General features: G+C 60.6%; 49 protein-coding genes, 1 pseudogene and 1 riboswitch. Of the genes and pseudogenes, 29 read left to right on the plus strand and 21 right to left on the minus strand.

Annotated elements, in window-relative coordinates:
* Positions 1-308 precede the first annotated feature (308 nt).
* From NDO48_RS27740 to NDO48_RS27780, 9 genes are all read right to left on the minus strand, one after another.
* The gene (locus NDO48_RS27740) at positions 309-602 is read right to left on the minus strand and encodes a hypothetical protein (protein ID WP_018428761.1); all 294 of its coding nucleotides are present in this window, start codon (positions 600-602) and stop codon (positions 309-311) included.
* 155 nt (positions 603-757) lie between these two features.
* Complete coding sequence (locus NDO48_RS27745) at positions 758-1,204, minus strand: hypothetical protein (protein ID WP_018428760.1); 447 nt, start codon at positions 1,202-1,204, stop codon at positions 758-760.
* Positions 1,205-1,352: 148 nt separating this feature from the next.
* Positions 1,353-1,997, minus strand: coding sequence for a hypothetical protein (locus NDO48_RS27750; RefSeq protein ID WP_157632755.1), 645 nt, complete (start codon positions 1,995-1,997; stop codon positions 1,353-1,355).
* 472 nt (positions 1,998-2,469) lie between these two features.
* Positions 2,470-2,718, minus strand: a complete 249-nt coding sequence (locus NDO48_RS27755) for a hypothetical protein (protein ID WP_026227353.1) — start codon at positions 2,716-2,718, stop codon at positions 2,470-2,472.
* A gap of 1,020 nt (positions 2,719-3,738) precedes the next feature.
* Complete coding sequence (locus tag NDO48_RS27760; protein WP_267322799.1) at positions 3,739-4,128, minus strand: hypothetical protein; 390 nt, start codon at positions 4,126-4,128, stop codon at positions 3,739-3,741.
* A 476-nt stretch (positions 4,129-4,604) separates the two neighbouring features.
* The gene (locus NDO48_RS27765; protein ID WP_267322800.1) at positions 4,605-4,856 is read right to left on the minus strand and encodes a hypothetical protein; all 252 of its coding nucleotides are present in this window, start codon (positions 4,854-4,856) and stop codon (positions 4,605-4,607) included.
* A 148-nt stretch (positions 4,857-5,004) separates the two neighbouring features.
* Entirely contained in the window at positions 5,005-5,256 is a 252-nt protein-coding gene (locus NDO48_RS27770; protein WP_267322801.1) for a hypothetical protein, read from the minus strand.
* A 45-nt stretch (positions 5,257-5,301) separates the two neighbouring features.
* Positions 5,302-5,526, minus strand: coding sequence for a hypothetical protein (locus NDO48_RS27775; RefSeq protein ID WP_267322802.1), 225 nt, complete (start codon positions 5,524-5,526; stop codon positions 5,302-5,304).
* Between the two features lie 71 nt (positions 5,527-5,597).
* Positions 5,598-5,927 carry a hypothetical protein gene (locus NDO48_RS27780; RefSeq protein WP_267322803.1) on the minus strand — a complete coding sequence of 110 codons (330 nt, stop codon included), beginning with the start codon at positions 5,925-5,927 and terminating at the stop codon, positions 5,598-5,600.
* A 241-nt stretch (positions 5,928-6,168) separates the two neighbouring features.
* Positions 6,169-6,232: riboswitch (Fluoride riboswitch) on the plus strand.
* A 51-nt stretch (positions 6,233-6,283) separates the two neighbouring features.
* On the opposite strand from NDO48_RS27780, the gene crcB reads away from it, so the two are divergent.
* A complete protein-coding gene (gene crcB, locus NDO48_RS27785; RefSeq protein WP_267322804.1) occupies positions 6,284-6,715 on the plus strand; it encodes a fluoride efflux transporter CrcB in 432 nt (143 codons plus the stop codon).
* A 326-nt stretch (positions 6,716-7,041) separates the two neighbouring features.
* On the opposite strand, the gene NDO48_RS27790 is transcribed toward crcB, so the two are convergent.
* A complete protein-coding gene (locus NDO48_RS27790; RefSeq protein ID WP_267322805.1) occupies positions 7,042-7,911 on the minus strand; it encodes a DUF6236 family protein in 870 nt (289 codons plus the stop codon).
* Positions 7,912-7,975: 64 nt separating this feature from the next.
* On the opposite strand from NDO48_RS27790, the pseudogene NDO48_RS27795 reads away from it, so the two are divergent.
* The 3 genes and pseudogenes from NDO48_RS27795 to NDO48_RS27805 all read left to right on the plus strand — a co-directional run.
* Positions 7,976-8,574, plus strand: a pseudogene (locus NDO48_RS27795) (anti-CBASS protein Acb1 family protein); the annotation flags it as partial.
* A 124-nt stretch (positions 8,575-8,698) separates the two neighbouring features.
* A complete protein-coding gene (locus NDO48_RS27800; protein ID WP_267322806.1) occupies positions 8,699-9,226 on the plus strand; it encodes a hypothetical protein in 528 nt (175 codons plus the stop codon).
* Between the two features lie 31 nt (positions 9,227-9,257).
* Positions 9,258-9,584 carry an HK97 gp10 family phage protein gene (locus tag NDO48_RS27805; protein ID WP_267322807.1) on the plus strand — a complete coding sequence of 109 codons (327 nt, stop codon included), beginning with the start codon at positions 9,258-9,260 and terminating at the stop codon, positions 9,582-9,584.
* A 946-nt stretch (positions 9,585-10,530) separates the two neighbouring features.
* On the opposite strand, the gene NDO48_RS27810 is transcribed toward NDO48_RS27805, so the two are convergent.
* The 3 genes from NDO48_RS27810 to NDO48_RS27820 form a co-directional block, all read right to left on the minus strand.
* Positions 10,531-10,878, minus strand: a complete 348-nt coding sequence (locus NDO48_RS27810; protein ID WP_267322808.1) for a hypothetical protein — start codon at positions 10,876-10,878, stop codon at positions 10,531-10,533.
* 299 nt (positions 10,879-11,177) lie between these two features.
* Complete coding sequence (locus tag NDO48_RS27815; RefSeq protein WP_267322809.1) at positions 11,178-11,450, minus strand: hypothetical protein; 273 nt, start codon at positions 11,448-11,450, stop codon at positions 11,178-11,180.
* A 113-nt stretch (positions 11,451-11,563) separates the two neighbouring features.
* Positions 11,564-11,761: a hypothetical protein gene (locus NDO48_RS27820; RefSeq protein WP_018428755.1), complete on the minus strand. Its 198-nt coding sequence runs from the start codon at positions 11,759-11,761 to the stop codon at positions 11,564-11,566.
* 159 nt (positions 11,762-11,920) lie between these two features.
* Here NDO48_RS27820 and NDO48_RS27825 point away from each other — a divergent pair, with 159 nt between their 5' ends.
* The 15 genes from NDO48_RS27825 to NDO48_RS27895 all read left to right on the plus strand — a co-directional run bounded on the left by NDO48_RS27825 (position 11,921) and on the right by NDO48_RS27895 (position 28,799).
* Positions 11,921-12,433 (plus strand): DNA-packaging protein, encoded by a 513-nt coding sequence (locus NDO48_RS27825; protein ID WP_267322810.1) that lies wholly within the window; start codon positions 11,921-11,923, stop codon positions 12,431-12,433.
* A complete protein-coding gene (locus NDO48_RS27830; protein WP_267322811.1) occupies positions 12,420-13,994 on the plus strand; it encodes a terminase large subunit domain-containing protein in 1,575 nt (524 codons plus the stop codon). The genes NDO48_RS27825 and NDO48_RS27830 overlap by 14 nt, the downstream gene beginning before the upstream one ends.
* Entirely contained in the window at positions 13,991-14,206 is a 216-nt protein-coding gene (locus NDO48_RS27835; RefSeq protein ID WP_267322812.1) for a hypothetical protein, read from the plus strand. The genes NDO48_RS27830 and NDO48_RS27835 overlap by 4 nt, the downstream gene beginning before the upstream one ends.
* Positions 14,206-15,876 (plus strand): portal protein, encoded by a 1,671-nt coding sequence (locus NDO48_RS27840; protein ID WP_267322813.1) that lies wholly within the window; start codon positions 14,206-14,208, stop codon positions 15,874-15,876. The genes NDO48_RS27835 and NDO48_RS27840 overlap by 1 nt, the downstream gene beginning before the upstream one ends.
* On the plus strand, positions 15,873-16,262 hold the full coding sequence (locus tag NDO48_RS27845; protein ID WP_267322814.1) for a hypothetical protein: 390 nt from the start codon (positions 15,873-15,875) through the stop codon (positions 16,260-16,262). The genes NDO48_RS27840 and NDO48_RS27845 overlap by 4 nt, the downstream gene beginning before the upstream one ends.
* The gene (locus tag NDO48_RS27850; protein WP_267322815.1) at positions 16,189-17,103 is read left to right on the plus strand and encodes a hypothetical protein; all 915 of its coding nucleotides are present in this window, start codon (positions 16,189-16,191) and stop codon (positions 17,101-17,103) included. Before NDO48_RS27845 ends, NDO48_RS27850 begins: the two co-directional genes overlap by 74 nt.
* A 195-nt stretch (positions 17,104-17,298) precedes the next feature.
* A complete protein-coding gene (locus tag NDO48_RS27855; RefSeq protein WP_018428748.1) occupies positions 17,299-18,132 on the plus strand; it encodes a phage capsid protein in 834 nt (277 codons plus the stop codon).
* 12 nt (positions 18,133-18,144) lie between these two features.
* Entirely contained in the window at positions 18,145-18,453 is a 309-nt protein-coding gene (locus tag NDO48_RS27860; protein WP_018428747.1) for a hypothetical protein, read from the plus strand.
* Between the two features lie 70 nt (positions 18,454-18,523).
* On the plus strand, positions 18,524-18,958 hold the full coding sequence (locus NDO48_RS27865) for a hypothetical protein (protein ID WP_267322816.1): 435 nt from the start codon (positions 18,524-18,526) through the stop codon (positions 18,956-18,958).
* Between the two features lie 8 nt (positions 18,959-18,966).
* Complete coding sequence (locus NDO48_RS27870) at positions 18,967-19,635, plus strand: hypothetical protein (RefSeq protein WP_267322817.1); 669 nt, start codon at positions 18,967-18,969, stop codon at positions 19,633-19,635.
* Positions 19,635-22,307 (plus strand): hypothetical protein, encoded by a 2,673-nt coding sequence (locus NDO48_RS27875; RefSeq protein WP_267322818.1) that lies wholly within the window; start codon positions 19,635-19,637, stop codon positions 22,305-22,307. Before NDO48_RS27870 ends, NDO48_RS27875 begins: the two co-directional genes overlap by 1 nt.
* Positions 22,300-22,665 (plus strand): hypothetical protein, encoded by a 366-nt coding sequence (locus NDO48_RS27880; protein WP_267322819.1) that lies wholly within the window; start codon positions 22,300-22,302, stop codon positions 22,663-22,665. The genes NDO48_RS27875 and NDO48_RS27880 overlap by 8 nt, the downstream gene beginning before the upstream one ends.
* Complete coding sequence (locus NDO48_RS27885) at positions 22,653-23,180, plus strand: hypothetical protein (RefSeq protein ID WP_267322820.1); 528 nt, start codon at positions 22,653-22,655, stop codon at positions 23,178-23,180. The genes NDO48_RS27880 and NDO48_RS27885 overlap by 13 nt, the downstream gene beginning before the upstream one ends.
* 208 nt (positions 23,181-23,388) lie before the next feature.
* Positions 23,389-25,770: a lysozyme gene (locus NDO48_RS27890; protein ID WP_157632753.1), complete on the plus strand. Its 2,382-nt coding sequence runs from the start codon at positions 23,389-23,391 to the stop codon at positions 25,768-25,770.
* Positions 25,770-28,799, plus strand: a complete 3,030-nt coding sequence (locus NDO48_RS27895) for a hypothetical protein (RefSeq protein ID WP_267322821.1) — start codon at positions 25,770-25,772, stop codon at positions 28,797-28,799. Before NDO48_RS27890 ends, NDO48_RS27895 begins: the two co-directional genes overlap by 1 nt.
* A 3-nt stretch (positions 28,800-28,802) precedes the next feature.
* Here the strand turns inward: NDO48_RS27895 and NDO48_RS27900 are convergent, their stop codons facing one another.
* Positions 28,803-29,306: a hypothetical protein gene (locus NDO48_RS27900; protein WP_018428741.1), complete on the minus strand. Its 504-nt coding sequence runs from the start codon at positions 29,304-29,306 to the stop codon at positions 28,803-28,805.
* Positions 29,307-29,400: 94 nt separating this feature from the next.
* On the opposite strand from NDO48_RS27900, the gene NDO48_RS27905 reads away from it, so the two are divergent.
* Positions 29,401-29,574, plus strand: a complete 174-nt coding sequence (locus tag NDO48_RS27905; RefSeq protein WP_018428740.1) for a hypothetical protein — start codon at positions 29,401-29,403, stop codon at positions 29,572-29,574.
* A gap of 33 nt (positions 29,575-29,607) precedes the next feature.
* On the plus strand, positions 29,608-29,796 hold the full coding sequence (locus NDO48_RS27910) for a hypothetical protein (protein WP_018428739.1): 189 nt from the start codon (positions 29,608-29,610) through the stop codon (positions 29,794-29,796).
* 43 nt (positions 29,797-29,839) lie between these two features.
* Here the strand turns inward: NDO48_RS27910 and NDO48_RS27915 are convergent, their stop codons facing one another.
* The 3 genes from NDO48_RS27915 to NDO48_RS27925 all read right to left on the minus strand — a co-directional run bounded on the left by NDO48_RS27915 (position 29,840) and on the right by NDO48_RS27925 (position 31,291).
* Positions 29,840-30,241, minus strand: a complete 402-nt coding sequence (locus NDO48_RS27915; protein WP_018428738.1) for a hypothetical protein — start codon at positions 30,239-30,241, stop codon at positions 29,840-29,842.
* A gap of 255 nt (positions 30,242-30,496) precedes the next feature.
* Complete coding sequence (locus NDO48_RS27920; protein WP_026227350.1) at positions 30,497-30,898, minus strand: hypothetical protein; 402 nt, start codon at positions 30,896-30,898, stop codon at positions 30,497-30,499.
* A 144-nt stretch (positions 30,899-31,042) separates the two neighbouring features.
* Complete coding sequence (locus tag NDO48_RS27925; RefSeq protein WP_026227349.1) at positions 31,043-31,291, minus strand: hypothetical protein; 249 nt, start codon at positions 31,289-31,291, stop codon at positions 31,043-31,045.
* 385 nt (positions 31,292-31,676) lie between these two features.
* Between NDO48_RS27925 and NDO48_RS27930 the strand changes: the two genes are divergently transcribed.
* From NDO48_RS27930 to NDO48_RS27940, 3 genes are all read left to right on the plus strand, one after another.
* Positions 31,677-33,269: a hypothetical protein gene (locus tag NDO48_RS27930; RefSeq protein ID WP_018428733.1), complete on the plus strand. Its 1,593-nt coding sequence runs from the start codon at positions 31,677-31,679 to the stop codon at positions 33,267-33,269.
* Positions 33,266-33,715: a hypothetical protein gene (locus NDO48_RS27935; RefSeq protein ID WP_018428732.1), complete on the plus strand. Its 450-nt coding sequence runs from the start codon at positions 33,266-33,268 to the stop codon at positions 33,713-33,715. Before NDO48_RS27930 ends, NDO48_RS27935 begins: the two co-directional genes overlap by 4 nt.
* A gap of 241 nt (positions 33,716-33,956) precedes the next feature.
* Positions 33,957-34,736, plus strand: coding sequence for a LamG-like jellyroll fold domain-containing protein (locus NDO48_RS27940; RefSeq protein WP_018428731.1), 780 nt, complete (start codon positions 33,957-33,959; stop codon positions 34,734-34,736).
* A 180-nt stretch (positions 34,737-34,916) separates the two neighbouring features.
* Here the strand turns inward: NDO48_RS27940 and NDO48_RS27945 are convergent, their stop codons facing one another.
* The 4 genes from NDO48_RS27945 to NDO48_RS27960 form a co-directional block, all read right to left on the minus strand.
* Positions 34,917-35,672 (minus strand): glycosyltransferase, encoded by a 756-nt coding sequence (locus NDO48_RS27945; protein WP_018428730.1) that lies wholly within the window; start codon positions 35,670-35,672, stop codon positions 34,917-34,919.
* A 147-nt stretch (positions 35,673-35,819) separates the two neighbouring features.
* Positions 35,820-36,551 (minus strand): methyltransferase domain-containing protein, encoded by a 732-nt coding sequence (locus NDO48_RS27950; protein WP_157632752.1) that lies wholly within the window; start codon positions 36,549-36,551, stop codon positions 35,820-35,822.
* Between the two features lie 242 nt (positions 36,552-36,793).
* The gene (locus tag NDO48_RS27955; protein ID WP_323848130.1) at positions 36,794-37,555 is read right to left on the minus strand and encodes a glycosyltransferase family 25 protein; all 762 of its coding nucleotides are present in this window, start codon (positions 37,553-37,555) and stop codon (positions 36,794-36,796) included.
* Positions 37,556-37,947: 392 nt separating this feature from the next.
* On the minus strand, positions 37,948-38,439 hold the full coding sequence (locus NDO48_RS27960) for a CatB-related O-acetyltransferase (RefSeq protein WP_018428726.1): 492 nt from the start codon (positions 38,437-38,439) through the stop codon (positions 37,948-37,950).
* A gap of 487 nt (positions 38,440-38,926) precedes the next feature.
* Between NDO48_RS27960 and NDO48_RS27965 the strand changes: the two genes are divergently transcribed.
* The 5 genes from NDO48_RS27965 to NDO48_RS27985 are packed head-to-tail and all read left to right on the plus strand — an operon-like array spanning position 38,927 to position 40,776.
* Positions 38,927-39,787, plus strand: coding sequence for a hypothetical protein (locus tag NDO48_RS27965; protein ID WP_018428723.1), 861 nt, complete (start codon positions 38,927-38,929; stop codon positions 39,785-39,787).
* Between the two features lie 2 nt (positions 39,788-39,789).
* The gene (locus NDO48_RS27970; RefSeq protein WP_267322822.1) at positions 39,790-40,002 is read left to right on the plus strand and encodes a hypothetical protein; all 213 of its coding nucleotides are present in this window, start codon (positions 39,790-39,792) and stop codon (positions 40,000-40,002) included.
* A complete protein-coding gene (locus NDO48_RS27975) occupies positions 39,999-40,226 on the plus strand; it encodes a hypothetical protein (protein ID WP_018428721.1) in 228 nt (75 codons plus the stop codon). The genes NDO48_RS27970 and NDO48_RS27975 overlap by 4 nt, the downstream gene beginning before the upstream one ends.
* Positions 40,220-40,438 carry a hypothetical protein gene (locus NDO48_RS27980; protein ID WP_157632750.1) on the plus strand — a complete coding sequence of 73 codons (219 nt, stop codon included), beginning with the start codon at positions 40,220-40,222 and terminating at the stop codon, positions 40,436-40,438. The genes NDO48_RS27975 and NDO48_RS27980 overlap by 7 nt, the downstream gene beginning before the upstream one ends.
* Positions 40,435-40,776 (plus strand): hypothetical protein, encoded by a 342-nt coding sequence (locus tag NDO48_RS27985; RefSeq protein ID WP_157632749.1) that lies wholly within the window; start codon positions 40,435-40,437, stop codon positions 40,774-40,776. The genes NDO48_RS27980 and NDO48_RS27985 overlap by 4 nt, the downstream gene beginning before the upstream one ends.
* Positions 40,777-41,111 lie beyond the last annotated feature (335 nt).

Consider the following 41,111-nt stretch of genomic DNA (forward strand, 5'->3'; position numbering starts at 1 on the left):
CAGTGCTGCTTAGGCGGCGACTTCTCTAGCTGTCGCTCAATGGCGAGGAGCAGCGCTGTCCCTATGCGGAGGGCCAGATTGTTGTCGTGCAGTGCCTCGGCCTTGTGTTGGGCCTGCGCGAGGAGCGCAGTTATCTCATCCATTTCGCGCATCATGCACTCTCCCGACGCCGTGCGCAGTTCTAGAGACCGACCTCAAAATATCAATAACGAGCGGCCGGATACAGCGCGCCGCCGATGCCAAGCCCCGGCACCTCCCTGAACTTCTGGATCAAAGGGCACCCGAGTAAATCGGGCGGGGAGACGGTCTCAGTATCTGGATTTGCGCCAGCCAGCGGCACGAGCTTCGATTTCGGAGCAGAACCACTGTTCGCCGAACTCGGGCCTGATGATCGTCTCATCATAGCGCCTCTGGCCGGGCACGTGAAAGATGCGCTCGCCAGTGTCTATGCTGATGTTGCCCTTGATGTCGCAACTTCCCGACGCCTTGCTGACGACGGCCTTAGGGGAAAGCGAGACAATATCGTCAAGGTAGTATCCTGCAGCCGCAGACCCTGCCAACGCAGCCACGATAGGTGCACTGATGGTTCGGGTGCGTCTCATGGTTGCAGAATAGCTCGCCAGGATTGTCAAACTGGCAAAACCAGGCGCGCAATTTTAACAAACCATTCGGAGATCAGGATGAAGGATGGACAACGCTAAGGCTTAGGTCGTGAACATCATAAATGTGGGATGACCGAAGTGGGTGGAAAGCGACGCTAACTAGCGTCCTTGAATCTTGAGGCGGTAGCCACTGCACGTTCATATTCCGAACGCTCAAATGTGAACGGCCCAAAGCCGCTGTAGTCTCGTTGCGGACGATAAGGCTGGGAAAAATCGTGCCAGACCACAAGCTGGTTATCAGCCCGAACATGGGTAACCAGCGGCCAGCAGCCTGCCTCCCCGCACTGGCAAAACAGAGCGTATATCTCGCCTGGCTGACCACCTTCGATGGCCCCCATCTCTCCTAGAAAATAGGCGGCGAGCGGACCAAGCTCGTAATGCGAAGGCACAATGCCGCCATATCCTCCGGCGGGATCATTGTATCCGCTCTGGCGCTCGAAAGCGGCCACGAGGTCTGCCAGTTCTACACTGTCAATGCAGGGCATCAGCAACGCTGTGCCGCCGTTGATGTATTCGCACTTAAACGTCAGGACGTGGTTCATGGCGCTATTCAAGTGGGCGGTGAGCCCCAAGGTTTGAAAACAATCAAAGGTAACCAGACGTGGCGCTAACTGACAAGCAGCCGCAGTAACTGAGCCTTTCGGCGTCATTGACTTTTTGAATTTGCCTCGATGCCATCGCAACGATACATCATTCAGTTCTCCTGAATTCTCCTCGGCCAAGCGCCAAATAGCCGTCATCTATGGAGAGTTGTACTGGGTTGCTGCCACCGCCAGCGGCCAGCAGTTTTTCCCTCGGCCAACTCAACCACGCCAGCACACTATCGACCCGGCCCTCGGTCACTTTTTTGTCGGTTACGCCGAGAGAGATACCTTTCAGTGTCACTCCTGGGCCAAAGCTGGCGGCGAGATCGTCCGGATCGACCTTGCGAACGGTCTTCGGGTCGGTGATGTCTGTGAAAGTTACCAGCAGGGGATAAAATTTGCGTGGGACGCTGCGAACACCGCGTGCTCGGCTCATGGCTGCAAAGCCTGACGGGCTGACACTGAAGCCGCCGATCTCCTTGTCGAACGTCCGCATGGCGATGTATCTCGTATCCTCGCCCATCAGCGCGAACAGGTATCGGCCCGGCAAGACTTCCACCACCGTCGCCTCGCCGCTGAAGGTAGTCGGATAATTGCTCACCGAGTTGGCCTCCTGCCAACTGACATGCGTCACCGCTGATCCGCGGGCCAGACCTTGAGGGGTTTGCACTTCGATCGTCAGTTCTTGGTTCCACTCCCAAGTCTCGGGGAATGGGTTGCAGGCGGCCGCTAGCAGCGTGACTGCGACCAAGATCATTGCCCATTTGACTATGGTACTCGCCCCTTTGAAAAACAATCAAACCCCGATGCAGGAAATCAAACAAGTATCGCTGCGGCAATAGGCCTAGTGTGAGCAGTTCCAGGATAGGCAGCATAGCCCGCCATGAACTCCGAAGCATAAGTGACAGCCTCATGCCGCGTGGCAACGCGTGCCGCCACCTTGTTGGCGTAAGGCGTCCTTACCGCAACCAGCCAAATCGATTTGCGCCCTTCGGCGCCGATAGACCCTATGTGAGCGTAGACATCCATGCTTCTCGTCTCCGTTGTAATCGCGGAAACCTAGTCAGCAATGGTTTCGGTCCCAACTAGGCGGCATGCAGCGTTGGGATGTTGCTCACATCAACTTCGCGCTCGGCATGCCAGGCATCGTAATCAGAAGCCTAAGCCGGCTTGGTATCCGGCACCAGCGGCCAGCCGGGAGGGTAGCCCGGCATTCGTGCAATTTACTCTTGGGCGGATCTTTGCCGAATTCTGAAGATTGTCCATCCGGTGAAGACGATGCCTATCACGCCCAGCATCACGACGAACATGACAATCGGCTCATGTTGTTCGTTCGGGTCGCCGCTCGCCGTCGCTGCGGTAAACAAGAAGGCCGCCACCGACAGCGGCACCGCGATGATGGAGATGATTACGGCAATTGCTATGCCAAGGTTGGCGAACAGGTCGATGAAGAACCGTCGAGCACGCGCCATTCGCACCTCCTGATGAGGAGACATCCTCCCATCAAGCTCGGCACATGTCGAGATGAGTTCCCGGCCGGGCGGGTGATCCCGGCAATCAACCCCGAAAGGAACCCTGATGGTTCGAATGTTCCGAAGTCTCTTCTTCGGTGGCCTCGCCATGTTCGCGGCTGCCCTGCTTGTTCTCGCGTGGCCGGCCATTGTCGTGCTGGCCATCGCGGCACCTGCATTCGGCCTCCGTCGCTACAGCATGGCCGGCGTGGCGTCAGCACAGATCCAGGCAGTCGGGCTCAGCCTCCAGATTGGCAGCAGGATCTGGGGTGCTGCCCCCAAAAGCTGGTGGTCGCCTGGCCGAGGCATAGACAAACGCTCCTTGTGGCCGTCTTGCCTACAGATCCGGCTCCTCGCAGCAGACTACAGTTGCGGAGCAAGAACGGCGTTCGGCGTCAGTCTGGGCTCGCTTCGTTTGTCGCTTCGAACAACGGGCGTCTTTGGCGCGTCGGTCTCGGACCCGAGCGAACTCGGCTGGATGCTCTGGCGGCGCTCACTGCGTTGCTAGACGGCAGCCTGCTCAAATTTGATTGTAAGCGAGCCAGGCTTGAATGCCGATGGCGATCGAAGCGAACAGCGCGCCCCCACCATTGAGAAGTGAGCCGATTTGGGCCCGCCTTTTCACGCTCGGGGGAGGACCGCCCCAGTACGAGTCGGTCAGATCAGGCGTAACTACGGCCGAGCCGAACCAACAGGCAGCCGACAATGCCCCTGTAACGACAATTGCCCATTGCATGCTGCGTCTCCTTCGCACGAGGGGAATTGAAAAGGCAGCCCGTATCTGATCACTCGGCCAGCGCGTCCTCAACCGGCTTCGCTGTCACCTCCATGTTGAGCGCTTTCATCACGCCTAGGAAGGTCGACAGTCTAGGATCGCCGGTAGGACTGAGCGCCTTGTACAGAGCTTCGGGTTACGCCCGCGTCTCTGGCAACCTGGGTCATTCCTCGGGCGCGAGCGGCCAGCCGGGAGGGTAGCCCGCATCACCCCTGGTAACGCAGGTGCGGGGGAAGAAGCTGCGCCAACGGGTAATCAAAGTACCAAAGCAAGAAGAAGGCGATTGCGACATACGCCGCGATCTGGGAGAGGATCATCCCAAATTCAATTGCCTTGTACCTCTCGTGCCCCGATGTACCCTCAAGGTGAGAGTACCGGTCGAGAATAGCTGATTGCCCGATGTAGAGCAGGAACGGCAACACCGCGCCTGTCAGAAACAGCATGACGCTTATGCCGACTGCCTGCATTGATCCACCCAGGAGACCCAGAAGCAGCAGGCCGACCGAGGCGGCTGCTACGATGATCGGGATGACCAACAGGCCAACCCAAAATGCCAGCACTATCGCGACGACCGCGCACACAAGAATAGTAATCACGGAGCATCCCCCCTCTCTCCAAAGTTGAGAGAATCGCAACGTCAGAGTAGCCAATCGAGGCGCGATGTCACGTTGGAGCAAGGTGACGCTTCAATGCCGGGGGCCGGTTGCCTACTGCGGCGCCGGCCCGCTTCGCTTCTGTAGCTTGCCAAGGGCAGGCTTCACAATTGGAGATCAGGCCTGCGGACGGACGAGGCAACGGCCTGCGAGAGCTGAGCTACGCACCGTGCCAAAGCGCGTAGCCAAGGTTCCAATACCACGCTCTCGCGCGAACGGTTGATAGGCACACGGGGTCGACGTTCCAAACTCCGTCAGATTTGCACAACCCGACTACTATCGCGTAGCGCTGGTTCTCCACTTGCGCCAACCGCCAGCATGCAACCACAAGCGCGATTGCCAACGCTGCAATGACTGCATTCTTCAAGGCTCATACTCCGATCCACGCGACAACAGCGATACTCGACTAGTGGTCGAATCTAGTATTCGAACCAGTCGTCGTCGATGCCCAGAGTTGAACTAGCGATTGCACCCAGTTTTTTGGTGGCATCCGGCGAATAAGCCTCCAGGGGGATTAGCACCTCTGGGAATGCGCTGTTGGAAACGTAGTTCGCCAGGTCGTTTGGCGCATTGCGTAGAAAGCGCGCGAAAGCGGGTATTTTTGCCATCTCAAAAACGAACTGGTTGTGGTTCACTCGGTAAGTGGGAACAACCGTGAACATCATGTTCAAGATATCCTCCAGCCCCGGTTCGCGTTCTTTGGGGTGAACGGCGTTCCACGAGCAGTTCTCATCGGCAGAAATCTCCCTCCTGACACGAGCCCACAGAGCGTCCTTCCCATTCTCAACTATGAACGCATCGCCAGCGGGCCCAGTGTTCCTAGCTGCCCAGAACCAATTCTGCACAACACTCTCCTTGGTCTAAACTAGATGAAAAGTAGAGCAGGTTAGATGGTAGTCGGCAAGAAGACGGGCGGGCGATCCAAGGGCACCATGGCGGTCTAATCCCGATATAGTCGATCTGACGAAACTGAGTGGTGATGAACTCGATCAGCTCGAACGCATCTTCGGCCCGCTTGCCGGATTTGGCGACGACGATGCGCCGGATCAGGCAGGAGAGGGTGCGGCTCAAGGCTGACGAAGGCCTGGCAGGCAGGGTGTCGAACAGGGCAGGGCGCTAAAGGGAGCCGCTCCTGCTCCGCCACTCGAGCCATTCGGCGTGTGTCTGGCTTTCGCTCCCGTTGGCCTGATGCCATGCGACCCATTGCGCGTGCGTCGGCAGCTTGTCGATATCAGGCAGGTAACCCCGGGCCACGTAGTCCTCATTGGCCATGAGCATGGAGTTGTGGTCGTAGAGCACCATCACTCGATCGGCGCCGTCGCGGCAAAGGCCTCTTGGCATCGATCTCTCCGTCATGGCTTCGGGCCATGGCCAACAGCGAGCCGGGAGGGTAGCCGGCTTCCGGTTTCAAGTCAGGGCAGAGCTCGCCAGCCTCGCAAGGCGGATGCTGGAGGTTCAAGTCGCCGCCTTTTGAACGAGTACGAACAGCAACCCGACAACCAGTCCCCCGAAACTGATGGCGAACGACCATGCAATGCGCTTGCGGTCCCTGGTGCATTCTCGCGTGCGTTGTTCTCGCCCCAGCTGAGGTTCTTTTCGGCATCGGGCGTGCGCAGCATTCCGGAAAGAAAGATAATTCTCGCCACCGACACGAACGCGACGAAGAATGAGCAGATCCAGATGAGGCTCGCGAGCAGAATTGGCACCGACAGCAGCAGATTGAGTGCGAGGCTGTAGTCCATTCTCGATCCCCCTGGACGGCCGGATACTCCCATCACTCTTAGCACCTGTCGAGACGTCTTGCCCGGATGGGCGCCCGGCGATCTCCCAAAAGCAATTCAGAAGGTTCGAACGCTCCGAGGTCTCTTCTTCGGTGGCTTTGCCATGCTGGCGGCTGCCCCATCGCACCCGGATCGGGCGGCGTGGGCCGTCTCGTCCGTCGAACAATCGACGCTTGCAAGCCAGGCTCGCTGGGGCCACATTGCCCTTGATGGGAATGGAGTTCTCCCGAAACCGCCGATAGAAGGCTGATGACTCCTGCTGCGCAACAACGCGGTAGGAGTGTGTCCACGATCCTGCCGCCAAGGAAGGATCGATCATGTCATTCACCAGCTGCATCCTGGTCATGGTTGGCGGTGCGCTCGGGACGCTCGCCCGCTACGCCTTGTCTTGGTGGGCACTGCCGATTTCCGGCCAGTTTCCATGGGGAACCTTCGTCATCAACGTGGCGGGTTCCTTTGTCATCGGGCTGTTCGGCACGCTCACCCTTGCCGACGGCAGGTACCCGGCTTCTGAAGGCTGGCGGCTTTTTGTGATGATCGGGCTCTGCGGAGGTTTTACGACGTTCTCATCGTTCAGCCTGCAGACGCTGGATCTGATGCGCGACGGCGCCATTGTTCGAGCGTCAGTCAACGTGGTGGCGTCAGTCGTGGTGTGTGTGGGCGCCGTCGCTCTTGGTCACCTCATCGGGGCCCAGCTGAACGGCGGCGCAACCAAGATCGCCCAGATGGCGATTGAAGAGGATGCTTAGTCGGGCCGGCGGACGGACTTGGTGGCGATGGAGCAGGTGGGTGCTGCTGGCACTCGCCTTTGCCGGCATTTGGTGGCTGGAAACAGGTCAAATAAACGACCATATTGACCGGTGTCTGGACGAAACATCGCCTGCGGACATCAAGAACGATCTCGAGCGGGCCGCCGCATGCCCGCACCTCACGCCCTGGTCACAGCCGCGGGCGAAACCCCTGCAACCAGATCGAGGCGGTTCCTCGATGAGGTGTGCTCGTTCCCGAATGCCCAACATGACGATCAGGTCGACGCCTTTGCCGATGCTTTGAACGAACTGGCTTTGGGCTCAAGCTACACGTTGGAGAACATCTGACGCGGGTTGAACCCGTAGAGCTCCCGCTTCATCATCAGGGCATACTGGAATGGCTTGCCAACTTTCGCGCCGGCCGGGACACCGTAACCGGTACCTATCTCGATCTTCGGGATAAAGTTGGAACTAAGGCCGGCGACAGCACCTGCAAGCGCACCTGGCAAATCAGCGAGTGATGCCCCAACCACGGAGCCGAGCACTGCGGCGGTGGGGTCGAACGACCACTTCATTTTGGCTTCCAAACCGACGAATTTGAAGCGCAGACGAGATTCCTGCAGCACCTGCATTTGCTCAGATGCGGCCATACTCAGACTGGCGAACTCCTGCTTAAAGTTCAGCGGCACGTCGCCATTTGTCGAGATGCTGAGAAAAATCGTTTCGACATGATGCCGAAGCGCAAGCCGTTCAGCTCGACGTCGTTCGTTGAACTCCAAGATGTCGTGCAAGGGTACCCTCCAGTCAGGCACCGGGATCGCATCATAAAGCTTCACCAGCATATGCCTGCCGGGAGACAGGTATTCGTGAGGGAGTAGCCGACCTGGTCCGCTTGAAATTGCATAAGATCCAGGAGCGTCAGCTTCTCTAACTGCAAACTCTCTGATTAGGCGCTCTGGCGTCGACAACCCAGGATATTTTCTCTCGGCGAATTCCAGGAGACCGGCGCGATTAAGGTCGGCGGCATCGCCACCGGGGGTAAGGCCAGGACCGGCCATCAACACGAACCGATCCCAGAACAAGAGAAACGGCTTGGACAGCGGCGTGGAAAACGTACGCCCCGCCCTTTTGCTAGCGTTGCGGTGTTTAGAACCGATTATTAGTCCGCGGAAATCTTCGTCGCCACTTTCTTGCATTCCGCTCCCCTTTTGGTTCGCCACGCTAACAGTCGCCTCGGGACATCAATAGTCGGATCTGCACATGTTTCATTGGATTGCAGACAGCCTGACCAATCTCGTCTCCCGTATGGGACAGTGAGGGACAAGGCGGCGTCGAGCTACTACGGCCTGCCGACCCTGTCCGATCAGGAATTGCTCAACGCCTACCGTGGCGCATGGCTGCCGCGGAAGATCGTCGACATCCCAGCCTTTGACAGTGTCGGGGCGTGGCGTGACTGGCAGGCAGACGGGGAGGACATCGGGCCGACCGAGGCTGAGGAAAACAGGCTCAATGTCCGTGCCAAGGTTCTGGATGCCCGTATCAAAGCTCGTTTGTGGGGTGGGGCGAAGGCGCTGTCTGTCGGCGAGGTCAGCACCGCTGCCAAGCAGGACGGTCAGTGGGTCATGCTCCCGCTGATCCTCAAGGATGCCGCCGCGATCAAAGCCATGGTGAGCGGCAAACGCAATCTGTCGGCCGGCTACGTCTGCGAACTCGACTGGACGCCCGGCCTGACCGCTGATGGCGAGGCCTACGACGCGCAACAGCGCTCCATCAAGATCAATCATCTCGTGCTCGTGGATCGCGCGCGGGCTGGTTCACAAGCTCGCATCGGCGATGCGGGGAACTGGGGCGCCGCCCCGATTTCGTGGTAGGCCTGGTGGCGTGACACACGCACACAACTGTCGCTGTTGATCGTTTTGAATGGAGTTCCCAATTGCGGCCGCTAAGATGGCTTGTACCGTCGCAGTTGTAGGAACTCTTGGAATGGTTCAGGAAGACACGGCTTTGACCGCGCGGATAGTGATAACAATCGTCGAGGACAAGCGGCAGTTAGTAGTCCATCTGTACGAGCCAGGACAAGAGCCATTCAAGTATCTTAGCAAAACGTTCGATCAGATACTCGACACGGGCTTTGCCGAGTTCTCGAAAGTGCTGGGAGAATCCTTAATATTCGGCAGTCCCGCGCTGTTGAGGCTGTTTGCAGACGACATCAGGGCATCCAAAGGCAAGACAAGTCAGGGGGATGTGCCGGAACCTTCAATTGACGAGTTGGAACAGGCACTGCTCGAGATGCTCCAAATTCGTCCCCAGAAGGTCGCGATGATCGTCGCGAAGGCAACGGACCGCTTTCCCGGTTTCTGGGACGGGAGCTTTCCCGAAGCCAAAGCAGATGAAGCACTTGCTCGGTTGGCGGAGCATGATGACGTGCTCTCCTTCGGGGACATCAAAAACTGGCGGCACAGCGAAATGTGCAGGCGCTCTCTGGACGAGGCAGAGAGCAGCCAGATCTGACGGCTTCGATCGGGCCGGCAGGCAATCTCGAATGCAATTGGAGACGGACCATTGGGTAGCAACCGTCGGTTCGTGGGCAACCAAGGTGGAGGGTGCACTCGAGGCGGTATTCAAGGAGAGCGCTCAGGAACTGGTGAGCCAGTTGAATGAGCTCGCACCGGTCGACACCGGCTTCCTCCGTGCCTCGATGATGGCATCGACCACTGCGATGCCTCAGATGACGCGGGCGAACCCGGGCGCAGCCGTTCCCGGCGATCTTGGCGATATCGTTCTCGTCGTCGCTGGCGCGGATCTCGGCGACACGATCCACCTCGGCTACACCGCGAACTACGCCGCCTTCGTCCATTTCGGGGCATAGGGCAGGACACCACGGCCTTGGGTGACGCTGGTTGCTCAGCGGTGGGAAATGATCGTTGCCGAGAAGGCTGGCGAGGTAAGGCGCCGGTTGTGACTGTAGAGTTTACTGGAATGTGCTCCAATGCTGGTCCTATACTGCCTCCATGGCTAAAAGTGACGTCTACCTTTGTCGAGTATGTGGTTTTGATAACTATCCGGACGCCCCCTGGGGTGCAGATGGCCGCCAGCCCTCGAATAATATCTGCCCGTGCTGTGGTGTTGAGTTTGGATATGACGACGATGATGACCCAGATTTTCTAAGTCGGCGCCGCGAACACTGGGTTGTCTCTGAGAGGTGCCGCTGGTTCACGCCAAAGCTTAAGCCGGTGCAATGGAACGCCAAAAACCAGATGCTTTCTATTCCAGTCCGGTTTCTCCATGAGCGGGATAAACAATTGATAGCGGGTTTGCCCTGACTGGGAAGCCGGGTCGGGGCCATGTCATATGCCGACAATCAAAACATCGATCTGGCTCGCTCTCAAGGCGAGGGTGCATGGGCGCAGTGTCGCCGATTGCGACGAATGTGAGTAGCTTGTCGAAAGCTGGCGCCATCGCGTCGCTAGCAAGAGATCGGCATCGGCAACATCTTGTGGAACGCGGCCTTCTCAAACGTTCGCTTGGTTCATAGCCGGGCGGAAGCATGTTCGAAATCTGGCCCGGCAACCCATGTCACCATTTGTCTTCGTGCCGTCTTCCGTAGGCCGCATGATGGCAAAGGCGAGCAAGGGCAAGCTGAGCGCGGCAAAAGCCTTTCTGTCAGAGAGTTCGCCGCTTACAACGGCGGATAGCCAGGCGGCGCATGAAAGCACGAACAGAACCACGACAAGAATTCGGAGCCAGACCGGGTTCTTCATTTGCATCTGTCAAACCGCATTTTGCATCATGCACCGGTCGACCAAGTCCTCACATCAAGCGCGATCGGGACGGCGCAGCGCTGCACGCCCGGCTGCTTCGGCGATGTCGGCGTCTTCAATGAGGCCTGACATCGCGTGTCCAGCCCAGCCGAACTCGATGCCGTCGTCTTCCTCGGCAGCGTGCCAGTATCGTTCGATGACCCAATGGTACAGACCGTCCCTGCGCCTCACGATGAGCAAACGCCAGTCGGTTGGGCCGTCGATGAGCCGCACCACTTCGGAAAATTTGTAGTCATCCGGATTTAGCATTTTCTTTCCTGTCAGATGGCAGGGGAGGCGAGGGCGATATCCCGAGCGGCGCGATGAACCCGGCGAGGACCATGCTTCGGCAGCCGTGTCCATCTCCATCGCCGCCAGGTCAGGACCCGCTCGTCCCGGAGTTGCACCAAGCTAGTCAAATGCGAACCCGGCTGACAATAAACGTTGCCCGTGCAAAACGGGATTGCGTCAGGGTAACCCGATGCGGCATACAGGAACCACGATGGCGCATTGCGTCGAAAAGGGCTGCTTCAGCGGCCCTTTTTACGTTTCTGGCAGTGCAGATCGAAGGGCGCGCCTTGGCCACTTCATCGACAACACGCTACCGTTCGGTGACGACGCACATGCGCCGCCGGTGTGGGGCGAGGGCGCAGCGTCGACCCTCAGGGTCGTATCGCCGCGTTGAAAATGCCGATGGCGAGGATTGCAAACAGGGTCAGGGCCCCGATCCCGCCGGCGATGATGCACCACCAGGCGCGGCCCTGTCCTTCGAGCGCTGGATTTGCCCTGAGCATCCGGCGCGCCATGATGCCCTGGTAAAGGGCATAGCAGGATCCGAGACCGGCGAGCCAGATAATCGAATACACGACGCCACGCGTGAGCATTCTGTCGAGCCTGATCTGCTCGGCCGTCAAACCTGAAGTCTCGTCAGCCATAGATCGCCCCCCAAGCAGCAGCGCTTCATCGACCTGAACGCAGCCCAGCCAACGATACGCTGGGAGCACGCCAAATCAGCTTTGGACCTGCCTCACATGAATTCATTTCGGAATCAAAGGCCCTTTAGGCGATCAAGCTTCGCGATGAGCTCACGCACGGCAGCGGTGTTTTCTCGAACGGCTTCAGTGTTGGCTACACCGACCTCGATCATCTGCGATGCTTTGCGTTGGTTCAATCTGCCGATGAACCAGAATATCGCGCCAAACAAAAGCGCACTCAGACCGATGGCAACGACCTTCGACATGTCCATTTGAAAAATGTTCGTCCTCTGAACAACAAGAAAAATCCAGCGCAACAAAGCAAAGCTGGCTCGCCACGGCAATAGGCGAAGTACAACCGCATAGGGGCATCCCGGCAGTATCCACCACGGGATGGCCGTCCCCGATCCACCGCCCCGAAAGGTCCCCCCATGCCCGCACCATCAGGTAACCAGTTCTGGAAGGTGCGCAGCTCTCATGGCCGTGCCCCGATCTTCGCCAACTCCGACGAACTTTGGCAGGCATGCACCGAATATTTCGAATGGGTCGAGGCGAACCCGCTCCATGAAGCCAGGCCCTTTGCCTATCAGGGCGAGGTCAAGGTCGAGATGATCGAAAGGATGCGGGCGATGACCATTTCGGGTCTCTGCATCTTTCTCGGCATCGCCCGCAGGACATGGGACAATTACGGCGAGCGTAACGGCTTCGACGACGTCACCGCGCGCGTCGAGGCGATTATCCGGACGCAGAAATTCGAAGGTGCGGCGGCCGATCTGTTGAACCCGACCATCATCGCCCGCGAGCTCGGCCTTGCCGACAAGGCCGAGCTGACCGGCAAGGCCGGGGCGCCGCTGACGTCTGCGGTGGACGAGCTTTCCAAGAACGACATTGCCCGCCGCGTCGCCTTCCTCCTGGCGCAGGGACTGAACAGTGCAGCTCAGTGAGGTGCTGGCCGCCCTCGACGCGCTGCCCCAGCAGGCGCGCCAGGAAGTGATCGACGAGGCGGTGAAGGCGTCGGCCGGCCGCTACATGATCCCCAATCCCGGGCCGCAGACCGAGGCCTGGCTCTCCAAGGCCGATGAAACCTTCTATGGCGGTGCGGCCGGCGGCGGCAAGACGACGCTGATCTGCGGCCTGGCGCTCGAGGAATACCAGCCGGCGCTGATCCTGCGCCGGCAGGCGACCCAGCTCAAGGGCATCGAGGACGAGCTTACCCGGATGCTCGGCGGCCGCGACGGCTACAACAGCCAGTCGCATGTCTGGCGCCTGGCCAATGGCGGCAAGATCGAGCTCGGCGGCGTGCCGCATGAGGCCGACAAGGAAAAATACCAGGGCCGCGCCCACCGGCTGAAGGCCTTCGACGAGATCACCCAGTTCACCGAGAGCCAGTATCGCTACATCATCGGCTGGTTGCGCGATGCCAGGGGCCGGCGCTGCCGGGTCGTTGCAACAGGCAACCCGCCGACCTCGGCTGACGGCATGTGGGTGGTCAGGTACTGGGCGCCATGGCTCGACAAAAGCCACCCCAAGCCTGCGGCTTCAGGCGAACTCCGATGGTTCACCACCGTCGGCGGCGAGGACCGCGAGGTCGATGCGGATTATGTCGGGCCAAAGGGCGAACGGCCCAGGTCCAGGACCTTCATTCGCTCGATGCTGGAAGACAATCCGGAGCTGATGGCGACGGGCTATGCCGCACAACTCGAAAGCCTGCCCGACGAGATCCGCGAGCGGTTGCGCTACGGCTCGTTCGAGGCAGGCGGCAAGGACGATCCCTGGCAGGTGATCCCGACCGGCTGGATCAGGCAGGCGCAGGCGCGGTGGCTCGCCACCCCGCCCGACCTGCCGATGACGGCAGTGGCCGCGGACATCGCCCAGGGCGGGGCCGACAAGACACAGATCCAGAGCCGGCGCGAGTGGTGGTATTCGCCTTTCGCCAGCTACAAGGGCAGCGAAACGCCCGACGGGCCGACGGCAGCCGGGCTGATCGTCAGGCAGATGCGCGACCGTTGTCGTGTCGTCGTCGATGCCGGCGGCGGTTATGGCGGCGACACGCTGACCCAGCTTGCCCATGCCGATGTCGACTGTTTCGGCTTCAAGGGTGGCAGCGGCTCGACCGCTTCGACACGCGACGGCCTCTATGGTTTTGCCAATCTCCGGGCCCAGGCCGTCTGGCAGTTTCGCGAACTGCTCGACCCGGCTTATGGCGCGCGCATCGCCTTGCCGCCCGATGCCGAGCTGGAGGCCGACCTTGCCGCCTACCGATATGAAATCCGCGCCGGCGGCGGCGGCGAGGACATCCTCGTCCTGGCCAAGGATGTCATGCGCGAACAGCTCGGCCGCTCCCCCGACAAGGGCGACACCACGATCATGCTGTCGGCATCCGCAATCAGCGGGCTGAAGCGCCCCAAGGCAGCGCAGGAGCGGCGGGAGCAATCGAGGATGCGGCTCCAGTCGGTGACATCGAACAGTACCCTGAAGGCCAAACTGCGAGGAAAACGCCCATGAGCGGACTTTTCGGAAGCAAGAAGCAGTCCTATCCCGAGCCGGAGCCGCCGGCGACGATGCCGGACCCAGAGGATCCGTTGGCCAAGCGCCAGCGCAGCCGCACGCGCTCCCTGGCGCCGGCGGCCAGAAGCAGTGCCGCCACCGATCGCCTGGCGCCCGTGCCCGGCACCATCGGGCGTGAGTTCTCGCGCGGAACGCTCGGGGCTGTCTGATGAGCGATCAGGCAGGCCGCGACCTGATGGAGATCGATGCGCGCCTTTTCGCCGCGAAGGGCTCGCTCGATCACCTGTACCAGGAAATCGCCGAGTTCCTGTATCCCGAGCGGGCCGACTTCACGACCGATATCGTGCTGGGCCAGGAGTTCGCCGCGCATCTGACCGACGCCACGCCTGTCTTGATGCGGCGCGAGCTTGGCGACCAGATCGGCTCGATGGTACGGCCCGACGGCCGCCAGTGGTTCAAGGCGGCGGCGTCCAACAAGAGCGTCGGGCGCGATCGCGCGGCGGCGTCGTTCCTCGAATTCATGACCGACGTCAACAGCGCCATCCTGAACTCGCGCGACAGCGGCTTTCGCCGCGCCGCCCAGCAGGTCGAACATGACTTCGCCACCTTCGGCATGGGCTGGCTGCAGGTCAGCTACAACAGGACCCGCGACAACCTGCTCTATCGCTGCCATCACCCCAAGCACATGGCCGGGCAGGAGGGGCCCGACGGCCAGGTCAACCATGTCCACCGCAAATGCGACATGACGGCCGCGGCCATGGCCCACCTTTTTGGCGAGGCGAAACTTCCCCAGGCGGTGAAGAACGCGCTGCGCGACAAGGACCTCAAGACGACCTTCAAGGTCCGCCACATCTTCATTCCGCTCGATCTCTACGAGCCGCACCGCAAATTCCCCAAGGGCGCAAGATGGGCTGACGTCTATGTCAGCGAAGACGGCACCATTCTCCAGGAGCTGCCGGCCTTCACTTTCGACTACGTGGTGCCGCGCTGGTGGCTTCTGTCGGGCAAGTTTTATGCGGTTTCGACGGCAGCCTCGATCGGGCTGACCGAAAGCCGCATGTTGCAGCGCATGAAGATGACGATCATCGAGGCCGGCGAAAAGCAGGTCGACCCGCCGCTGATCGCCACGCAGGACGCCGTCCTGTCGCCCATCGACCTCGGCGCCAATGGCGTGACCTTCATCGACAGCGAATATGACGAACGCCTGGGCGCTGCACTGCGCGTGCTCGACCTCGGCAAGAATGTCGGCCTGGGCATCGATCTGATCAACGACCAGCGCAACCAGCTCGGCGATGCGTTCTTCCTGAGCAAGCTCCAGCCGATCGCGCAGGCCGACAAGACCATGACGGCCTATGAGGCGGCGCAGCGCGTCCAGGAATGGATCCGCAACGCGATTCCGCTGTTCGGCCCCATCGAGCATGAATGGACAGGTGCGGTACTCGACCTGACCACCGAAAAGGTGATGCGGGCCGGCGGCTACGGTCCGGTCGACCGCAACGGCGTTCCCTTGGACATGCCCGACATCCTGCTTGGCCAGACCATTCAGTACGAGTTCAACAATGTGCTGAAGGAAGCACGCGACCGCCAGGTGCTGAACGCCTTCCAGGAAAGTGCCGGCGTGTTGCAGGCGGGTGTGGCGCTCGATCCGTCGCTTGCCGGCGAGGTCGACGCCCGCACCATGTTCCGCGACGCCTTTGCTGCGGTGCCCGGCGGCCGCGCCGACTGGCTGATCGACGCCGAGCAGGCGGCGGCCAACCGCCAGCAGGCGCAGCAGGCCATGGCCGAGCAGCAGCAGATGCAGCAGGTCGGCGATGGTGCTGCGGTCGCCACCCAGGTCGGGGACGCAGCGCAGTCGATCCGGGCGGCATTTGGACAATGACCCACAAACATTATCGCCCCTGGCATCCTCTCACTGTTCGCCCCGACAATGAGATGCCGCGCAACGACCTGGAAATCCGCAAGGCCGATTGCGCAGCACTGCAGGCGCTCGCCGCCGGCGTCGCCAATGAGGACCAGCAAAAGCGTGCACTCGGTGCGATCCTGCACATTTGCGGCCTGCACCAGCCGGCCTGGATGCCGGCCGAGCATGGCGGCGAGCGCGACAGCTGCTTTGCCGCCGGAAAGCAGCATGTCGGCTTCCAGATCAGGAAGCTGATCACCCATTCCCTTTCCATTTTGACAGGTGAGAGCAATGACCGACCAGCCCATGACCGCCGCAGCGGCAAACCATCCGACGAGCGCAACGCCTGTCGCGCCAAACCCTGATCCGGCGGCTGCACCCGCGTCGGCCCAGGCTCCGGCCCCGGGCGCTGCTCCGGACGCGGCGCTTCAGTCGCTGCGCGAACAGCTCGCCGGCGGCGACGCCGCCATGATGAAGCAGCTCGAGCGCTACAGGTCGACCGACGAGATTTCGAAGGCGTTCCGTGAGGGCTACAAAAACGCCAAGAACGGCGGCCGGCAGATCGAACTGACCGACGCTTCGACATCAGAAGAGGTCATGGCCTATCGCGAGGCAAACGGCATCCCGCAAGACGCAACTGAGTATCCGGGCGCGTTCCGCGACGGCTTCGAGGTCACCGACGCCGACAAGGCGATCCTGTCCGACTTCAAGGCGGCGATGCATGAACGCAACGTCCCGCCGAAGATGGCAGCCGCCGCACTCGACTGGTATCAGGATTTCGCCGCCGCCCAGGCCCAGGACCTCAATGCCCAGCTCGCCAGGGTCGCCGGCGAAACGCAGAAGACCCTTCGCGCCGAATGGGGCGGCGACTATGACGGCCAGATCGGCGCGGCACAGGAGCTGATGAAGGCGCATCTCGGCCAGGACGGTTTCGGCGAGATGATGAGCCTGCGCCTCATGGACGGCTCGCGCCTGCAGGACAGCCTGCCATTCGTCAAGATGATGGCGACCATCGGCGCCGACTATTACGGCTCGACGGCCATCCTCACCGGCGACATCGAGGCGACGGGCAAGACGCTGGAAGCGCAGAAGCAGGAGCTTCTGGCGCTGCGCGTCGCAAACCCCGAAAAGTTCAAGAGCGACGACGTCCAGGGCAAGCTGACGAAGATCTACGCCCAGCTCGAAAAGGTCAGCGCCCGCACGTGATCCGGGCGCCTTCATAACAACGCGGCATCCCGGTTTCCGGCCCCGCACCCTGCCTCAATGCAAGCTGATGTGATGCCCCGCGCCAGGCGCGAGTAGCGGCCCCGTGCTTCGGCGCGGCATCCCGCGAAAGCCCTGATGCGGCACCCTGATCACGGCTGGAAGACCCCCTCCAATCATCATCGAAGGAATTCAAAAATGGCCTATGCCATCACGAAAACCCAGTACCGTGATGAGTGGGTCGTCGCCTTTCAGCGCGGCGAAACCTACCTCAAGGACTGCGTCACCAAGGAACTCATGATCAGCGGCCTGACGGCGTCGTTTGCGCTCCAGGGCGCTGCCGGCCGCATGACCAGGCGCGGCACCAACGGGCTCATCCCGTCGCGCAACCGCGCCGACACGCAGCCGACGGTGACGCTGGAAGAAAAGCACACCAAGGAGACCCGCACCGGCTTCGACGTGTTCACCGCACCGGCGAACCTGCGCGAGGCGATGCAGAACGCCAGCGCGCTCACGGCCTCGCGTGAAATCGACCACACCATCATCGACGCGCTGGCTGCCGCCACCAACTCTTATGCCGGCGGCGCGGCCCAGACCCTGACCTATGGCAAGACCGTCGATGCGCTGACCGAGCTTTTCGAGCTCGACGTCATGGTCGGCAACGAGATCACCTGCCTGTGGACCCCCAAGGCATGGGCTCGCCTCCTGACCTTCCAGGAGTTCAAGTCGGCCGACTACATCGATGCCAAGCCACTCGTCGGCCTGGCGCTCGACAAGCCGAAAATCTGGCTCGGCGCCAAGCACATCATGCACAACGGCCTGCCCGGCAAGGGCACGGCAACGGCGTCCAACTTCATCTTCGCAAAGCCTGCCGTGGGTCATGCCATCGCCGGCGATGTCAAGGTCGATGCGGGCTACAACGGCGAGGACGATTACTCCTTCGACCGCGCCACCATCTACGACGGCGCCACCATCCTGCAGCAGGCCGGCGTGATCAAGGTCGTCACCGACGACACCGCTGCATTCTCGTAAGGAGGCTTGCACATGGCTTATGATACCAACGGCTTCAAGCTCCTGAGCGATGGCCTTTCGGGCCCCAGCACCATGAAACAGTGGCTGCTGGACACCGTGGACGCCATCGCGACGGTCAACACCAACAACTTCATCAGCGACGGTTTCGCCAGGGGCGCACGCCAGGGCGACATCGTCATCGTGCGCACCCGCACGACCACGCTGTCCGGCCCGGTGACGGCGATCAACCATTGCTGGGTGATCGACGAAAAGACCGGCGCCGACGGTCTCGGCATCGACCTGACCGACGGCCTCGCCATCACGGCGACCGACACCGACTAACGCCGGCCAAGGCAACGGGGGAGGCTTTCGGGCCTCCCTTTTCCATTTCCCTTTGATCCACGGTGACATCATGAACCAGCTTGTGAAACTTGCGGGGCATCGCTTTGCGCAGGCCGACTATTCCATCGGCCGTTATGCCGCGACCGTCCCTTCGGAAACCACGCTCGCCGACGTCACGCATCCCGAATTCTTCGCCAATCACCTGGCGGTCTTTCGGCCCGGCATGACCATCGACATCCTTTCGGACGACCATGCGCTCGACTGCACGCTGCGTGTCCTGGCGATCACCAGGACGTCGGCTCAAGTGCGGGTGATCAGGCTCTTCGACGAGGCGGCCGCTCCCAGGGTTGCTGCCGTCGATATCAGCCAGCCCGAGATCAGCTTCGGCGGTCCGCGCCAGAAGTGGCGCTTCCTCCATGGCGGCGAGGTGATCCAGGCCGGCTTCGACAGCAGGGACGCCGCCGGCAAGGCGGCCGAAAAATACATCGAGCTGATGAAGGGCTGACAATCCCCATGGCGACAAAGCTTGAGGTCTGGAAGCAGGCGCTGGTGCATCTCGAAAAGGAGACCATCGTCACTCTGAACGACGATGCCGAGGCCGTCTATGCCTTCGGCAACGCCTGGGCAGGCGTGGTCGAGGAGGCCTTCAACGCGGGCGACTGGAATTTCGCCAAGGCGTCGACGGCCCTGGCGGCCAATGGCGCGCTGGTGCCGGCGCTCGGCTGGGCCCATGCCTTCGACTATCCCCCGGGCTGGCTGCGCACGATCGCTGTCTCCGACAGGCCCGGCTTTGCGACCTTCCACGACTATGCCGACGAGGGCGGTTACCTGCATTCCAGCGCGCCTGAGCTCTATCTGCGCTTCATCAGCGACGCCAACGCGGCCGACGACAGGGTTTCGACCTGGCCGACGATGTTCTGGCGTTATGTCGCGCTCAAGCTCGCCTTCGACACCTGCGGCCGGCTGACCTCGGGCGACACGCTGGAGGACAAGCTGCGTGTGCGCATGGAAAAGGCCCTGCTGAAGGCCAGGAACGTCGATGCCCGCAATGAAAACAACAAGGTGATCCAGCCGGGCAGCTGGCTGCGTGCCCGGCGCGGCGCCGGTGTCGCCGGTGGTTCTGGTGGTTCCGGCGGCACGCTGGTCGGCGGCCAGATCACCTTTGGCGAGGGCGACGTCTGATGCCCCGCGTTTCAGCACCGGTCTATGCCCTGAATGGCGGCGAAGTCGGCGAGGAGGCCCTGTCGCGCCTCGATCTCGAGCGCATGCAGTTCGCTTCGGCGCTCAGCTCCAACATCCTGCCCCGCGTCGTCGGCTCGATGACGCTGCGCCCCGGCCTAGAACACATCGCCGACATCAATCTCGGCGACGTCCGGCTGCTCGAATATTCCTTCGCCGGCTCGAACGCCTCCATGCTGGTGCCGATCCTGTCGAACAACGAGATGCGCGTCCTCAAGGACAATGCCTTCGTTTCGCGCGTGGCTGTTGCGACCACGATCGCCAATGGCGACTTCAATGCCTTCACCGGCTGGACGAATGCCAGTGCCGCCGGCGCTTCGGCCAATGTGTCGGGCGGCAACCTGGTGCTGACAGGCACCACGCAGGGCCGCGCCGCAGCGCGCCAGACGATCACGGTGGCCGTTGGCGACCAGGGCAAGGAGCATGGCCTGCGCGTCGAGGTCGTTCGCGGGCCGGTCTGGGTCCATATCGGCTCGTCATCAGGGGCAAGCGACGTTCTTGCCCTGTCGGTGCTCAATGACGGCGACCATTCGATCGCCTTCACGCCGACGACAGCGAACATCTATCTCGAAATCTACACCGACAAGGCGCGCCAGGCGCTTGTCACCCGCTGCCAGATCGATGCGCCCGGGCCGCTGGTTTTGTCGACGCCCTGGGCGACGGGCGATCTCGCCGCACCCCGCCACAAGCAGAATATCGACGTGCTGTACCTCGCCTCGCGCCAGTTCCAGCAGCGCGAGATCCAGCGCCGCGGCGACACCAGCTGGGGCATCCAGCGCTACAAGGTCGATGACGGCCCGTTCGTGGCCGCCGACGGCACCGTGGCGTTGACGCCCTCGGTCTACACCGGCAATGGGACGCTGACGGCCAGCAGGCCGTTTTTCGAGGCCAGCATGGTCGGCCGCCTGTTCAGGCTGTTCCAGTCCGGCCAGACCGTGCAGGAGAGTTTCACCGCGGCACCGGCAAATGGCGCGTCGATCCGTGTGTCCGGCGTCAACGCGGCGCGGGACTTCACCTTCCAGGTATCCGGCGCCTGGGCCGGTTCGGTGCGCCTCGAGGTTGCCACCGATGACGGCAGCGGCAATCCCGGCGCCTGGAGCACGGTGAGCACCTATGCGGCAAATGCAGGGCCGACGAATTACCGGGACCCCGACAACAACGTCGTCAAGTTCTTCCGCTTCGTCGCCGTCACCTACACCAGCGGCACCATCGACACGACCCTCATCTATACCGGCGGCAGCCAGGTGGGCGTGGCCAGGATGACCGGCTACACCAGCGGCACGGCCGTCAACATGGAGGTGCTGAGCCGTTTCTACTCGCTAAGCCCTACATTCGAATGGGATTTTTCGACCTGGTCCGATTATGACGGCTGGCCGTGGGGCATCGAGGCTTTCGGCGGCCGTCTCTACTGGGGCAAGGGCGACTTCGTGCATGGCTCGGTGCCTGACGCCTTCCACAGCTTCGACGACAATGTCGAGGGCGACAGCGCCCCGATCTACCGCTCGATCGGCGCCAGCACCGACAGGGGCATCCTCTGGCTGCTCGGCCTGCAGCGCCTCATCGCCGGCACCGACAATTCCGAGATTTCGATCAAGTCGTCGAGCTTCGACGAGCCGCTGACGGCGTCGAGCTGGTTCCCGGTCGATGGGTCAACCCAGGGCAGCTACGATCTGCGCTCGGTCAAATGCGACAAGGACGGCATCTTCGTGCAGAGCACCGGGCTTAGCGTCTTTTCGCTGATCGCCGAGCAGGGCACGCTGGACTACAGCGCCATGGACCTGACGGAAATGCATGAGGAGATCTGCGACGGCTCGCCTGTCGTCAGCGTCGCCGTGCAGCGCCAACCCGATACGGTCGTGTGGTTCATTCTCGAAAACGGCGAAGCGCGCGCCCTGACATACCGTCCCTCGCAGAAGGTAGTTGCCTGGTCGCGCGTGGTCACCGACGGCCAGTTCAGGCAGGTCATCGCCTGCCGGGGCAAGGGCCAGGACAATGTCTATTTCGCCATCGTGCGCAACGGCACGCAGCGGCTCGAACGGCTGGCCGACCTGAAGGACTGCCGCGGCGGCAAGACCAACTGCCTCGCCGACGGCTTCACGCGCTTCACCACGACAGCGGGGCAGACGACATTTGCCGTGCCGCATCTGCAAGGCAAGGGCGTGACCGTGTGGGTCGATGGCGCAGCACTCCATGACCAGGACAATCTTTATCCCGTGACCGCGGGCCAGGTGATCCTGCCGGCGCAACCGGCCGGCAAGGCGGTCGTCATCGGGCTGCCTTATGTCGGGCGCTGGAAGTCGACGAAGCTGGCTTATGGGGCTGCCAACGGCACGGCGCTGTTCAAGAAGAAGCGGGTGGCGCAGCTCGGCCTGTATCTTGTGAAAACGATGCTGGACGGCCTGCGCGTCGGCAAGGACTTCGACAGCCTCCGCCGCCTGACGGTGACCAAGGGCGACAAGCCGATCGCTGCGAACACGCTGTTCAACAGCTTCGACGCCGACATGATGTCGGTGTCCAGCGACTGGAGCACCGACAGCCGCCTGTGCCTCGAACATCGCTCGCCATACCCGTTCACGGCCGGCTCGCTGGTCATGGATGTGCAGACCAATGGCTGACATCAGGCCGGCCGACGACATCGACTTCGCGCGTTTCTACGGTGGCGTGCGGGTGACGGGGCAGTGGATCGGCCGCGCGCTCTGGCGTCGTCGGCTCCTGGCTGGCTTCGGCTGTGTGATCGAGACCGCCGAGGGCGAATGGATGGCCTTTCTCGAGGTGCCGGCCGAAGCGCGCAGGCCGTTCATCTTCCGCCACATCCTCCAGGTGCTGGCGGAGGTGAAGGCAAGCGGCGCCCGCGTCATCAAGGCGACATGCGACACCGCGATCCCCCGCGCCGAAGCGCTGATGGTGAAGCTCGGCTTCAGGCCGACAGACGAGATCTTGGATGGAAAGGTGGTTTGGCAATGGGTTTCCTGACACCTGTTCTTGGAGCGATCGGCACGATCGCCAGCATCGGCGGCACGATCATGTCGGTTGCCGGCGCCATGCAGGAGGGCCGCGAGCAGAAGGCCCGCTTCCAGTATGAGCAGAAGGTTGCGGCACAGCAGGCCGACGAGGCCGCGGCGGCAAGCCAGCGTGACGCGATGGCCCGCTACCGTGAGGGCCGATACCTGCTCTCCCAGCAGCAGGCCGCCATTGCCGGCTCTGGCGGGAACATGACCGATCCGTCGGTCATGCGCATCATGGACGACACAACCGAGCAAGTGACGCTCGCGGCAGAAACGGACATCTACAAGGGCGACCAGCAGGCGCGCGGCTACAACGACGCTGCCAAGGTGGCCGGCTACAACGCCAACAGCGCGATGCGAGCGGCGCGCATCAAGGCCGCAAGCACGCTCTTCTCCGGCATGTCGACGATGTTCAGCCGCTTCGGCGAAAGCAACACGAAGACCGCGACCTCGTCGACGGTCACGCCTCCCTATCCCTCCTAAGGGTGAATAGCACATGGTAAACATCCCTACCGCTCGTGACGTGGGTTACAACAACCCGCGCTCGGGCCGCATCGCGAATTCCGGGCCGACGCCCATGGTCGGCGCTGCCATGCAGGACGCTGGCCAGTCCATCGTGCAGGCAAGCTACAGCCTGCTCGAGCTGGCCGAGCGCGAGAAGATCGACGTCGCCAACGACCGCTCGAATGCCGTGTCGACCAGCCTGACGCGATTTCTCGCCGATGAGGAACAGCGTTTCCTCAAGGCGCGCGAGGAGAGTTCGGAAAGCGGCATCGGCTTCACGCGCCAGTTCATGGAGGGCCACCAGCAGCGCGCCAACGACTTCGCCAAGGCCAATTTCGAGGGCCTGACCAAGGACGCGCAGACCACCTATCTCAACAACATCCTGGCGCGCGGCAACGTGCTCTATGAGAAGGCCGACGAATACGAGCGCAACGCCAAGGGCGCCTATTACGACCGCACCACCAACACCAACCTCGACACCTACCGCACCCAGATCCGCAACAATGCGGCGAACTTCGAGGATCTGAAGCGCCAGGGCCTGGAAGCGATCAACTCGGCAAACATGCCAGAGCCGTGGAAGGCGGCGCGCCGGCAGCAGTGGGAAGCGGACGCGGCCGAAAGCAAATGGCGCTGGAAATTCAGTCAGAACCCGACGCAGGCGCTTGCCGACCTCAAACCGAGCGGCACGAAAAGCCTGATCCGCGCGGAAGAGGGGTTCCGCGACGAACCGTACCGGGACGTCAATGCCTGGCGCATCGGCTATGGCTCCGACACGGTGACGCTTGCCGATGGCTCGCATGTTCCCGTGAAGCCGGGAATGAAGATTACGCGTGAAGACGCCGAACGTGATCTGCAGTACCGCCTTGCCGAGCGCGAAGGAAAAAGGGCCCGCGAGCAGATCGGCGCGAAGTGGGATAGCCTTCCGCTCAACACTCGGGCGGCGCTGGAGTCCGTTGCCTACAACTATGGGTCACTGCCCGGTGAGGTCGTCGATGCGGTGAAGACGGGAGACACCGAAGCCGTCGCCAGTGCGGTTGAGGGTCTGTCAGCCAACCCAAATCGGCGCAAGCGCGAAGCCGCGCTTATCCGCGGTGGCGGCAGCGTCGAACCTGATGACGAGTATGCTGCCATCCCACACGACCGCCGCGAAGTCCTGGCTGCCTGGGGCGAGACGGAACACAGCCAGCAGGTGACGAAAGACCGCGTCACGACGAAGCATCACTATGATGACCTGATTGCCACCGAGCCAGACACGGTTCGGGAAAGCGTGATCCTCGATGACCCGAAGCTCGACAACGGCGACAAGGCCGTTCTGGTGAATGCTCTCCGCACTGCGCAGAAGGACAGCGGCGCAGTGAATGCCATGATCGGCGCCATGGCAAAAGGCGACGTGTCGGTGAATTCTTTCGACAACGACCAGACGAAGGTCGCCAACAATGCCTACGACAAGCTCATCGGCGCAGCTAAGGATGCTGACGAGCAGCGAGCCATCACGTCCGATTTTGTGGCACGCACCCGCTACATTCCGAAGCGGGTTCAGGCAGAACTGCGGAATGGTGCCGCGTCAACGGATGCGGCGACAATGGCGCAGGCCATGGAGGCGAGCCTTAGCCTGTCGAAGACGGCCCCCGCATCCTTTGACGCCTTCGAGGGTTCGGCTGCCGTCCGCAAGAAAATGGACGTGTACCGGGCCTTTACCCAAGACATGGGTTTCACTCCGGAGGAAGCGGCAAAGAAGCTGATCAAGGCGAATGATCCGGCCTATGCCGGTCCACGTGAAGCGCTCTTCAAATCGAAGACGGTTGCCGACGAACTGAAGAAGGTAGATGCGGCCTCGATTGCGGCGACGTTCGACAACAGTTTCCTTGGCATTGCTTCAAACCCGTCACTGGGACCGAACGAGATGGCCGCCGCGGCCATGGTCGAGAATTTTCGCTCGATCTACGAGGAAGCCATCGTGGATGCGGGCGGCGATCTGGTCGCAGCCAAGAAAGCAGCGACCGAGCGGTTTCATCGCACCTATGGCGTGTCCGCGCTTTCCACCATGGGTAGCAAGGTGGTCGTCAAAAACCCACCCGAAAAGCGGTACCCGGTGGGGCCAGACGGCTCGCACGACTACATACGCAACCAGCTTGCCGCCGATCTGAAGAAAAATGGCATAGAGGCCGATGAGGTTTTCCTGAACCCCAATATCGACACGGACCAAGATATCCGTGCGGGCCGACCGGCTAGCTATCATGTGTTCTACGAAAAGAACGGTCAGCTTCAGATGTTCAATTTCCCCTTCTATCCGGACCCTGAGGCGGCCAAAGCTGAAGCCCTCAAGGCTTCCGAAGCGATCAACAAGAAAAACAAGGCGGCAATCATCGAAGACACCGCCGCAGGCAAGGACGCGCTCGCGGCGACTGAAGGTAGCCCAGCCTCGATACAGGCGCAGGCAGTCGAGGCGGCGCGCTACAAGTCGCGGCTTGAGCGAGCGCGTCGCGAAGAGCGCGTCGCCAATCCTGGCCCTCTGGGCGGGAGCAACAACGCAGATGAACTTCAACCCACGCCATGGAATGCCATGTGATGCCGTTCCTCTTTGATCGCCCCATCGATGATGCAGGGACAATTGGCGTGTCGGAGTTCGACAAGCCAGACCCGACTTTCCTTGAGACGCTTTTCGCCGCCTATCGCAACGGCAACATGGTAGGTTCTACCTTCACGCGGGTTCGCAACAACATGGCGGCCGGCGACGTCGTTACTCCCGACCCCGACTACAATGTCTATCAAGACCCCGAAATGAAGCCGTATCTCGACGAGGATCCGACCATCGGCGAAGACATTTTCAACAGGGCTGCCGCCAGCGCAAGGCGAGCGCAGATCGACCAGGAGAAGAGGGACCAACAGACGCTTGCTGCCAGCGGCTGGACCGGTAAGGGCCTGTCAATGTTGGCAGGCTTCACCGATCTGCCCACCCTGCTGCCTGGCGGGTCACTGGTGCGTTCTGGTCGCGTAGGCTACTCGGTGTTGCGGTCGGCGGCGGCTAAAGGTGTGGCGGATGGGGTAGGCACAGCGTTGCAAGAAGCCGTGTTGCACGCCACGCAGGAGACACGCACAGGGCGTGAAAGCGCGGTTAACATTGGCGGCTCCGTGATCCTGGGCGGCCTTCTCGGTGCCGGTGCCTCTCGGCTCTTATCTCATGGCGAATGGTCGCGCGTTTCGAAACAGCTTGAAGCTGATCTCGCCGATGACGTCCCGAACCCGGCCGCTGTCTCCGAAACCATCGTCAAGCGCATGCAGTCGGCTGGTGCCGCGGCTACCGATGATCTGGACTTATCCGACCTCGGAATCGGCGGATCGCGGACAGCCGAAGTTGTCGCAAGGGCCACGGCTGCGGCGCGCATCAATCCCGGTATCCAGACGATGCTGTCGCTTTCGGCAAAGGTCCGCGAAATCTATCGCAGGCTGGTCGACAACCCGATCGACACGACCATGAACATGGAAGGTCGCAGCTTGGGCGCTGACGTAGAAAACTCTGTGAAGCTCTATGAGCGCGGGGCCGTGGCTGACTGGAGGGTGGGTGCGAAGAAACTCTATCGTGATGCCCGAAAGACTGGATATTTGGGAACTTGGGGAGAGTTCTTAGAGGCCGCGGCGAAAGCCGGCCGGCGCAACGATATCGACCCAAACGGCAATGAGTTTGTAACCCGTATCGCGCAGGAGGCGCGCGCCAAGGTCGTCGACCCGCTTCTTGCTCGCGCGAAGGAGCTCGAGCTCTTGCCGCGGGACGTCAAAACGACGACCGCAGCCAGCTACGTCACACGCCTGTGGAACCGCCCGCGCCTGATCGGCGAGGAAACGCGGTTCCGGGAGATTTCCCGGAGATACTTCAACCGGATGATGGATCAGGCTGTGGTCCGGCAAGAGGAAATCCCTGAGTTCCTCAGCACAAGCGACCGCGCCGACTATGTCGAGGAAATCGTCTCGGCTGTCTTCAACAACCTGACGGGCCGAGGCGTAACTGATGTTCCCGAATGGCTGGTGCCGGTGAAACGCGGACCGCTCAAAGAAAGGGTGTTCAACATCGCCGACGAGGAAGTTGAGGACTTCCTCGAAAACGATATGGAACGGATACTTCGCCGCTATGCCCGAACGATGGCGGCGGAAGTCGAGCTTACCCAGAAGTTCGGCCGTGCTGACATGAAAGAGCAATTCGACGAAATCATCCGCGAATACGATGGGTTGCGCAAAGCAGCCACGACACCAGAAGAACGCCAAAAGCTGGTGGACGCTGAAAAGCGCGACATGACCAATATTCAGGCGTTCCGCGACATGATCCGCGGCACGTATCGCGCGGCTGAAGAGGGGAGCGCCTGGAGTGCGATCACGCGCGCGGCGCTGACCTGGAACCGTGTGCGCCTCATGGAGGGCGTAGCGATGCCCAGCCTTGTCGATGCTGCCAACGTCGTCGGCAAATTTGGAATGCAAGCGTTCATGTCCGATGCGCTGCCGGCACTCGTCAGCGGCACCAAGGCGGCTCGCATCGCTCGACAGGACGCCCGTGAACTGGGCTTGGTGACTGAGCGGGTGCTTCAGGCGCGCCTGGCATCGCTGGCCGACCTTCAAGACCCGTATCGTTATGGATCCAGGTACGAGAAATTCCTGTCGAACGCCTCAAATCTGTTTTCCAAGGCGACGGCGCTTTCTCTGTGGAACGACACCATGCGCACCGTCGTTTCGGTGATGTCGCAGAACCGCCTGTTGCAGAACATCGAGAAGGCTACGACCGGGGGGGCGCTCGACTTCAACCGCATTGACAAGGCTGGAGCCGCCTACATGGCAATGCTCGGCATTGACGAGCATATGGCCCAGCGCATCGGCGACCAGTTCCGCCGGCACGGCCTCCAGGAAGAGGGCATCTACGGCGCCAATGCTTCGCGCTGGGATGATGAGGTCGCGAGGCGCGTATGGGCTGCCGCCCTGAACAAGGATGCCGACCGAACCATCATCATCAAGGGCGTTGCAGACAATCCGCTCTGGATGAAGTCGAACCTCGGGAAGCTGGTTTTTCAGTTCAAGTCGTTCGCCTTGGCATCGCACCAGCGCATTCTGATCGCCGGGCTTCAGGAGCGCCCGCACCGCCTGGCCGAAGCGATGGTCTTTGCGACCGGCATCGGGATGATGATCAGCTATCTGAAGCATGCCGAGCGTGGCGACTTCGACGAGGCTGACCGGCTGATGAGCAATCCAGGGCTCTGGATAGCGAACGGACTCGACCGCTCCGGCATTCTCGCGATCCCCTTTGAGATCAGCACTGTCGAAAAGCTTGGTGGTAAGGGGGGCGTCTCGGCCGCGCAGGCTATCGCCGGCGACAAAGACCGCGGCGGAAGCTCGTCGCGGTATGCCAGTCGAGGGCTGCGGAGGGCTGTCGGCGGCCCGTCAGTCGGCCTGTTTGAGGATCTGCATACGCTTGCACTGCAGGCATCTGGGGGTGACTTCAACAAGGCCGGAACGAATGCCCTGTTGCAGCAAATTCCTGGCGATACCCTGCCAGAAGTCCGTTCAGCGATCCACTTTGGGATTAAGCCGGCGTTGGTCGATGCCGTCGAAAACTGACGCTCAATCTACGGAAAGGGCGCTGTATGAGTGAACCTTGCTGGCGGCAGTTTTGGCTATCCTATTGAGTGTGTCAAAGTCTGGGTTCCGCGTTGGTTTCGCCGTACCAATGATGGTCTCGAAGTAGGCGCTCTTACGGCGCTCTAACTCGATTTCCATCTGCTCAAACTGGCTATCTGATATCTCCCCCCGGACCGATTTCACGAACAGGCCGGCCTTCTCCGCATAGAACCTTGCCAATTCGTCCGTCGACAACTCGCCAGCGAGCGTTTCCAAGCCAGCGTAGTGGCGGGCTATGACTTTCCTCGCCCACATAAACCCGTCCTTGGCGTTCTCTGGGTCGTTGAACATTCTCTTTGCTTTCTCGGTCAGCAGGTTTTCTGCGGTCTTGACCACAAACAGTCGCTCAACCTCAGGTGCTGTTTTCAGGTTCTGGGCATCATCCGGCAAGAACTGCGCTTGAGCGGAGCAGATCAAGAGCAGCAGTCCGGCTACGGCTGCAGTCATCAGGCTCAATGCCCTAGCGTTCGTACACATTGAAAGCCCACCCCCGCACCTGAACAGCTCGCGCAGGCGAGCCGTTTCCCGCTAAGGATAAATCATGGCTACAGAATTCGACAACTCTCTGCATCGGGGTCTTTTTCTCGCCGGCACGACGCTCACCAGCGAAACCGGCAAACATGTCCGGGTGTCCGAGCTGGTGCTGTCGGCGCTCAGGGCGACCGGCGTCTTCAGCAACATGGGCGACGGTATCGTCGCGCAGAATCAACCATGATCCGAACCTGTCGCTGGACGAAAAGGTCAGTAGATGAAGGGGCTGGCCGCGGAAGCCGGCGCACTGCGCAATGCCATGGATGTAGCCACCGACCTGGTCTCGCGGCCGGTCAATGCCACAGCGGCGAAGATCAGCAACGATTTCCGCGCTTGGCAGTCGATGGTGAAGTTTGGCGGCGTGGTGGCTGCTGCGGCGCGCCGAAGCAGCCAGCGCCGAATTTGACCAGACGATTGCAAGCGTTTTGGCCGGCGATGATGCAGCCTTGCTACCGGACGGCATCGGGTTGGAAATGCCCAAGGGATAGTCTTGCCGTAGTGCCCGACGGCAAGATGATCGCAATCAATGCCAGAAACGGCTTGCTGTCAGGCGTCATTGCCGAGGGCGATTTTCGGAAAAGGCGCGCAATACCCATCACAATGGATAGCCAGATCGCTGCTGCCAGTACCGAATAGAATGATCGAGTGATGTGGTCCTCGATCTGGTCCCCAGGGAAGGAAAATGCACCAGTAGCAAACGCAACGAAAAAAACGAGGCAGATGAGGGCCGGAAACTTAACGCCAAAGCCTTTTCCTTTGAAGTAAAAGTGAACTGCAATCGCGCCACCCCATAGAAGTGGATCGATCATCGTCCCGAGCAACCTGCCGGTAAACGCCGCCAATTCTAACATTGTGTTGCCCCCTCTGACATGGTGACGGATACAAACCCAGTTTCCCCAATCACGCAAGAGTCCAGGGCGACCGGGACGTGGAAGCCATGGCAGGGCGATGTATTTCATTCGGGGCGTAGGTGAAGCAAATGGATGCAGTCGCAGTCGGGCGAGCCGCGACGGGTTCCTCATCCCGGCGCCAACGCACTATCTTCAATCATGTCTCGCGTATAACGTGTATTGAGCCCGAAATAACCCTCGCTTTCAAGGTTTGCCCTAGTCACAGACCAAAGAGTTCAAACTTCCATCCAAAACGGTATGGCAACGGCCGCTGTCTATGGCTTTCATGCGCCAGCTGATGCCGGGGATGTCGTCGGTGAGCATGGCCAGGCCAAGGCACAGCACAGCAAACGTCACGATGCCGATCATCCAGCCCAGCCAATCCTTGCTGGACGCCCTTGCCATTTTGATGCCGATCCAGGCACCGGCTGCCATTGCGGCAATCGGGCAGCCAGAGTGCAGCAGATAGGCAACAAAGGTCTCGGCGACCCCAACCACGAAATCGCGCTCGCCCCATGCGGCGCGAACGGAGTCGAGCAGCACCATGTTGGCGATGCCGGATGTCCACCTCGCCCAGGCCGGCCATTCCGACCATCGGTCAAACAAGCGAACAAGCATTGGCGCCCCTAAGGTCGCTGCGGTCCGAGGCCGCATGCGCGACCGGTTTTATGCTGATTTCACCCAGGACGATCAAGATTAGCGCAGATCATCTTGACGTGCCGTGTCTCTACATCTGCGTCGGCGGTGCCTGTCGTCATTAAGTCAGAACAGTTCGCCGCCGGTTCCGTAACCATTGATGAAACGGTCCAGCAGGCCCACGGAAACCATGATGGCGGTAAACGCTCCGGCGAATATCCAGAGTATGGCCGTCGGATTCTTGCGCAGAAAACGGATGTTCTCCTCTCTGTTTTCTGCACGAAAGAATGACCGGTACAGGATGAAAAGCGTGATCGCCACGGCGCCGATGGCGGCGTGGATCCATGAGAACCAGACAAGGAATGTGTCGAGCATCGGCGCAGAATCCTGGGTCACGGCAGATGGAAGGAGAAATCGTGGCGCCGTTCAACGTTCCGCCAACTGATCCCGTCCTGCATGGAAGAGGGCGTTTCGGATCTCCGCAGCGCGGGGCGTGATCTTCCGGCCCCCGGTTGTGATCGGGCCCATCCGGCAGACCATGGCAGCCGGCTCAACAGCGCAACCTCTCGAGGGCCGGCCCGTGTCGGGTTTCCCGGCTTGTTGCGCTGGTTGGCAATAGTTGCTCCTGAACAAACGTCGATCGACGTCGAGCCGCGCCTGTGCACCGTTGATGCCAAGCGCAAAGAACATCGGCATTTCCTTTGACATCACCACCCTGAACAGCTCGCCTCGGCGAGCCGCTTTGCTTTGAGGATAAGACATGGCGACAGAATTCGACAACGCGCTGCATTGGGGTCTTTTCCTCACCGGCACCACGCTCACCGGCGAAACCGGCAAATATGTCCGGGTGTCCGAGCTGGTGCTGTCGGCGCTCAGGGCGACCGGCGTCTTCAGCAACATGGTCGACGGCATCGTTGCGCCTGACATCGACAGGCTGTGGCTCGACAAGAATTTCGATCCTGCGATCCTGAAGGAATGGGACGCAACCGGCGCCTCATGGGTGCCGATGACCTATGGCCGGCTGTTTGGCCGTGCTGCCGTGGACAAGCTTGCGGTGACGGGCGGGACGGGCAACGCGGTCGTCGTTTCCCAGCCCGCGGGTTTCCAGGCGGCCAGGCTCTATCTGATGACGCCTTTGGCCGACAACAGCGGTGCTGCGACGATCAACGTGTCTGGCGTCGGGACTTATCCGGTCAAGTACGGCGATGGCTCGGACCTCGGGGCTGTCGAGTTCAAGGCGGGACGGCAGGCGGTGCTGTTCTTTACCGGCACTCGGTTTGAGGTGCTTTTCCCCCTGGCCCTGATGTCCGCCGCTGTTGTCGCCGCGCAGGCATCAGCCGACGCTGCAGCAGCCAGCGCTTTGCTGAGCCAGAAGTATGCGGCGAACCCTGAGGACGTCGAGGTCGGGCCCGGGCTGTACTCATCGCGGCACTATCTCGCGAAGGTGATCGCCTACTGGAGCCTCATCACCAACACGCTTGGCGGCTGGATACATGGTGCTACCGACAAGCCGACACCGACCGGAGCAGACGAAATCGGCATTGCCGACAGCGCGGGCGGCCTGTGGGGGCTCAAGAAGCTCTCTTTGGCAAATCTAGCCGGGTGGCTGAGTTCGCTGACGCAGACGCTGACGAATAAGACGCTTGATGCGGCAAGGCTCATCGGCACCATCACTCATGACAAGACCGATCCCGTTCCGGTGTTCGGACCCATACTCGACGTGTTCTGGGACAGGATCGGTGCGGCAACGAACGTCGTCTATCAGGTTGCGATCTCGACCCGTAGCAGCACCAACGTCAAACGCCTGGTTGCTGCGTGGGGTGCGGCAGTTAGCAGTGTCACCAACGGTGCTGAAAACGTTACTTTCTATTGGCAAACGATCACCGGGGGTACTCTTGCCACCCGAATGCAGCTTGGCGCGGGCCTGTTCACAGCAAATGCCACGGGAGGTGACAAGGGTTCGGACACTATCAATGCCAAGGGCTTTTACGTCGATGGCGTTTTGATCCCGTTTCAGAAAGAGTTTGTCAGTGGTCTGCAAACGGTTACAGCAGCAGGTCGCCTTACCATCGCCCACGGATTGGGCTTCACTCCGAAACTCATTATCGCAGAGCTTGTTCTAACGGCAGCGGTGGGGGGATATGCTAACGGCGACGTGATAGAGTACACGGGCGCTCCGGTAGCGTTCGCTTCGTTCGGATATGGTCAAACCATCAGAAAAACGACGGTCAACATCGAGGTGCAGTACGGCGACTACACGTCAGGAATATATTGGCTCCATGTCAGAAACACCGGTGCTCCTGGCGGAATTCCGAACAATCAAGTTCAGATCAGATTCAAGGCATACGGATGATGGAGCAGACAGCGAAATTCTATGTCGACATTCGTGGCAGCTACATCGGTTCTTTTGACGGAGGTTGGCTTCGGTCTCTGGTTCCCGACGAGAATGGCAACGAAGCACCGCCGGTTTGGATATCTCCAGAGATTCCGGTCGGTGCGATTGAGGTTCCGATACCACCTGAGCATGGGGGGCAGACCTGGGACCATGGAACCATGACATGGAGTGTCCCCCCAGTTCCCGTCACCACCCTGTATGCCGTGGATCTCTGGTCGCGACTGACGAACGCCGAAGCCGAACAGGTCGAAGGAGCCATGGCGACGCAGCCGGTACGCGTCCAAAGCATCTTTAAGGCGGCGACGTCATATCGCAGCGATCATGAACTCTGGCCGCTTCTCCAGGTGATCGCGGTTGACCTGTTCGGCCAAGCAAGAGCCGCCGAAATCCTAGCTTCTTCCTAGCCGGCGCATAAACCATCGCTGCCTAAGTCTCAGAGGCAATTGCGCCCCCACCGCAATCTGAGGCGGTCTCTGAGCAGTTCTACGCGTGTTCGGAAGGTCGCTTTCGCCAAAGCGGTACCATCGGCTTGTCGAGCGGCGGTTTTGTCGGCATGGCCGCAGTCATTGCAAATTCAAGATCGTAACCATTGTCGGTCACAACACACTAACCGGTCGCACTATCGTAAGCTGGAGGACTTCAAAATTGAAAAAGCTCGGCAACCTGTTGGCGCTCTTCCTCGCTGCAATGCTCGGCGCCCTTGCCGCGCCTGTCATCCCGACCATCGCCAATGTCTTCACGGGCTTCGAAATCACAGACCGAGGCATCCTGACCTATGGTGTGCCATTCGTCCGATCTGGGGCGGAGTATGGTAACAACCAGCCGACAGCGTTTGATATCGGGCCGCGCGGTACCCCGGCTGACAATGGTGGCAGCGGCAAGGCGTGGATCGACGTCTGCAACGCGGACTTGATTGCCAACCAGAATGCTCCGGTGACCTGTGTCTACTCGGGTGCCTGGGGCGGCCAGATGCAGCTAGGCACGCGGAGCTTTAACGGCGCGGCCGAGATGCCGCTAAAGCTGCGGATTGGCGTCGGTGAGTTGAACGCGAATGGCCTAGTTATTTACGGCACTGTCACGGCGAACGCCTTCGCGGGCGCTCAGCCTCCGGACGAGGGCGTTGAGAATTTCGCTGGTGGCGGCCAGTTCCGGGCGATCCCGCCCACTCCATTCGGTGCAGGCGATTTCTCCTATGCCTCCTGGGTGAATACTGCCCAAACCAGCTGGGCCGACATCCTCACCCAGGCCAACAGCTATTCGGACTCGAACTGGCATGGCCTGCTGCTCAACGTCAGCGGCCCCGGGCAGATGCAGTGGTATGAGAACACGACCGCGAAAGTCTCGACGTCAACGACCGGGTTCAATGATGGTCAGTGGCACCACGTCGCCATCACGCGCCGCTGGCAACCTCCGCCTGTTCCTTGACGGCCAGCAGAAGGGAGCCACTGTCGCGTCAACATTCTCGTATGGGAACGCCTCAACCGGCCTTCTTCTCGGTGCTCCGAGCTATGCCGGGGGTGGCTCGTTTGTCGGCAAGGTAGACAATTTCACCATTGCCAATACAGCGATGTGGGCCGCTAATTTCACACCACCGGCGAGGTCAAGCTAGCGGAAGGGAACGATCCGCTGGACGGCTTGGCGAGCCCATGTCTTAGCGATCCGGAAGGGATCTCTGGATTTTTCACCCACTGGTAGGAATGGGTCGTGAATGTGCCTGTCATCGCCGATGTGATGGCAAAATCCGGGGACGAGGTAGGCTGTCGTCAGTCCCTTCGCCCTATATCGCAGGTCGATGGAGTGTTCGTCATTAAGGGAGTTGAAGCCGCCAATCGACTGCCAAGTGGCTCGACGTGTCAGTGACGGGTTGAAGGTGAAGGATGCCCACGCCTCGAGATCGTCGATCTTGAGTTGCATCGCCGTTGTACCGCCGACATCGATAACTGTTGGCTCTCCAAGATGTTCGTAAGGGCTGTTACTGAAGTGGCGATATAGGCAGGCCGAACTCCTGACCGAAACGACGCTGACATTTTCCAACGCGTGTAGTGCGTCGAAGCATCGATTGAGAAAGGGAACCCTGTCGAATTCCCAATCATCCTCGCAGTGAAAGATGTACTGGGTCTCTACGAGGGAATACATTTCGTCGACGGTTGCTAGTTGACCTTTTCTCCATTTGTGATGGATTATCGTGGCATCCGGACAAAGTCGCTTTGCTATAGCCGTCGATGCCTCATCACCAAAATCATTCGCAATGATTATCTTCGCGAAGCTATTTGCCGCAAGCAGGGAGCGCAATGTCTTTTCCAGCAGATCGGGTCGGCCGCCGGCAGTTAGGCATAGCGTGATGTTGTTGTCATACTTCATGCTTTGCGTGAAGCCACTAGCGGTTAAGACTCGTCTTTGATTTGGTGCGGAAGTGGAGTGCTGTCCCGCCTGCCGCTTAGGAAGCCGGCGGTGAAGCCGGCTGCAAAGATCAGTAAGCCTATGCCTGTGTAGAGCAGGGCGGTCATATCAGGCGACACCACTTGGACGGCTCTTCATGCCGAACATCTTGCGGACGCGGTTTCGAAGCTTCTTCGCTTCAAGATCGCTAATCTTGCTGGTCTTGTGACCGAACAGTTCGGGGTGAACCAGATCGACGGCAGCCGCCGGGACGGGTGAAAGTCCAAGACGCTCCCCAATCTCTTCCTTGGCGATGAAAAGCAGGTTTTGCTTGTACCAAAAGGGAACCACGGGGTTGCCCCAAATCTTCGGGCGGATGGCATCGTAAATCTTAAAGCCATGGGCTTCGAACCGTGCAGCCCATGAGCTGGGCCACCGTTCGTTGATGTGCGACTGGCCGTCCTGACCTGGGATTGCAGCCGAAAAAAGAATGGCTGGCGCCTGGCGTGTCAGCCAAGCAACTGCCCGTTCGCCGGCAGAATCGGAGATATGTTCGAGCACCTCAGTTGAGATTGCGAGGTCAAACGTTGCGTCAAGATCCGGAAGTTGGCCTTCCAAATCTGCGCGAACAAACTCGTTAATTTCGATCAAAAGTTGATCAGCGGGAACCCATGGCCCATCTATGCCGACGACCTTCGTGGCCCCGAACTTCTTTGCGGAGGCAAGCCATGTGCCTACGGCAGTGCCCAGGTCGACTACTGATTTCGGCTGGAGGGCTGGAAAGATAGTGCTCAGGATCGCATCAGCGACCGGCGTCTCTTGCGAGCGTAGTTCAAAGAACTTTGTATCGTATTGCGCCAAGATGGTCCCCAAAGAAATCGGCGATTGCCTACGCTTAAGGCGTCAAACATTCAATGGGGGATTTGGCGATTTGTGCATGATATTTTCTTATGCCAGGTGGCGAAAAACTTTGGATGCAAAAAATTACGCTGCGTCAGGGGCGTATTTCTCTTTCTGCGGTTGTTTGAGAAAGTCATCATAGCGATGACGCACCTACGCAGGGCGCTCCGCGCTCCGGTCCTTACAGGACGGGACGCCGCAGTTTAGTCGAACCGCACAATCGTTCGCTCGATGCCAGCCAATTTCCACCTGATTTGCCGAAAGGGCCGCAACAATTCATCCGCGAACTTCCGATGAATCGGGCGCTTGGGCTTGGGCTTTGACGCCCCGTCTCCATGCCCGAGAAGACTTGTGAACGCCCCATCGTCTCCGATGTCGTCAAAGATGCTGCGTTGCAACACCGGCGCAGGCGAAATCTGGTAGACGACGCCTTCCGACAGATACGGCTCGGTAAACATATAGTGGTCAACCGGAGCTTGAAATGTTGCGGTCAAGGATAGCAAACGCTCTGCCTGATCCCGGCGAATGATGTATCCGGCGGTACCGAGGTGATTGGAGACAAGGCGCTTCAAAACGCGGGATTTCGCAGCGATCGGACGGCCAGCAAGGCGGATCTTGAAAAGAACTGTCTCCAGTTTGACAATTCCCGCCTTTGGCGGGATCCATCCGCGGTCTTTCAGCAACGGCGAAATGCCGCGGCTCAACCTGGCATCGTCCTCAAAAACCGCAGCGAACTTGTCCTGTGATGCCACCAACCGGCGCCAAGCCTCTCGATGGCTTAGTAGGCACCCGATTTCACCCAGGCCCAGAGGGCTGCCCGAGTACTCGCTACGAGCAAGCGTCGCCCCGTCCACCGCAGGGATCCTGACAAAGTCAACGCCAATCGTTTCAAACTGCCCTCGCATGAAATCGAGCCGAGCAGGGGACCGGTCAAGGTTAATGAGAAATGTCTTCACAGTGCTCACACAAGTATGACGGGTAAGCAAGTCATTCCCATATACAGGCGCGCGAAGCTGGGCTCAAGGACACATCCAATCCGGACGTCGCGAGGCGGGTTCTAGCCCCTGACGATGACGAAACCGAACCTTCGCAACTGTCTCTGAATTTGCCGCCCATGGCTTGCGCCCTGCCGGAATGACGGCGGCTGACATTCCCACAACATAAGGAAATCCCACGGACCGTAGCGAGTTTAACACGGCCTTGTGCGCGCTCGTCTGGCGTGTTTGGATCTGTCGCAAGACGGCACGTGGCTGATAATCGTAGCGATCATGATCTTTGGCCACCATTGGAGATGGTCGCTGTGCACCTGTTCGATCAGGTACGAGCTACCAAGATACTGGCCCTCTCTCAGGCCTGATCATTCCGCCGCCATCGGCGGTGTGCGCCAACCCGGCAGATGCCGATCAAGAAGCGCCTCGGGCCGACCCATAAGAACGTCCCTGTTGGCCCTTAGCTGTTCGTGGCTCCAGTCCCACCAGCGAACTTCCAGAAGCCCACGCACGACCTCGGCAGGAAACCTGAGCTTGATGAGTGTTGCCGGGACGCCACCAACGACAGCGTACGGAGCAACATCCTTGGTTACGACGCTCCCCGCGCTGATGACAGCGCCGTCCCCAATACGGACGTTGGGCATGATCATGGATCGCTGACCAATCCAGACGTCGTTACCTAAGATTATCGGTCCCTTGAAGATAATGCCTTCAGATTTGCTCGCGCCGAAGAAGTGCGGCGGGGCAGTCGTGGTCCTGCCGATACTATGATCGGTGTGGGCAAAGAAGGCGACGTCCGGGCCGATGGAGCAAAACGAACCGATGGTTAGTGGTTCGTCCTCGGCCCGATAATGGTTCATGCGTTCAAGGTGGGCGCCATAGCTGTATCGGCCGATCTCTATGCCAAGAAGCGGCGCCTGATCACGGCGTTTCTTCTCGGGCCAATAGTCACGAAGTCTGGGCTCTCGCAGTCCAATCCGGGTTCGGAATTCTCTAAGAAAACCTATCGTTGCCTCCTAGTCCGGCTTGGTGGCTTCCACTTCGGAAGCTCCCCCTTCTTCACCGATACCACGTTCTGGGTCGGAAATTGAACCGGCGTATCGACGCCTGTCACAGGTGGATGACAACTGTGCGTTCATCCAGCGCATGTGCCACTTCGGCATGTATGACGACAGTCTCGGCGTTCTCGATTTCGGCCATGCCCAGGATCCGTGAGCGGTCAAGATCGCCAAGGCGATGACTGGACCCCGTAGTCGGGTGGTTTTCCCGTATCCGGTCATCCGCAGGCCGCCAGAAGGCCGACAACGCGCCATTTTCCGCCATTTTTCAAACAACATGAGGAACCCCATGGACCGTAGCAAGTTCTACGCGGCCTTGCGCGCGCGTTCGTCCGGCGTGTTCGCAACGTCGCTTTCGCAAGGCCAGGTGGCCGGCCTCGAAGCGCTGCTGAGCGAGATACAGGCAGCCGGCCTGCCGCTTCGACAGGCAGCCTATGTGCTGGCCACACCTTATCATGAAGTCGGCTCGAGCATGGCGCCGAAGACCGAGAACCTGGTCTATTCGTCGGCCGAGCGCATCCGGGCCGTCTGGCCGAAGCGCTTTCCCGGGCTTGGCGATGCGCTGCCCTATGTCCGCAACCCGCAGGTGCTTGCCAACAAGGTCTATGGCGGGCGCATGGGCAACAGCGGTCCGAACGATGGCTGGCTCTTCAGAGGCCGCGGTTTTCCGCAGATGACCGGCCGCGAGAATTATGCGCAATTCGGCGAACTGCTCGGGCTCGATCTCTTGGGCAATCCCGACCTTGCCGGCGAGATCGACGTGTCGGCCCGCATTCTCGTCGCCGGAATGCAGCGCGGCCTGTTCACGGGCAAGAAGCTGGCCGACTTCATCTGTGGCGACAAGGCCGACTATCGCGGCGCCAGGGCGATCATCAATCCCGATGTCGAGGCCAATGGCGACAAGGTCGCCGGTTACGCCAGCGCCTTCGAAGCAGCTCTGCGCGCCGGCTTCTATCTCGGCCTCGCACACCGGCCGCGTCCGACGATCCCGGCGGAGAACGACGAAATGCCGGGCGATGTCCCCGGGCCGATGGTCGTTCTGCGGCCTGCCAAAACAGCGCCGGAGCCGCCCGCCGCCGGGGGCGTCCGCTTCTTCTTCCAGCTCATCGCCAGGGCGCTGGCCGCGCTCTTCCTGCGAAAGGGTCACTGATCATGTGGAGCCGCATCAAACACTTCTTCAAGGACAGCGAAACCATCTTCTGGGCCCGTCTTCAGGCCGCTGTTGGCGCGGTTGCCGTGGCGGTCACATATGTTGATCCGTCGGTGCTTCAGCCCGTCATCCCGGCCGACTGGTTCCCCTGGGTGCTGGTGGCCAATGGCGTCATGACCGAGTATCTGCGCCGGCGCCGGGAGCCGAGCCGATGACCATCCTCGGCTTCATCCTCTCCAATCCCGTCCTCATCGCGATCATGGGCGGCCTGCTGGCTGCCCTGGTGGCCTTCCTGAAGGGCAACAGCCGTGGCGCTCGCCTGGAGCGCGACAGGCAGGCCAGGGCCGAACAGAAGGCGAGGGACGTTGCCGATCAGGTCGACAACGACATCGGCGCGCTGCCGCCGAACAGAGCGCGTGAGGAGCTGAAGAGATGGTGAAGCGGATGATCGGCTGGATTGTCTGGCTGTTGATGCTGATCGCGTTCGTCTCGGGAATGGCGGCATGCACCAGGGCCACGGGCTCATTCTGCGACATCGCCAAGCCGATCCGTCTGGCCGATGTGGCGCAGGACGCATTGTCGGACCAGGAGGTCGCCGACGTGCTGGCCCACAATCGAAAGGGGGCCGCGCTGTGCGGATGGCGTCCGTGACCGCCAGCAACATCGAAATCGAAATTGGCAAGCTCATTGGCGCAGTTGCCGCACTGAGCGACAGCCACAAGGATGCCTCCGAAAGCCGCCGCAGGATGCACGAGGAACTGCAGGCCCTGACCTTGGAAATCCACACTCTGCGGACAGAGGTGAAGGGCCTCAATGAACGGTTGGATGCCATCGAGCCGGGCGTGAAGGACTATCTTGGCATGCAGCAGCAAGTGGCAGGCGCGGGCAAGCTCGGCAGGGCGCTGTGGTGGCTTGGCGGCGTGCTCCTGGCTGCAGCGTCGTCAGCTGCAGCGATGTGGTGCCAGATGACTGGCCGGCCGCCGCCGTAGTCGCGGCCACCATGACCGGCTGTTCCCCGCCCCCCGCCGCCGCAAAGTGGCGGGGCTTTTTTCATTCTTGCCTCGGGCTCCGTGCCCGGCGAGTGTGGAGGAAAAGCCGATTTAACATGGTGCAACGTTCGACCCCGTGACCTTAGGGCGCCTCGTCGAAAGAAGGATGAACAGTCCCACGCTACTTCAATCTGGAGAACCGAAATGCCGAGTGAAGCCAACGGATTGGATCGACGCGATTTCATGATCCTTGCCACCGCCAGCGCAACCGCCCTGATATCGACCGTTGCTGCGGCATCCGCGCAGGATACAGCGACTGCAACGCAGGCGCAGGC

Origin of the sequence: Aminobacter sp. MET-1, assembly GCF_026521175.1 — a bacterium.
GTDB lineage: Bacteria > Pseudomonadota > Alphaproteobacteria > Rhizobiales > Rhizobiaceae > Aminobacter.

Bases quoted from the DNA above. Each gene is read 5' to 3' on its own strand.
- NDO48_RS27845 (WP_267322814.1), top strand. From the start codon at position 15,873: ATGACCCACAAACATTATCGCCCCTGGCATCCTCTCACTGTTCGCCCC.
- NDO48_RS27930 (WP_018428733.1), top strand. From the start codon at position 31,677: ATGGCGACAGAATTCGACAACGCGCTGCATTGGGGTCTTTTCCTCACC.
- NDO48_RS27870 (WP_267322817.1), top strand. From the start codon at position 18,967: ATGGCGACAAAGCTTGAGGTCTGGAAGCAGGCGCTGGTGCATCTCGAA.
- NDO48_RS27960 (WP_018428726.1), bottom strand. From the start codon at position 38,439: ATGAACCATTATCGGGCCGAGGACGAACCACTAACCATCGGTTCGTTT.
- NDO48_RS27880 (WP_267322819.1), top strand. From the start codon at position 22,300: ATGGCTGACATCAGGCCGGCCGACGACATCGACTTCGCGCGTTTCTAC.
- NDO48_RS27900 (WP_018428741.1), bottom strand. From the start codon at position 29,306: ATGACTGCAGCCGTAGCCGGACTGCTGCTCTTGATCTGCTCCGCTCAA.
- NDO48_RS27920 (WP_026227350.1), bottom strand. From the start codon at position 30,898: ATGCTTGTTCGCTTGTTTGACCGATGGTCGGAATGGCCGGCCTGGGCG.
- NDO48_RS27740 (WP_018428761.1), bottom strand. From the start codon at position 602: ATGAGACGCACCCGAACCATCAGTGCACCTATCGTGGCTGCGTTGGCA.
- NDO48_RS27820 (WP_018428755.1), bottom strand. From the start codon at position 11,761: ATGGACATGTCGAAGGTCGTTGCCATCGGTCTGAGTGCGCTTTTGTTT.
- NDO48_RS27815 (WP_267322809.1), bottom strand. From the start codon at position 11,450: ATGGCTGACGAGACTTCAGGTTTGACGGCCGAGCAGATCAGGCTCGAC.
- NDO48_RS27975 (WP_018428721.1), top strand. From the start codon at position 39,999: ATGACCATCCTCGGCTTCATCCTCTCCAATCCCGTCCTCATCGCGATC.
- NDO48_RS27860 (WP_018428747.1), top strand. From the start codon at position 18,145: ATGGCTTATGATACCAACGGCTTCAAGCTCCTGAGCGATGGCCTTTCG.
- NDO48_RS27840 (WP_267322813.1), top strand. From the start codon at position 14,206: ATGAGCGATCAGGCAGGCCGCGACCTGATGGAGATCGATGCGCGCCTT.
- NDO48_RS27935 (WP_018428732.1), top strand. From the start codon at position 33,266: ATGATGGAGCAGACAGCGAAATTCTATGTCGACATTCGTGGCAGCTAC.
- NDO48_RS27970 (WP_267322822.1), top strand. From the start codon at position 39,790: ATGTGGAGCCGCATCAAACACTTCTTCAAGGACAGCGAAACCATCTTC.
- NDO48_RS27980 (WP_157632750.1), top strand. From the start codon at position 40,220: ATGGTGAAGCGGATGATCGGCTGGATTGTCTGGCTGTTGATGCTGATC.
- NDO48_RS27865 (WP_267322816.1), top strand. From the start codon at position 18,524: ATGAACCAGCTTGTGAAACTTGCGGGGCATCGCTTTGCGCAGGCCGAC.
- NDO48_RS27885 (WP_267322820.1), top strand. From the start codon at position 22,653: ATGGGTTTCCTGACACCTGTTCTTGGAGCGATCGGCACGATCGCCAGC.
- NDO48_RS27895 (WP_267322821.1), top strand. From the start codon at position 25,770: ATGCCGTTCCTCTTTGATCGCCCCATCGATGATGCAGGGACAATTGGC.
- NDO48_RS27810 (WP_267322808.1), bottom strand. From the start codon at position 10,878: ATGGACACGGCTGCCGAAGCATGGTCCTCGCCGGGTTCATCGCGCCGC.
- NDO48_RS27850 (WP_267322815.1), top strand. From the start codon at position 16,189: ATGACCGACCAGCCCATGACCGCCGCAGCGGCAAACCATCCGACGAGC.
- NDO48_RS27800 (WP_267322806.1), top strand. From the start codon at position 8,699: ATGGTTCAGGAAGACACGGCTTTGACCGCGCGGATAGTGATAACAATC.
- NDO48_RS27965 (WP_018428723.1), top strand. From the start codon at position 38,927: ATGGACCGTAGCAAGTTCTACGCGGCCTTGCGCGCGCGTTCGTCCGGC.
- NDO48_RS27755 (WP_026227353.1), bottom strand. From the start codon at position 2,718: ATGGCGCGTGCTCGACGGTTCTTCATCGACCTGTTCGCCAACCTTGGC.
- crcB (WP_267322804.1), top strand. From the start codon at position 6,284: ATGTCATTCACCAGCTGCATCCTGGTCATGGTTGGCGGTGCGCTCGGG.
- NDO48_RS27925 (WP_026227349.1), bottom strand. From the start codon at position 31,291: ATGCTCGACACATTCCTTGTCTGGTTCTCATGGATCCACGCCGCCATC.
- NDO48_RS27945 (WP_018428730.1), bottom strand. From the start codon at position 35,672: ATGAAGTATGACAACAACATCACGCTATGCCTAACTGCCGGCGGCCGA.
- NDO48_RS27790 (WP_267322805.1), bottom strand. From the start codon at position 7,911: ATGCAAGAAAGTGGCGACGAAGATTTCCGCGGACTAATAATCGGTTCT.
- NDO48_RS27915 (WP_018428738.1), bottom strand. From the start codon at position 30,241: ATGTTAGAATTGGCGGCGTTTACCGGCAGGTTGCTCGGGACGATGATC.
- NDO48_RS27835 (WP_267322812.1), top strand. From the start codon at position 13,991: ATGAGCGGACTTTTCGGAAGCAAGAAGCAGTCCTATCCCGAGCCGGAG.
- NDO48_RS27910 (WP_018428739.1), top strand. From the start codon at position 29,608: ATGAAGGGGCTGGCCGCGGAAGCCGGCGCACTGCGCAATGCCATGGAT.
- NDO48_RS27875 (WP_267322818.1), top strand. From the start codon at position 19,635: ATGCCCCGCGTTTCAGCACCGGTCTATGCCCTGAATGGCGGCGAAGTC.
- NDO48_RS27805 (WP_267322807.1), top strand. From the start codon at position 9,258: ATGCAATTGGAGACGGACCATTGGGTAGCAACCGTCGGTTCGTGGGCA.
- NDO48_RS27780 (WP_267322803.1), bottom strand. From the start codon at position 5,927: ATGGACTACAGCCTCGCACTCAATCTGCTGCTGTCGGTGCCAATTCTG.
- NDO48_RS27745 (WP_018428760.1), bottom strand. From the start codon at position 1,204: ATGAACCACGTCCTGACGTTTAAGTGCGAATACATCAACGGCGGCACA.
- NDO48_RS27825 (WP_267322810.1), top strand. From the start codon at position 11,921: ATGCCCGCACCATCAGGTAACCAGTTCTGGAAGGTGCGCAGCTCTCAT.
- NDO48_RS27905 (WP_018428740.1), top strand. From the start codon at position 29,401: ATGGCTACAGAATTCGACAACTCTCTGCATCGGGGTCTTTTTCTCGCC.
- NDO48_RS27855 (WP_018428748.1), top strand. From the start codon at position 17,299: ATGGCCTATGCCATCACGAAAACCCAGTACCGTGATGAGTGGGTCGTC.
- NDO48_RS27775 (WP_267322802.1), bottom strand. From the start codon at position 5,526: ATGCCAAGAGGCCTTTGCCGCGACGGCGCCGATCGAGTGATGGTGCTC.